The organism is Falsibacillus albus, assembly GCF_003668575.1.
Lineage (GTDB): Bacteria > Bacillota > Bacilli > Bacillales > DSM-25281 > Falsibacillus > Falsibacillus albus.
Map to the genome: position 1 here is coordinate 1 of NZ_RCVZ01000017.1, position 57,671 is coordinate 57,671.

Consider the following 57,671-nt stretch of genomic DNA (forward strand, 5'->3'; position numbering starts at 1 on the left):
TGAGTATGATGCCCGAAAGCGGAGGAAAAAGGCGAGAGTGGTCATCAAAGGGGAAGTATGATGCCCGAAAGCGGGGGGAATTGGCGTGAATGGTCATCAAAGTGCCGATTCTGCGAATAAAGAGTATCGCAGACAATTTGAAAAAGCCCCCATGACCCCTGCACAATGAAGGGATCATGGGGGCTAAGCGATGAATTAGTCCCGCGTCGCTTTAGTCCACGAAAAATACGAACTGTCGGGTTCCGACTATTTTGTTACTTCGCCAAGAACACCAGCTGATATAAGAAGAGGACTGCGAAAATGTAAACAAACGGGTGAACTTCTTTTCCTTTGCGCTTAGCAAGTTTCATGATCGGATAGGAGATGAAACCCAATGCAATTCCGTTTGCAATGCTGGATGTAAGCGGCATGCTGACAATGACGAGGAATGCCGGGAAGGCTTCGTCAAAGTCCTGCCAATTGATTTCGGAAATGTTCTTGATCATGAAGCTGCCGACGATGATCAAGCTTGGGGCAGTAATGGCGGTTACTTCCGACACCGAACTGACAAGCGGGCTGAAAAATGCTGTGATCAAAAACAATGCAGCGACGAAGACTCCGGTCAAGCCGGTTTTTCCACCTGCACCGACGCCAGCTGAAGATTCGACGGTAGCGGCCGTCGGGCTTGTCCCGAACATGGCGCCGACTGCGGTTCCGATTGAATCGGCAAAGAATGCACTGCCGCCGCGTTCGAGCTTCCCATTTTTCAATAATCCTGCCTGCTTCACGATCCCCAGCAGCGCGCCGGTCGTATCGAACAGCATGACAAGAAGGATGGAAAATATGACGCTGTATAGTCCATAGTGAATCACGTCGCCAATCGAATCAATCGGGTTATAGACAAGGACGCCTTCAGGCAAATGTGGGACAGATGTGATTCCTTTATCAAAGTGAAGCTGTCCCGTGAAGTACGCAATGACCCCGGTCAAAATCATCCCGATGAACAAGGCTCCTTGTATATTCAGGGACATCAATGTGATTGTGATCACGATCCCAATCAGTGTCAACGCCACTTTCGGTGAAGAAAAGTCGCCGAGTGTGACGAGATTGGTCGGGTGATCGGCCACGATTCCGGACAAGCGCAAGCCGATGAAGGAAATGAACAACCCGATCCCCGCCGCGATGGCATGCTTTAAATTATCGGGGATGGCTTCGATCAATTTCGTCCGCAGTGATGTGAGAGATAAAATTAAAAAGATGATGCCCGTAATGAACACTGCAGAAAATCCTACTGCATAGGAGATATTCCCATTTCCGATGACGGAATAAGCAAAATAGGCATTCAATCCCATCGATGGTCCGATGATGATCGGGTAGTTGGCGAAAAAGGCCATGCAGAGTGTGCCGACTAAAATGGCAATGATCGTCGCGGTGAAGCCCTGCTCAAAAGGGACACCGGCATCGGATAAAATCATCGGGTTCACCACGATGATATAGGCCAGCGTTAAAAATGTTGTGACCCCTGCAAGCAATTCCGTTTTTACATTGGTGTTTCGTTCCTGCAATTTAAACAATGATGCCACTCCTTATCGATTTAGCCGTTTATCCATGGAAAAAAGCCTTCCCCGAAAATACTCCCAAGCGAAAAAACTACGAGAACCGGAGAAGGCTGAATGAGTGAAAAATCATTTTCTCGTAGTCAAACTATTCACGGTAGTTTGGTAGAAACTTTTGGACCATATCTCCAAGGATATACGAGCTATTTATAATTCATTAGAATGCTTCAAATTGTATTCCTCTGAAGAAGTGCTGTCAATCGTTCAAGGAAATGTAAAATAATTCAATCAATTTCGACCAGTCTTCACCTACTCAATTTTTTTCAACGGCTTCTTTGCTGGGCCTTCGACGACTTCACCTTCATAGGAAAAACGGGACCCATGGCATGGGCAGTCCCAGGTCCGGTCGCCCTTGTTCCACTCGCATTCGCAGCCAAGATGTGTGCAGGTGGTATCAACAAGGTGAATGACGCCATCTTGATCGCGGTATCCCCCTGTGCGCTTTCCGTTGTGGAAGACGACGCCTCCCTCATCTTTTTTCAGGTCCTCGGCTGATTGTTGCACCATTTCCAATTTGCCTTTCAATAGATGGGCAGCGACGTCGGCATTTTGCATGACAAAATGCTTGATGCTAGGGTCCGCTGAAAATCTCGATGGATTGAAGACATCGGCATATGGGTGGGGTTTCCCTGCGATGACGTCCTTGAATAAAAGAGCTGCCGCAGTGCCGTTCGTCATCCCCCATTTCCTGAACCCGGTTGCGACGAGGACATTCGATTTGTTCCCCGTAACCGGCCCGATGTATGGCACTTTATCCAATGTGATCAAGTCCTGGGCAGACCATCTGGCGGCATATTCTCGAATCCCAAATGTCCGATCTCCAAAGTCAGCCAGCGCTGCGTAATGATCAGATGTATCCCTTCCTTGTCCTGTTTTGTGGCTTTCCCCGCCGATGAGCACCCAATCTTCGCCTCTCCATGAAGCGGACCTGACGGATCGTTTTGGATCATCCACGCTTAAGTACATGCCTCCGGGAAAAGCTTTTTGGGGTTTAACGGCAATCAAGTAAGACCGTTCTGCATACATCCTTGCAAAATAAAATCCTTTTCCATCAAAGAATGGGAAGTGGGAGCAGGCAGCTACTTTATCGCAGGAAATTTTGCAGCCGTTTTGAAATATGACTTCCATCCTTTTCGATTCCTGTACATCGACGGCAACGCTTTGTTCATAGACGGTTCCGCCCATATCGATGAATGCCTGAAGGAGGGCAGCTAAATATTTCACTGGGTGGAATTTCGCTTGTTCTGGAAGGGATATGGCCGACTTGACCGGGACATCGATTGAAAGCCTTTCGACCAGATCGCCTTTGATCCCAAGTTTTTCATAGGCTTCAAGCTCTTTCTGCAGGTTTCTTAAAGATGAATCAGCTGTCGCATACAAATAAGATGTCTGCTTTTTGAAATCACAATCGATATTCAAATCATTGACGGCTTTCTCGATGAACTCCATCCCCGCTTTATTCGCTAAAAAGTACTGTTTGGCTTTTTCTTGGCCAAAGTGTTGGATGAGCTCATTGTAAATGAGATCGTGCCCGACCGTGATCTTGGCTGTCGTATGGCCTGTCGTGCCGTTAAGCACCCGATCTGCCTCAGCCAGTATCACCTTCCTGCCATCCTTGGCCAAAAGATAGGCGGTCGTCACACCTGTTATGCCTGCACCGATGACGACAACGTCTGCTTCCATGTTTTCAGAAATAGGTGGGAAAGATGCAAGTGCTGCACCTTCTCTCCAAATCGGTTCCGGTTCCTGTGGGATTTTCCAATCATTCGACATTTATGGCCCTCCTATAAACAATAGTCAGTTTTAATTTGGCCAATCCCAGAGGAATTTATTGATAAGTATTGTTCGAAGCTATCATAAGGGTCATTTGAGCGGAAGGGTGGCCGGCGGATATCAGCGAAAATGACAATATATGTGCGAAATTTTGATTTTATCTGCGAAATCGGACAATATATCAGCGAAAATGACAAAATATCGATTATTCTACACTATTCGACGAATTTCGCCACTGTTCCACTGTTCCGCCATCCCGCCGTCTTCCGCAGCATGGAATACACAAAAAAACAGGACTGTCCCAAATGAATCCGGTCAGTCCTGCATGTTGATGAAGCTTGACTAAGGTCTTCTTCGTCCAGTCACAAGGTTGAAGATGAAAACGATTAACGCGATGACTAAGAGAAGGTGAATAAGACCTCCACCGACGTGAAGAGTAAATCCAAGCAACCATAAAATTATTAGTACAATAATGATTGTCCAAAGCATGAGCGTGACCTCCTTTTAATCTGATGTGGTTTATATCCCCTGCTTCAAAGGCTTTTAAACCTTTTATATTTTTTATCTTTTCCATGCAGCCGTGTTTCATGTATAAAAAAACAAAAAATATTGATTCCAGGCTGGACAGAAAAGTTTCTGTACCGTTCTTTTACATTCCTTATTCACACAAATGCCCAGCAAATCATACATATAGGCAAGGAATAAAGTGGAAGAGGTTTGTATCAATGTCAATGAATGAATATCTAGCAGAGAATGTTAAACCATTCTTGCCCGATGGCGCATCCCTGTTTTGGAGCGATGAGGGGAAGAATGTTGAATATATCGTGCGTGGCGATTTGGATGATGACGGGGAAGAGGAAGTGGCAGCGGCTTATTTATTTCAAAATACACCGCATCTGATGATTTTGAAAAAGGTGAATGATGCCTGGACCAGACTCCAGGATATTAAAGGTGAGGGATATTCGGTCTCTTTTTTGCAAAGCGCCAAACTTACTGAGGCCGGCGGGAATCAGCTGCTTGTCGGCTGGCAGCAGGGATCGATGTGGTCGCAGCTTGCCATACTCGAATGGACTGGCCGGGCGTTTGAAGATAAAGTCAAAAATGAAATTGTCTACAGCAAGATAGAAGTAGGGGATATGCCTGGCGAAGAGGGCGGGGACGGGCAAGATGAAATGGCCCTCTGGCTACATGATACCGGTAAAGCCTACAGGATCGAGGTATATCGTTGGAGGAAAAGCAGGGTTATCCCTGCCTATGATGTATATCCATATTATTTCAAAAAAGTGGAAGCCTATTATCAAAAGCTGGTAAGGTCTGAGCCGCTATCATCATTCTATTGGTACTATCTCGCTGAAGCGCAATGGAATTCACAGCGGTATTTGGAGGCGCTGCAGTCCATTTGTGCCGCCTTGCATCTGAAAAATCCATATCCATCTGAAGGGAAATTGCTGCAGATCAAAAAAGAAATCGAACAAGCGATCCAAGTAAGGACGGACGGCCTCTATCCAGTGCCTGTCAAAAGGGTGGATGGGACAAAATGGGGCTATATTGATGAGCAAGGTATCATGATGCTTGAGCCTCGGTATGAGCGGGCATACGCGTTTCAAAAGAACGATCGAGCTCTTATAGAGATGGATGATCACTTCGGGGTGATCGACAGGGAAGGAAGCTATATTGTCGATCCCGTTTATACGGCCATTACGGAGTTTTCAGAAAATCGGGCAGCCATAGTGGATAGGGACGGTTTCCAGATGATCGATGAAAATGGGACCATTCTTACGAAACGGCATTATGAGTATATCGGAATCATGAAAAATGGGCGTGCTTTAGCAGGAGGACAGCAGGGTGGAACGACGCTTTATGGATATTTGAATCGATCAGGAAAGGAAGCGATTGCCCTGAAGTTTCTCTCAGGAACCGATTTTCATGAAGGTGTGGCCGTCGTCAAGCTGAAGGAAGATTTATTTGCGCTTATTAATGTCAATGGCGAATGGCTGAAAACCTATCCCTATCATCAAGTTTTAAGTGAACATGAGGACCGGTTAGCCTTTCAAAAAAAGGAACATGGGCTGTATGGCTTCATCGACCGAGAAAATAATGTCGTCATCATCCCCAAATTTACAGGTGCCCAGCCTTTTGAAAATGATCGTGCGATTGTAGCCGATGATGATCGATACGGCCTCATCGATCGCGAGGGGGACTATATCATTCCGCCTGCTTACTCAGATATTCAAAGTCTTGGGGAAAATCGGGCCGCCGTCGGTCATTTGAAAGATAAGCAGCATCCTTTTATCGGGTCTCACTTTGCCCTTGCCGACCATGAAGGGAATATCCTGACAACGTTCTCGTTCGAAAGTATTTTACCGTATCACAATGGATTGGCATCAGCACAGGATGAGAATCAGACTTTTTTTATCGATTTGGCCGGGAAAAAGGTTGAGTATCTGCCGGTGCTGGATGGAGCTGGGACATTGACGATTGATGGAAAGCTGATTAAAGCAGATGTCGATCAACGCATATCCTATTACGATTTCAATGGGAAAAGGGTATGGAGACAAAATACCATCATCCCGCTCAATGACCAATACCGCATCATCGAAAAAAAATTCAAACCGAATCGTAACTACCTCGTTTATTATCCGAAACTCGAAGGGATCCAGCCTTTCTCGAAGCAAAAAGAAATCAATCTTTATTTGGAAAAAGCCTCGAAAGTAAAAAAAGTACCGAAAGATAAGCAGCTCGACTATGATTATGAAGGTGACTTCTCTGTCCGCTTTATTAAAAAGGAGCTGCTTGTTCTTGAATTGAATGGGTATGAATATTATTTCGGAGCGGCACATGGAATGCCGATTAAGGACAATATCCATATAGATCTACAAACCGGCGAGAGATATGCTTTAAAGGATCTTTTTAAAATGGATGCAGATCACCTGAAGGTACTGACTGAGATCATAACGAGGCAGATCCGACACGATCCGCAATATGATTATGTGTTTCCGGAAAGCTTCAAAGGGGTCACGAACGAGCAGCCGTTCTATGTCGATGACAACAATCTTTATCTCTATTTTACTCCTTATGATATAGCCCCATATGCAGCAGGATTTCCGACCTTTAAGATTTCGTTCACTGAAATTGATGGGGTCATCGATCATGAAGGCGGTTTTTGGCGATCGTTTCATTGACTGATTCTGTGCGAGTGATTGCAAATCGCTCAATAAACTGCGTCGAGTGCAAAGGGTTCGAGCAATCCGCAAAAAATCCGAATTGCACGCAATACTTTCGAGATGAGCGCAATAAAACAACCGTACTCTTATGCAAAAATCCCAATCAGAATGCAACGATAAAATTAGAAATGGCAGCCTTTCCAACTGCCGGGTGTTCCCGGCAGTTTTTTCGTGTTCATTCAAAAGTCTTAGTTCCTCTTCCTGCTAAAATCGTATGGTTTTATCACTCCATGATTCGATTTCCCTGCTTCGATCTCTTCGTACAATAAAAGTAAGAAAAAACGAGAGATTGAAAGGAGAAGGGAATATGAAATTCACGAATAAAGTGGTTATGATCACCGGAGCATCGAAAGGACTTGGGCGTGCGCTGACGTTGGCATTTGCGGAAAGAGGAGCGCAATTGGCGATCTGTGCTAGGAATGAATCCACACTCAAAAAAATCAAGAAAGAGGCAGAGGGATTGGGAGCAACGGTATTGGCCATCCCGGCGGACGTGTCTAATCCCGAGGATGTAGAAAGATTTGTGTCCATCACTGAAGCGGAGTATGGAAGGGTGGATGTCCTGATCAACAATGCATCGGTATTCGGTCCTGGTCCGACACTACTAAATGACTATCCGAATGAGGACTTTATCAATGTAATCCAAGTAAATGTCTTCAACCCATTCATCATGACAAAACGAGTCCTTCCAGGCATGCTGGCGAGAAATGAAGGATCGATCATCAATGTCACATCAGAAGCTGGGAAGACAGGGTTTGCAGAGTGGGGAGCTTATGGCATTTCGAAATTCGCGGTGGAAGGGCTGACCCAGACTTGGGCGGATGAAACGGAAGACAGCGGAATCCGGATCAATATGGTCGATCCGGGTGAAATGGATACCGATATGCATGACCGAGCAGTCCCTGACTGTGACTATCCGCTTGCCAATCCGTCGGAAGTGGTGGATGTATTTCTATATTTGGCTTCAGATGCATCAACGGATGTCACGGGAAAAAGATTTGAAGCCCAAGCCTTTTCCTTGGAAGGAGCGGAGGAATGATGAACGCAACGCCGCAAAAAAGTTTCCAGGTGCCGGACTATTTAAACGCATCCGTCCCGGCTGAATATAGAGGATTGACAAGAGACAGCGTCAATCTTATGGTCATCGACTCTGCCAGCGGGCAATCCTATCATCGCCGTTTTGATGAAATCGGGAAATTTTTAATGCCGGGTGATCTATTGGTCTTGAACAAGAGCAGAACCATTCCTGCCGTCATCATCGGGGAACAGGATGGAAAAAAAGTCGAGGTACGGTTATCACATGCTCATTCCGGGAACCAATGGGAGGCGCTGATCGCGTCCAATGACTTCGATCAGCAAAAAGAGATTTCGTTTCCCGATGGCGTTAACGCGAAGGTGATAGGAACTGGAAGTGAAATGCCGCTCGTTATCCTGGCGTTTTCAGTCGGTGGAGCAGAGCTTTTCAATTTCTTTTATCTGCACGGAAATCCGATCAGATATGAATATATTCACACTGACTGGCCGCTCGATGCCTATCAGACTGTCTATGCATCGGCACCGGGGTCGGTGGAAATGGCATCTGCCGGAAGGGCGTTTACATGGAGGCTGCTTCAGGAGCTGAGGCAAAAGGGCGTAAAGCTTGGATTCATCCAATTGCATGCAGGGCTGAGCTACTATGGGAATGACCAATGGCCAAACCCATCCAATCACCCGGAAGCATTCGAGATCCCTGAACAGACGGCCAGCCATATTAATGAAGCAAAAAGAAATGGCCACAGGGTGATAGCTGTCGGAACAACCGTCGTCAGGACATTGGAGAGTGCGGCGACTGAAAAAGGCATGGTGAAAGCCGCGAAAGGGATCACCAATATGTATATTACGAAGGACACCGAACTTCAAATCGCCGATGGTCTTTTAACGGGCTTCCATGAACCTGAAGCAAGCCACATGGATATGCTGACGGCATTTTTACAGGAGGGCACCTTGTTGAAATCATACCAGGAAGCCATCGATCACGGCTATTTATGGCATGAATTCGGGGATATGAATTTGATCCTGCCAATGGGAGGTGTATTGGCTTGAAGTGGCACCATTGCGGAATTCAAGCAGCCGACCTGCGAAATGCCATATCCTTTTATGAACAACTTTTTGGATTTACAGTCGAAGCGCGGCTATCACTGGTGGATGAGGAAATTGCTTTTTTGAAAAGGGACGGCATAACGATTGAGCTTGTCCAAGGGGAAGTAGGTCCGGCTAAAGCGGGAAGCCTCCATATGGCATGGCAGGTGGATCATTTGGATAAATGGATGAAGAGTCTGGGACAAATGAATGTACATCCTGCAGAAGGACCGTTCCATCTTGAAAATGGATGGAAGGTCGCCTTCTTTAAAGGATCGAATGACGAAGTGATCGAACTGATGGAAATCGGCTGAAATATTACATTGTTCACATTCGGAATCCGAGCAGCCTGAAGTGGAAATCAACAAGGCAGAAAGTTTTTAGGCAAAGCAATAACAGACAAAAATTCAGAAAAGATTGACTTATCTTTTTATTCTTTGTACGCTGAAAAAGGAAATGGCAAACAAGGGATAAAGAGAGGGGAATGAAGATGTACAACAAAAAGGATTCGTCTCTTTCAGATTATGAGAAATATATAAAAACGGAAGAGTTGTTAAGCCTGCAGAAAAACGAGGAAGAGCTTTGCTGCGAGGATGAATTGACGTTTCAAACAATCCATCAGATTGCAGAGCTGCATTTTAAATTGATTATCCAATATATCCATCGGACCGATGCCCACTTGAAAAATGGAGAAGTGACCATGGCCGCCGATCAGCTTCGCCGGATCAACCTTCATGTCAAGCAGCTTCCCGATGTGTTCAACATGGTAAAGGTCATCAGTCCTCGCGACTATCATACAATCAGGCTGGCCCTTGGGAGAGGAAGCGGACAAGACTCACCTGGATTCAATCGCATTTTGGAATTGGGTCCGATTTTATGGAAGCCCTTTCAAGATATTTTGTCAAAGCGTTCGCTTTCGGTCCTTGAGCTGCATCAGCAATTTAACCAACAGCACGAACTGTTTGATTTGATGCAGGAACTCATTCAATTCGATGAAGGATTTCAATCGTTCAGGCATCACCATATTCAGATTGTCAAACGGATGATTGGCTTTGAGACGAAGAGCTTAAAAGGGATTCCTGCCAAAGCGCTGGAAAGAGGAGCGAAATTCGAGTTTTACCCAGAGCTGTGGAAGGCGATTTCCGAGTTGACGGATTTGACCGGATCCAGCTACAATCCCCAGCCGCTGCAGGATTGATTTTAAAAAATCAGAATGGGCCGCCCCCTTGAGTGCCAGGCACTCAAGGGGGCGGCCCTGATTTGTTACGATTAGAAAACTTTCGTTGTCCAGTTTTCGCAATTCCATACTTCCGTTGCCACGTCTTGATAAAATTCAGGCTCATGGCTGATGAGGAGGATGCTGCCTTTATATGCCTGCAAGGCGCGCTTCAGTTCTTCCTTTGCATCCACATCCAAGTGGTTCGTGGGCTCATCCAGGACGAGTAGGTTTGTTTCTTTGTTGATTAATTTACAAAGTCTGACCTTCGCCTTTTCTCCACCGCTCAGCACTTCCACCTTGCTTTCAATATGCTTGGTGGTCAGTCCGCATTTTGCAAGGGCTGCCCGCACTTCATATTGTGTAAAGGAAGGAAACTCGCTCCAAACCTCTTCGATGCAGGTGTTGTAATTGGAGCCTTTTACTTCCTGTTCGAAATAGCCTGTAAAAAGATTATCCCCAAGTTCAACGGAACCGCTCATTGGTTTGATTTCACCAAGGATGCTCTTTAATAGCGTGGTCTTCCCGATTCCGTTGGCACCGACAAGCGCAAGCTTCTGGCCCCGCTCCATCCGAAGGTTCAACGGCTTCGATAATGGTTCATTATAGCCGATCACCAAATCCTTCGTTTCGAAGATAAGCTTGGATGACGTGCGTGCGTGCTTGAAGCGGAATTCCGGCTTCGGCTTCTCGGCAGCCAGCTCGATCATATCCATCTTATCAAGCTTCTTCTGGCGTGACATTGCCATATTCCTGGTGGACACACGTGCTTTGTTGCGTGCGACGAAATCCTTCAGGTCGGCAATTTCCTGCTGCTGCTTTTTATAGGCCGATTCAAGCTGCTGCTTTTTGATTTCATAAACCTTCATGAAATCATCATAATCTCCGACATAGCGGTTCAATTCTTGATTTTCCATATGGTAGATCAAGTTGATGACACTATTCAAGAATGGGATATCATGCGAAATCAAGATGAAGGCATTCTCGTATTCCTGCAGATAGCGCTTCAGCCATTCGATATGCTGTTCGTCCAAGTAGTTTGTCGGTTCATCCAGCAGGAGGATTTCGGGCTTCTCCAAAAGGAGCTTTGCCAGCAATACTTTTGTCCGCTGACCGCCGCTCAAGTCTTGGACGTCACGATCGAGGCCGATTTCATCCAATCCAAGCCCGCGCGCGATTTCTTCAACTTTTGCATCGATGATATAAAAGTCATTATTGGTTAAAATATCCTGAAGCGTGCCGGACTCTTCCATGAGTGCTTCCAATTCCTCCGGGGAAGCATCCCCCATCTTGCCAAAAATATCGTTCATTTCCTGCTCAAGGTCGAACAAATATTGAAATGCCCCTTTCAGCACATCGCGAATCGACAATCCCCTTTCAAGGACAGTGTGCTGATCCAAATATCCGACCCGGACTTTTTTTGACCATTCCACTTTCCCTTCATCCGGTTCAAGCTGGCCTGTGATAATGTTCATGAACGTCGATTTTCCTTCACCATTGGCTCCGATCAGGCCAATATGCTCCCCTTTTAATAGACGAAAGGAGACGTCATTAAAAATGGCACGGTCGCCAAAACCGTGGCTTAAATTTTTCACTGTTAAAATACTCATTGCTTTGCACCTTTTTCTATGATTTTTGGCATGAAGCCAATAGGATTTTTGGTTGATGAAGCCATGCTTGGCTCCGCTTTTCTATCCTGATTATATCTGACTTCTTGTTGTGTGGAAAGGTGATTGTAGGGTTATTTTTCAATGAGTACGGCCCTGACAGGACAGCCATCGCCTTCGACCAACGACAGCGGCAGGGCGATCAATTGATAGGTTCCAATATTTACATGATCAAGGACGATGCCCTCAAGGATCTGGATGTTGTGATACTGCAGTGCATGGTGTGCAGGCAATTCTTTGCTGTCCAACGGATCGACGGAAGGAACCTCTACGCCGATCAAGTCGATCCCGCTTGAAACAAGATATGGTGCGATGTCTTCCCGCAGATGGGGAATTTCAGGAGGGAATGCACGGCGATCGGTCCAGGCACCTGTTTTGAGAAGAAGCTTAGTGGCACCTGATAAATCCAGATGTTCCAGGTCGGAGCGGCCAATGCTGCCCAATCCTGATACATCCACTACGAGCGCAGTCCCGATGAAACGCTCAAGCGGCAGGTCTGCAACCCGTTTTCCGTCCTCTTCAAAGTGGAAGGGGGCATCGATGTGCGTTCCGGTATGTGTGCTCATCCGGACCTGTCCCACATTCACAGACCCCGAATCTTCCATTTTCCAGCCCAATTGAAACTGAAAAGGGGTGTCGCCTGGCCAAACGGGTATCTCATTATGAAGCTTTTGGGATATATCAATGATTTTCATCTTATTCTTCCTTCCATTGTGTCATTAGGCAACGACATCTCGTTTGTTTTCATATTTTAAATACACTTCCTGCTCCATGATTTCTTTCAGGATTTGAACCGTTCTCCATATATCCTGATAAGAAGAATAAAAGGCGATCGGAGCAAGGCGGATCATATTAGGCGCCCGGAAGTCGGGTATCACGTGACGGTCTTTCAGCGCTTTGCAAATTCTTGCGGCTTCCTTGTGTTGAAGGCAGATGTGGCCGCCCCTTTTGGAATCGTTTGAAGGATTGACCATCTCAAAGTCATGTCCATTCAGTTCGTATTTAATCAATTCCATCATAAATCTTGTCTGTTTCAATGATTTTTGGCGTAGATTCTCGATGCCCGCTTCTTCGAATAATTCAAGCGAACCAAGCAGCGGGGCACAGCTTAATACATGAGGAGTGCCGATTTGAAAGGCCCCTGCATCATGGGAATGGTCAAGTGTATGCTCCATGTCGAATTGCTTGTCCTTTTTCGAGCTGAACCACCCTGCAAGACCGGGAGCTTTTCCTAGGTGTGACTCATGGACATAGAGCCCGCCGACTCCGCCAGGGCCGCTGTTCAAATATTTATAATTGCACCAAACGGCGAAGTCGACGTTCCATTCGTGGAGGGAGTGCGGAATCGCCCCGATGGAGTGGGCAAGGTCGAATCCGATGAAGATCCCCCGTTTATGAGCTTCTTTTGTCAGAAGCTTCATATCAAGCAGCTGTCCGCTTCGATACATAACAGAAGGAAGGAGAATCAAGGAAATATCGTCTGTCATGGCGCCGATGATGTCCTGTTCATCAATTGTCAATCCATCCCTGCTTTGCACCTGGATGAGATGCTCTTCAGGTGAAAGCCCTTTTAGAGTCAGCTGGCTTTTCAAGGCGTATATATCAGAAGGGAATGTCAATTCATCGGCCAAAATTTTGTTTCTTGATTTCGAAGGCTTAAAAAAGGTGGATACCATCTGGTGAATGTTCGTTGTGATGGAACCGGTTACAATCACTTCCTCTTTTTTTGCTCCGATGAGCGGTGCTGACTTTTCCCCGAGGGATTCGGATAAATAAAACCACGGATGTTCTCCTTGGGTCCAGCCGTCAATCCCATAATCGCGCCAAGTATCCATGGCCTTCATCAAGGAAGTCTCTGCCCTCTTGGAGAGCAGGCCGAGCGAATTTCCATCCATATAATATTGGCCGCTTTTTACATAAAACTCTTGTTTGAATTTTTTTAAAGGATCAGAGGAATCGAGTTCTTTCGCATACTCCTCGGATAAACGATAATTTTCACTTTTCATCTTTCAATCTCCTTTGAAAATAGTTGCTTAATTACAACAATAAACTATATTATTTGAATAGTAAAACTATTGCGAAGCAGGTGTGATGAATGGAGAAAAATTCAAAAATCAGAGCGGGAATGATCGGGTTGGGTGCGATTGGCGTAAGGATGCTGGAAAAGTTCAGCAGCCATGAGAATATCGAGCTCACCGCAGTTTGTGAACCGAATCAAGAAAAGGTCGATGCATGTCGGAACAAATTGCCGAACGCTTCTTTTTATACAGATTACAGGGACATGCTGAAAGATGAACTCGACTTGGTTTATATCGGCGCGCCGCCGAAATTCCATCATGATATGGCGGTGGAGGCACTGAAGCGGGGCATGCATGTGATTTGCGAGAAGCCGTTGGCCAATTCATTAATGGAAGCGGAAGGCATGGCTTTAGCCTCTGATGGGGCAGGGGTGACTGCAGCGATGAACTTTCCACTCATGTACAACAAGGCTGTCAGCGTTTTGGAGGAAAAGCTGGCGAAGAATGAAATCGGTGCTGTCAAAAGAGCGGAGGTCAAGATCCATCATGCTGTATGGCCGCGCCCGTGGCAGCAAAATGCCTGGATCGGTGGAAGGGAGCAGGGAGGATTCATCCGTGAAATCACTCCGCATTATATCCAGCTCATCCACCATTTATTTGGCTCAATAAAGGATGTCCAATCTTTTGTTGAGTACCCGGAAGATGAATCACTTTGTGAAACAGGCATCATTGCCCAAATGAAGCTCGAAGACGGAACTTCCATCCTGGTCGATGGCCTGAGTGGAATCGGGGAGGATGATCATGTCCGATTCAAATTATATGGAGAGCACGGAACGCTTTCGCTAGTCAATTGGAGCAGGCTTGAACAGGGAACCATCAACCAGGAGACGGAAGAAGTGCTGCTTGATGATTCTTCGATTCCAACTAGAGAGCTGCTCTCAGAGGTGGCAGCAGCCATTCAGGGCAAGAAAAGCCGCATCGTGGATTTCAAAGCGGGCCTTGAAGTCCAAACCATCCTCGAACAGCTGCTTCAGCCCGCCGCACAGGTGCCAGGCACCAAGGTGCAGAGCTGAGAGTTGAAGGAGGTGCAGAGGGATGAAGACGAATGCTGTAAGGATTTTGGACGCTAAAAAAGTAGATTATGAATTGATCACTTATGAGATCGGCGACGGCAAAATCGATGGAATATCCGTTGCTGAGAAGATCGGCCGGTCACCGGAATCGGTGTACAAAACACTCGTCACGGCAGGGGCAAGCAGACAGAACTATGTTTTTCTCGTCCCGGTGCATGAGGAGCTGGATCCGAAAAAAGCCGCCAAAGCGGTCGGAGAAAAAAAGGTCGAGTTGATCCCTGTAAAAGAGATCCAGAAGTTGACGGGGTATGTAAAAGGCGGATGCTCCCCAGTCGGGATGAAAAAGGCCTTTCCTACGTTTTTAGATTCTGGTGTAAAAGGGTTGCAAAAGGTGGTCGTCAGCGCCGGGAAAATCGGACTGCAAATGGAGCTGAACCCGGAAGATTTAATGGAGGCAATCGGAGCAAAGGTTGAGGATTTAAAAAAGTAGATTGAAATTTTTGGCGGGAGATATTCATGAAGTCATTATATTACGCAAACATTGTGGAGGAAGCATGTGCTCGATTTCACGCTTCTTTTTCTTCTTACAAAAAATTATCGAGTGGATATCAGAATGAAGTGTTTGAATATGAAGCAGAAGGGAGTCAGTTCATTTTACGTTTTTCCGCCCCACAAAGACGCAAGATGGAAATGCTGGAATCAGAATTGAGGTTTATTCGGTTTTTAAAAGAAAACGGCGTCGGTGTGTCGGTGCCCATACGATCGAAAGACGATGCCTTCATTGAAAAGATAAATGTCGATGGAATCGATCGGTATGCTTCCGTATTTCAGAAAGCCCCTGGGTATCCCATCGAAGTCAATGACCCGAAAGAATGGAATGATGTGTTTTTTGAAAAATGGGGTGCCTTGTTGGGGAAAATGCATAAATTGTCGAAAACATATAATATAGAAGAAACTCGACAAAAGTGGAGAAGCCAACAAGGGGATATCCTGAATATCGGCCAGTATCTCCCGGCAGATCTCCAAGATAAATACAAAAATATCATGGCAGCCATTCAACAACTTCCTATCAATGAAAATTTGTATGGGCTAATTCATAATGACTTTCACCAAGGGAATATGTTTGTCGATAAGGGTCGAATAACATTATTCGACTTTGACGACTGTGCCTACAATTGGTTTGCCAATGATATGGCTGTGGCGTTTTACCACGCCTATTGGCAATCCACTTCCTTTCACCCGGAACACACGGATTTTAAAAGGAAGTTCTTCGTATCGTTTTTGAAAGGGTATGAGCGTTTCGAAAAAGTGGACATTGAACTGCTGAATCAAGTCCCGGTTTTTCTAAAATTGAGGGAAGTCTTCCTTTATGCGCTGTTTTCCAAGCATTGGAACTGCAAAGAACTTCAAGGATGGCAAAAAGAAACGATGATTCAATTACGGCATTCGATTAAGAACGACATTCCGTATGCTGGTATAACAAATTTTTTGGAATTACGCTAAAAATGCCTGAAATTAACGAAATTAAATAGGTCTTTATTTCGGAAAATTATGACAAATGTAGCATATTTGTTCAAAATCCCCTTTGATATATTGAAATTGAATGATATATCTGAGGGGGAGATGCGTGTTGAAATCGGTCAAAAAATGGTTGATGATGATGGCAGCCATGATTCTGCTCATGTCGACAGCCTTACCGCTGACGGCTAATGCGGAAGAAGGGGTAACGTACAAAAAAAGGGAACTCCGGGCGGTGTGGATTGCCACGGTTGCCAATATCGATTGGCCATCCAAAAAAGGGCTGACTGCCGAGGAACAGAAACAAGAGTTCATTAAACTGCTGGATGATGTGAAAAGCATGGGGATGAATGCAGTAGTCGTCCAGGTCAAGCCGACGGCGGATGCCTTTTATCCGTCAGAATATGGACCATGGTCCGAATACTTGACCGGAACACAGGGGAAAGATCCAGGGTATGATCCGCTTGCCTTCATGGTGGAAGAAGCGCACAAACGCAATCTGGAGTTCCATGCATGGTTCAACCCGTACCGGATTACAATGAACAGTACAGATATCAATACGCTGTCTGCAGATCATCCGGCCAGGAAGCATCCGGATTGGGTCGTACCGTATGGCAAACAATTGTATTATAATCCTGGAATTCCTGAAGCAAGAAAATTCATTGAAGACGGGATATTGGAGGTCGTCAGAAAATACGATATCGACGCCGTCCACATGGATGACTATTTTTATCCGTACAAAATCGCCGGACAGGAATTCCCCGATCAACCGACTTATGAGAAGTACGGAAAAGATCTGTTCGACAGCATCGATGATTGGCGCAGGGACAACGTCAACACGCTTGTACGGGAAATCAATCAATCGATTAAAGCGGTGAAGCCATACGTGAAGTTCGGTATCAGTCCATTCGGGGTATGGAGGAATATCGCTGATGATCCAACAGGCTCAAATACGACGGCGGGCCAAACGAATTATGATGATCTTTATGCGGATACAAGGACTTGGATCCAAAACGGATACGTCGACTACATCACTCCGCAAATTTATTGGAATATCGGATTCGAACCAGCTGCGTATGATGTCCTGCTGGATTGGTGGGTCAAGGAAACCATCGGCCACCCGGTCCATTTATATATTGGACAAGCTGCCTATAAAATTGACAATAATTTCGTGCCAGCATGGAGCGATCCTGAAGAATATGTCAGACAGATCAACCTTAACCATCAATACGACACCGTCAAGGGAAGCATACACTTCAGCCTCAAGGATTTGAACAGGAACCCTTTGGGGATCAAAGACCGTCTGACAAATGATGTTTACAAACATCCTGCATTGATACCGACGATGCCGTGGCTCGATCATACACCGCCGAAAAAGCCGAAATTAAGAAAAGTAGTGAAGAAGGAAAATGGCAATGAGCTTTCGATCGAAGACCATCAGTTAAACTCGGATACCGCGTATTATGCTGTTTACCGTTTTGATGGGAAGCATCGCGGCGACATCGGTAACGCGGAAAACCTACTTGATACAGTGAGGAAAACGGGTGGTTCACAGAAATATGTTGACGAATCGGCTGAAAAAGGCAAAACATATACGTATGTCATCACTGCATTGGACCGCCTTCATAATGAGAGCGGTTTCACAAGAAGTGTGACAATTAATTAAAAAAAATTCACAAAAAAAATGGCCAGCGCGGCCATTTTTTTTTGTGCGTAAAAAGCCCTGAATGATGGGGGTTAGCATACCCATATGGGAATTTTTAACTAATGTATTTTAACGATTTTTAAAAAAAATGGTTAAATTTACAGTTGAATGTTTTTCAAATAGTATTATTATAGTCTATATGATTTATGATTTACCTAAACAACATTTAAAATTTACAGAGGTTTAACATTGTTGGAAGTGGGTAGATTATAGGTGCAGCATCGTAAAGAGGTAATTCTTTGCGATGAAAGAGGAAAAGTAGTATAATTAAGTTTCGATTGTTTTTAGGTCCGAAAAAAATCACACCATGTTTGAACCAGATTTTACTATTTTTGTCATAAATTTTTGAAAAAATGTAACATGTACTCAACGAATTTTTTATACAATATTTACGTGTGATTTACATTTGAATATCTTTTTAATTTTTAAAGAGGTGAAACCAAATAATGAATACTCTAAAAGACAGAACAAGAGAGCTAATGAAACATAGACTCTCATTTTTCATTTTAGCTGTAGTAATGTTCTGGATAAAAACGTACACAGCATATCGAATCGAATTTCATTTAGGCATTGATAATAGTATTCAAAAATTTCTATTGTTCTTTAACCCGGCAAGTTCAGCAATCTTTTTCCTCGGATTTGCGCTCTTCTTTAAGGGCCGCCTGCAAAACATTGCATTAATCGTGATAAACTTCATTTTATCGTTTGTCCTATATGCAAACATTGCGTACTACCGCTTTTTCAATGACTTCATTACAATCCCGGTCCTTGAACAGGCAAAGAGCAACTCCGGAATGGGAGACAGTGCAATGGCGCTTATGTCACCATGGGATGTCTTCTATTTTGCGGATACGATCATCCTGATTTTGATGGTTGTGTTCAAAGCTGTTAAGCCAAAAGAAAAGCTTCAAGCACGTACTAAGATCTTAGTATTTGCAACAGCACTATTGGTTTTCTCCGTAAACCTTGGTTTGGCCGAGGCGGACCGCCCGCAGCTGTTGTCAAGAACATTTGACCGCAACTACTTGGTGAAATATTTAGGTGCATACAACTTTACGATTTATGATGCGGTTCAAAATGCACGTTCAACTGCTCAACGCGCACTTGCAGACAGTAATGATGTGGTAGAGGCTGAAAACTATATCAAAGCCAATCACACATCCCCGAATCCGAAGTATTTCGGAAAAGCTAAAGGAATGAACGTCATTTATGTTTCAATGGAATCATTGCAAAACTTCATGATTGACTACAAAGTGGATGGTAAAGAAGTCACGCCGTTCCTTAACTCTTTAGCACATGATAACCAAACGTTCTATTTCGATAATTTCTTCCATCAAACTGGCCAAGGTAAAACATCCGATGCCGAGTTCATGATGGAAAACTCATTGTTCCCGCTGCCGCAAGGGTCCGTATTTACAAACAAAGCACAAAATACGTACCAAGCAGCACCAGCGATCTTAAAATCTAAAGGCTATACATCAGCAGCGTTCCACGGCAACTACAAAACGTTCTGGAACCGCGACGAAATGTATAAATCTCTAGGATTTGACAAATTCTTTGACGCAACTTATTACGATATGAACGAACAAGATACATTGAACTATGGCTTGAAGGATAAACCATTCTTTAAGGAATCCATGCCATTGCTGAAAAGCTTGAAACAGCCGTTCTATACGAAGTTCATCAGCTTGTCGAACCACTTCCCATTCCCGATGGATGACGGTGATACCGACTTCCCTGCAGGGGACTATGGCGACAGTGTTGTAAACCACTACTTCCAAACGGCACATTACATGGATGAAGCATTGAAGCAGTTCTTTGATGACTTGAAGACTTCAGGCTTGTATGATAATACAGTCATTGTCCTTTACGGTGACCACTATGGTATTTCTGAAAACCATAATGCGGCAATGTCCAAAGTAATGGGTAAAGACATCACTCCTTATGAAAATGCTCAGCTGCAGCGTGTACCATTGTTCATTCACGTTCCTGGCGTGAAGGGCGGACAGATTCACAAGTATGGCGGAGAAGTCGATGTACGTCCGACACTTATGCATTTATTGGGAGTAGATACAAAAGATTATATGTCCCTTGGTTCAGATTTACTTTCTGACCAGCATCGCGACCTTGTACCGTTCCGTAACGGTGACTTTGCATCATCCAAATATACGCAAGTAAATGGTGCTTGCTATAGCAACCCTGATGGGGAAAAGGTCGATTCGAAAGAATGTAAGCCGCTTGACGACCAGGCGAAGAAAGAGCTTGAGACTTCCGATAGCATCGTATACGGAGACTTATTGCGCTTCTATACCCCGCCGAATTTCAAGCCGGTTAAACGAAGTGATTATGACTACACCAATCATAATCCAAAAAATAAACAATAATAATGAATCAACAAAAGCCGGAGTCATCTGACTCCGGCTTTTTTCTGCTTTTATTGAAATGGTCTGTACAGCATTATTTATTGAGGCGTTTGGTCTTGTGAAATAACGTTGGATCTTCAATAAATGTTGATTTCCGCGGAAGGATGCTCGCTTTCCGAGGGGCCTCACACGATGTGAGGTCATTCGATGTTGGCACACGAGGTGCCGATCTTAATCGAACATCCGCCCTATATCTCCTCGCTTCGCTGCGTGGTCTCACCTGTCTAGCTCCAGGGCTTAGGGGCTCGAGGTGTCGCCCCTGGGCAAAGCCCTGCAGCTTTTCCAACTTGCCCGCTGATCCCTCCGGAGTCTCGCACCTTCCGCTCCAATCAACTTAATAGAGAAAGATTGATAACTATCCATTTGTCCATTCAACTCTTTTTTCTAGTTATCCCTATATTTATTTCTCCAGGAAAAAGTCGGCAATCATGCTGCGCAGTTCGTCCAATTCACCATATGGATGAAAGTTGGCAAGCATCCCCTTGATGACCGGGATCCTAGGTTCATCCCGATTGATTTCATCCTCGAGAACGTCCATCGTCACCAGGATATTCTCTTTATCAGGATGATCGGCAACCCTCTCTTTATTTTCATTGATGGAGATCAATAAATCTCTCTTACTGACTTTGGATGGCTGAAACTTTTCTTTGATCAAGCTTTCCATCACATCGACAGATAAAATCGGCTCCTCCGTTTTTGAAACTAGCCCGCTCACAAGATCATCCAAGCGATGAAGAATATACTTGGATAGGTATTTTAAATCGAGTTCTGTCACCTCGAAAATGATCAGCTCCAAATAAGAGTGGAAGATGCCTTGGATCATGATGGTCAAGTCCCAAACATGAGGGGTGATTTGCTCGCCGTATATTTCAGCCAGCATTTTCTTATAATATCGATTGGATGTAAGCCGCATGTTTTTAATGAAATCCTCAATCGCCTCATTGAACGGGATTGCATGCTCGCGGACTTGCATGATGATGAATTCTTTATGCTGTCTGATTTCATCAAAATGGCAATAAATCTGCTTCATGAATTTTTCCCGGGGCTCCAAATCTTCATGGTCGATTTCATTCACCCGTTCTTGGATCCGAGTATAGTAGTATTCAAAGATTGCCAGCAGCAATGATTCTTTTGATTTGAAATACAAATAGAACGCGCCTTTTGAAATTCCGCATTCCGTGGCGATTTCTTGAATGGAAGTGGCCGTAAAACCTTTACTGGCGAATAATTTGATTCCTGTTTCGATAATCAGTCTTTCTTTTTCTTTTATCATAGGACCTCTCCTGTACAAGGATTCTTATTTTCTATTATGACCGATTGGTCACAAAAATCAAAGCGAAAATTGAACTTTTGTTAAATTTACATAGGAAAGTATTGACTAATAACCGACTGGTCAGTTATATTATGGGATGTTATGACTAGTCGGTCAAAGAGGATAAACATAGAAAAATACATAAAGGCAAAGGAGAGGTGAAATGAATAAAATCATCAATTTTTCATTGAAAAATAAATTTGCGGTTTGGCTGTTGACGATCATCGTCACAGTGGCAGGGCTCTATTCCGGGCTCAACATGAAGCTGGAGACAATCCCGAATATCACCACACCGATCATCACTGTACAAACCGTTTATCCAGGAGCGACACCGGCTGAGGTCGCAGATAAAGTATCCAAGCCGATTGAACAGCGATTGAAGGGGCTGAACGGTGTCAAGGTCGTCAGTTCGACTTCGTACCAGAATGTTTCGGCCATCCAGATTGAATACAGCTATGAAAAGAATATGGATGACGCAGAAAATGAAGCGAAGGAAGCCTTGACTTCAGTGGAATTCCCTGACGCTGTGCAGGATCCTAAAGTGTCCCGCCTAAGCTTCAATGCCTTCCCGATCATGGCGCTCAGCCTGTCCAACGACAAGGAGTCCCTTTCCAAGCTAACGAAAGAAGCAAAAGAGGACATTGTCCCTGCTTTCGAAGGGATCGACGGTGTATCATCCGTTCAAATTTCCGGACAGCAGGTGGAGGAAGCCCAGCTTGTGTTTAAAATGGACAAGCTCAAGCAGTTGGGGATGGACGAAGAAACAGTCAAGAACTTCATTAAAGGTTCCAACGTTTCTTATCCATTAGGGCTATTCACATTCAAGGATACGGAAAAATCCGTTGTGGTGGATGGGAAAGTCACTACGCTGGACGAATTAAAATCGATTGAAATCCCGGTTATTCCTTCATCATCAGCCGGAGGGATGGGGCAAGGTGCGAGCGGCATGCAGCAACCCGGCCAAACTGGAAGCATGCAGCAGCCGAAAGCAGGTGCCGGTTCTCAGCAAATGCCTTCCTCCACCAAAGGACAATCTTCAGCAGCAGCCGGAAACATGAAGATCCCTACCGTCAAACTGAAGGATATTGCAGATATTAAATTTGTTGGAAAAGCTGAATCCATTTCAAGAACAAATGGAAAAGAATCCATCGGAGTCCAGATCGTCAAGTCTTCCGATGCCAACACGGTGGACGTAGTAAATAAAGTAAAAGACCAAATCAAAGAATTGAAAAAGTCCCACGAAGGACTGGAAATCATCTCGACATTCGACCAAGGCAAGCCGATCGAAAAATCGGTCACCACGATGTTGAATAAAGCGATTTTCGGTGCGATATTTGCAGTCATCATCATTTTGTTGTTCCTGCGTGATATCAAAACGACGATCATTTCAATCATTTCGATTCCGCTTTCCCTGCTAATCGCAGTGTTATTGTTAAAGCAGATGGATATTACCCTGAATATCATGACATTAGGCGCGATGACTGTGGCGATCGGAAGGGTCATCGATGACTCGATCGTCGTCATCGAGAATATATACAGAAGGATGTCCCTAAAGGGAGAAACTTTAAAAGGTGGGACATTGATCCGAGAAGCGACGAAGGAAATGTTCAAACCGATCATGTCTTCGACGATTGTCACGATTGCCGTGTTCCTGCCGTTGGGACTTGTAAAAGGAATGATCGGGGAGCTATTCCTGCCATTTGCCCTGACGATTGTCTTCTCCTTATTGGCATCACTCCTCGTAGCGATTACGATCGTTCCGATGCTCGCCCACACGCTGTTTAAAAAGGGCGTGAAGAAAAAGCCGCATCGCGAGGATAAGCCGAGCAGACTGGCAAGAGGCTATAAGCGCATTCTTACATGGGCGTTGAACCATAAGATCATTACGTCTGTATTGGCTGTTCTGCTATTAGCGGGAAGTTTGGCTTTGGTGCCGGTAATCGGCGTCAGCTTCCTGTCTTCCGAGGAAGATAAAATGCTTGTTGCAACGTACAAGCCTGCACCTGGACAAACGTTGGATGATGTAGAAAAAATCGCTGAAAAAGCCCAGGAATATTTCGACGGCAGAAAGAATGTAAAAACGATCCAATATTCCGTCGGCGGCGAAAATCCAATGGATCCAAGCAGCTCCAATGGCGGGGAATTCTATGTGTCCTATAACGACGACACTCCGAATTTTGAAAAAGAAAAGGAACAGGTCATCAAAGACTTACAAGGGATGACGGCGAAAGGTGAATGGGCGCAGCAAAACTTCTCTTCAAGCGGAAGCAGCAACGAAATGAAGCTTTACGTCTACGGCGACAGCTTGAAGGAAATCGAACCGATCGTCAATAAAATCCAGAAAGTGATGAAAGACCAGAAAGACTTTAAAAATATTGATTCATCGATGTCTCAGTCCTACGATGAATATACATTGGTGGCTGATCAACAAAAATTGAGCAAGCTCGGCCTGACGCCTGCACAAGTGGGAATGGCGTTAAGTCCGCAGCGCAGCCGTCCGGTCATCACCACCATCCAAAAAGATGGGGAGGACGTCAATGTATACTTGAGTGTGGATAAAGAGCAATACAACAATGTCGATGATTTAAGGAACAAAAAGATCCAAACCCCGTTCGGAACGGAAGTCGCTGTGAAGGATGTCACGAAGCTTAAAGAAGGCAAGACAGCCAATACTGTGACCAGACGGGACGGGCGCGTATATGTTGAAGTGAGTGCGGAGCCAAAAGGCAAGGACGTATCAAAGGCATCTGCCAAGCTTCAAAAAGAAATCGATAAAATTGACCTCCCATCCAACATGGAAATTTCCATGGGCGGCGTGACAGAGGATATTAAAGAGTCCTTTACCCAGCTTGGATTGGCCATGCTGGCTGCCATCGCCATCGTGTACTTGATCCTTGTCATTACGTTCGGCGGCGGACTGGCGCCATTTGCCATCCTGTTCTCATTGCCGTTCAGCATCATCGGCGGCTTGGTCGGACTATTGATTTCCGGTGAAACATTGAGCATTTCCGCGATGATCGGGGCGCTGATGCTCATCGGTATCGTTGTCACGAATGCGATCGTGCTGATCGATCGGGTCATCCATAAGGAAAACGAAGGGCTTTCCACAAGGGAAGCGATTCTGGAGGCGGGATCCACAAGGCTTCGTCCGATCCTCATGACCGCTCTTGCCACGATAGGAGCACTTCTGCCATTGGCGCTTGGCCTTGAGGGCAGCGGCTTCATCTCCAAAGGCTTGGGCGTAACCGTCATCGGCGGCTTGGCAAGCTCGACCTTATTGACTCTGCTGATCGTACCGATCGTCTATGAGCTTGTCAGCAAGATGAAAAGAAAGAAGAAAACACCGATCGAAGAATAAATGAAACAGCCCCCCCTATTTGGTGACAGGCACCATAATAGGGGAGGCTATTTTTTATTCGCTGCGGTTGCGGTTGATGCTCTGTGCTTCGTGTCCTCGCACCGTTTGGGCAAGAAGGTTTTTCACTTGATTATAAGTCATGCCGGAATGGGCATTTTTTTCTTTCACTTCTTCAATATCGGTCCCTGCAACTGTATATCTTGAGTTTGGATTTTTACTCACTTGGTCCACCTCCTTATAGGTAGGTTTGTCGCAACCTATAAGGAATATGCAGTGGTTCAGTCGAGAAGCTCCTTCACCATTTCGACGTATGGAGTTTTGTCATACCCATTGTAAAGGGACATGGCCAGTTTCACCGGATCGCCGAAAAAGAAACGCTCATATAAGGTTTGCCGGGAGCCGAACGAACTCATGGTCAAATCCCAGGCCAACCGAAAGATCTTTACACGCTCAAGTGAATCGGAACCAGCCCCTTGCAAGTATTGATCAATATAGGGACGCGTATTGTCCGAAAGAAAATCTTTCTCTGTCGGTAGGGTGATCAAACCACTGGCGCCTAGCAAATGAATCACTTCTACGAGCCTTGGATAGAGCTTTGGATAATAAATGATCGCGGCATTCAGCGCGTTTTTTTCCGGGGTCATCATCCCGAATGTGTTATGTTGGCATTGGTTCTCAGAAGTAAGAAGAAGGGATTTCATGATTTCAAGACCGACAATGATTTCACTTGCCTTATCCTTTACATGCTGGAATTCGCTGATATTGATCGCATCGATGATCAGCTGGGTCAAACCGAGGATGAATTCTGTTTTGACGACCTGCCTCGTGACCGATTGGAAGGAAAGAAGAGTGAACATATCGACTTCCTGTGTCATTTCAAAAGCGATATTCAAGTCCTTATAAAGAAAGACGCGCTCCCAAGGGACCAGCACATCATCAAACACAACGACTGAATCGATTTCTTCATACTTTGTGGAAAAAGGATAGTCAAATTCGGAATCCCCCGACACAAAAGACTCCCGGCACATGAACTTTAAACCGGGTGTATTGGAAGGGATGATGAAACCATATATATAAGATTCATCGATAAAATTCCCGCCCGCCGGCAGCACGAGCAATTCGTCCGTCAACCCGCCCTGCGTGGCCAGCAGCCGAGCACCTTTAACTACGATGCCATCACTGTTTTCATCAACAACTTTTGCCGCTATGATCATGTCATCCGATTCAAAAAATGATATAGAACGATTGGTCTGAGGATTGATGAAGGTATGGGTAAATGTCAAGTCCTCTGCGGCAGCCCGTTCATAGATCTGTCTAATGTTTTTACCAAATTTTTTATTGTTTTTCCCGAGGAGAGGAGCAGCGGCAGCGAGGGACATGATGGCAGAATTGATATAGTCGGGGGAACGGCCCAACAACCCCGCATTTGTTTTAGCCCATAGCTGGGTGGCCAGCCGGCGATCCGTTAAATCTGCTTTTGTCGCAGGCTGTTTAAAAGAAAAGTTCGCCTTTTCTGATGTGCCGGGAAGTGCGAAGGTGAGGAGGGGTTGATGCCTGGGGTCAGTCTGCATGTCAAATAGCTTGGCCTTGCTGTGGAGCATGCCCTTAAAGGCAGTGTGATTGGAAATTTTTCCATCGACCTTCTTTCCATGGATCCATACCTCATTATGTAAATCATCAATCCGATTGATAAATTGTTTTCCTGAAATGATACCCAAATTGAGCCCTCCTAAAATGCTGATACCTTAAATCTATGCGTGGGCCAAGTTTCCTTTTCCTATTGTTTTTTGGAGTTGAGGCAGCAGGTATAAAAAAACAGCGCACTCCATATTAGAACACGCTCTCTGGCAAACTCAATCTTGTTTTTTCCTCAGCAGAAAAATGCCGATGAAAATGACGAACGCGAGCCCGTATGCCGTATACGCCACCATAGGTTCCTTCTCCATAGTGCGCACGCCTATGCCGATGAAGGCCCAAACGAAGACGAGGGGATAGACCCAATCATTTTCCTTGCTCCGGAAGAATAAGGACAGCCACGCTGCCACAAGGAGCATGATGATCGTCCATGTGACGGCAGAAAGCCCGAATCCGTCCCATCCATAGTAAACGAGTGCATAGCTGATGTTAGCAATGGTCGCGACGCTGACCCAGCCTAAATAGATGGAGAAAGGGAGTTGATCCCAAAAGGATGGCCGGGCTGCTTTCACTTTGCCATATAGACGAATAAGCGTAAGCAGGAGCAGGACCATGACCACTACTGTCCAGATTATATATTCATAATGCCAAAGGAAGATCCACAAGCTGTTTAATAAGGAGCTTAAGACAAATAAACCGCTCGTCGTGGTATAAAGGGCAGCATTCCTTCGATGCTTAGGCAGCCCCCTCAATACCCAAATGCCAAGCAGAAAATATATCAATCCCCAGATGGAAAATACGTACCCTGCAGGTGTAAAGAGTACATCGAGCTTATTTGATACTTCACCTGTCGTCTGTCCATTCAGCGGCAAGATGTTTGCCAAAGCATTGATGGCGATCATAAGGATTAAGGCGATTAAATTGAAAATGAATCGAAGCAAACTGCTCCCTCCCCAAATTGGTATATCTGTATTTTATGCCTGACCAAGAGTTTTCATTTCTTCTTTGATATTTATCCATAAATGGAGGATGAAAACGTGAGTAAGCACATTCCCTAAAAAGGTGGATGGTGAGGCAATGCGGAATTCAACTTTCATAAAATCGCCTAATATATTTTCAGGACTTGTCTCATATTCTTATGATATGAACTTGTACATAAGGGGAGACAGAATGAATACATTTTTGAAGGGATCCATTCTATTGATTACGGTTGCGTTTTTGGGGGAATGTCTTGAATTTTTGATTAATATGGTGCTGGCGAAGGAAATCGGGGCAAAAGGGATGGGGATGTATATGTCGATCCTGCCGTTCGTTTTCCTGGTCGTGGTGATTGCCAGCCTCGAGCTCCCCATATCCCTATCCAAGCTGGTGGCGGAAAAAGAGGAAAGGTATCACCGGAGCCTGTTGCACCATGCATTTAAAATGGCGGTCTATTCTACTGTTGTCTTCTTGGTCGTGGCCACTTTTGTCTTTCCGTCCATTCCGATCTTTCAGCATTATCCTCCCATTTTGCGGGGGCTGATGATTGCCTTGATCCCGGTGATTTCAATTTCATCGATTGCCCGCGGATATTTTATGGGCGTGCAGCAAATGGGGAAGATCGCCATGTCCAACTTCCTCCGAAAAGTCCTCCAGCTGTTATTTTTAGTGATGTTATATCAGCTGTTTGATTTTCAGCCGCAGATAGCCCTACTGGTCGCAATCTGTACGTTGATTGGATGCGAGATTGTCGTACTGATTTATTTGATCCTCGCGTATGTCTTCCAATTCCGTGAGCTCAAGCATAAATCTCATGATCAAATCAGGGGGAAGGTTGTCAGGAAGAGCTTGCTGGCCGTATCGGTACCGACAACGGGGTTAAGGATCTTCCATGCCATCACGGCGGCCATTCAGCCATTTTTGATCAAGACGGCTTTAATGCATTCCGGTCTGAGTGAATCGATGTCGACTGAACAGTTCGGGATACTGGCGGGTGTTGCTTTCACGATCGGCTTTTTCCCGGCGTTCATTTCCCATTCGTTATTGATCATTCTGATACCGACCGTTTCAGAGCACTTTGCCAATCATAATCATAAAGACCTTCAAAATTTGCTGCAGAAGGTCATGGTTTTCACGTTTGTTTACGGGGTGCCCGCCGTCTGTCTTTTCTATTTTGGCGGGGAGAAGCTCACCACCCTTTTCTTTCACTCCACGGATGCCGTCTATTATTTGCAGCTGCTCTGGCCGTTTTTCCTCTTGCATTATTTCATCATTCCCATGCAGGCTTTCCTGATCGGATTGGGGCTGGTGAAGGACGCCTTCCTCCATTCGATCCTATCCACGGCAGTCGCCTTTTTAGGCATCTATATCCTCGGAGGGATGATGGGGCACGGAATGGTCGGCATCATTCTAGGGATGAACACTGGGGCGATGCTATTGACCCTTCTTCACTACCTGACCATTTGCAAAAGAATCAACATCTCCATATTCATGAAGCCGCAGCCACGGATTTTCTATAAAAGGTGACAAAAGGTGACAGGCACCATCCAATATCTGGATGGTGCCTGTCGCCTTTTTTTTTGATGGGATGTATCGGCGGATACGGCTCAAGACCTAGTTGAAAATAAAGCGGAGGCTCGTTATGAAAGCGAAGAAATCAAGGTAGGATAGAATCATAGAAAGGAGGAAGGAAACATGAGAAAAGTTGGTTTAGCGATAATCGGAGGGATAGCGGCAATCGTACTATTGACGCACGTGGGGCCACTCATCGGGTTGTTGATCAGTTTGGTGCTTCTGTACTTCTCATTTAAAAAATTCATGGCAGCGGATTCTACCTTCAAGAAAATCGTGTGGGCGATCATCGGGGTGATCGCATTAACCGCTTCGGCATCCAACGTACCGGCAATCCTGGCAATCGCAGCTGCGGTGATCTTGTACATGGTCTATAAAAAGTGGAATGAACAAAAGAGCGAAAAGCAAGACACATCCGATCCATTTCAAAACTTTGAAAAAGAATGGGGAAAACTTCAAAAGTAATGACTTCATTCATTTAATCGGAAGTGTTTGCTAGACTCAGGAAGGTCAACGCGGCCCCTTGAAAAGCGAACATCCTCAAGTAGAAAATACATCCAAAATAAAAAGGAGAGAGTGGAATGGGAAATTTATTTAGCAGGATTAAACGAACAATCGAAGCGGATTTGCATGATATGCTTGATCAAAAGGAACAAAAGAATCCAATCGCCGTATTGAATCAATATTTGCGCCAATGTGAGGCGGAAACCGAGAAAGTAAGAAAGCTGGTCGAGCGTCAATACCTTCTGAAAGAAGAATTTACAAAGGAATACCACCATGCCAAAGAGCTTTCCGCCAAACGTAAATACCAAGCGGAAGTGGCACTTAAAGCAAGCGAACAAGACCTTCATGAATTCGCTTTGCAGGAACAGCTTCAATATGAAGAAAGATCGCGCTCCCTTCAAGCATCACTAGTAAATGCCACTGAACAGCTTGAGCAGCTTGAGCGAAAGTACAATGAAATGAAGCACAAATTAAAAGATATGAATTTGAAGCGCCTTGAGTTGATGGGAAGGGAGAACATGGCAAGAGCCCATCACCGAATGAATAAAGTGCTGGACAATAACGCTTATTCCTCTGGCTCCACTAATCATTTCGATGAAATGGAATCGTATTTGGAGAGCCTGGAGCATCAGGTCACTTCGACATACTACCGCAATACAATCGATGCAAAGATCGCCAAGCTTGAAAGAGAAAATAAATTCGAAAACGAGATTAAGCCGGAAAAAGAAAATAAATTGGAAGAAACACATTCTATTTAATAACTGAAACATGGTATTCTAAAAAGGCGTAGATCATCTGCGTCTTTTCATAGTGTAAGCCAGCGTTGGAAAGTCAGAATCATGCAGCGGAAATCAACCTTTAATGAATAGCAACAAACTGTCCGAATAGAGCTAAATAAATTATTTGATAGAAAAGGAGGCGTTCCCTGATGATGGATAAACTGAAAGGCGATGGATTAAGCTGGATCATCCTCATTGGCATACTGCTCCTGGTCTTCGAACTATCATTCCATAACGGGGACGCTATTTTTTCCTTGCTCGTTGCAGGCGGCCTGATCTACCTTGGCAAGAAAAAAAAGGACAATGGAAATAAGAGAAACCTATTTTTTTGGATAGGGATCATCATCTTGATCGTCACCATCTTTAATTTGGTCACGTTCCGCTTATTGATCATTGCCATTATCGGCTACGCGGTCATCCAGTTTGCGAAATCAAAGCAGGAGCCGAAGGTCATCAAACCGAAAATCAACTTAGAAAAGAAGCCAAGGTCAAATGAGGCCATTTATATAAAAACACCGTATTTTAAAAATCAATGGTTCGGCAGCCAGGCAACGGTCGACCATCCATTTGAATGGGAAGATATCAACATTCAAGCGGGCGTGGGTGATACGATCATTGATTTGAGCAACACCGTTCTTCCTAATGGAGAAGCGGTTATTTTCATCAAAAACTTAATAGGGAATATAAAGATACTTGTCCCGTATGAAACGGAAATCAGCATCCGCCATAGTGTAGTAGCGGGGGCTTCAACGATTTTTCAGCACCAGGAACACTCTTCTTTTAACCATACGGTCCACTTCCAAACAGAGGGCTATGAGCAAGCGGAACAAAAGGTAAAGGTCATTACCTCCTTGCTCGTCGGAAACATAGAGGTGAAACGGGTATGAGTATAATCAAGCGCCAGATGATCGTGTCCTGTTTCATGGCCATTGTTTCGGTTCTTGTCTTTTCCACGCTTTATTTTTATGCTTTTCCGCTAAGCGATTGGTCTACTTTATGGGAGCGGCAGATTCTTGATTTTCCCTTTATCCTGGTTGTTCCATTGGCCGGTTTACTGATTGGGATTGTGTCGGGACTCGCATCCGGCATTGCGTGGAAAAAGCAGCTTTCGCAAATAAAGGGTGAAATCTCCTTATTGGTCGGCGGACAGGTTCCAAAAAGAACGGAAGCCTCAAAGATTACAGAAATTGCTTCGATTGAACAGCAGATCGATAAGTTGAAAGTCCAAATCAGTGAGCAGACAAAGCTATCCCAGAAGCTCGCAACAGAAAAAGCCGAGGTTCAGGAGAAAAGAATCCAAGAGCTCGTTTCGCAGGAAAGGAACAGGCTAGCCCGAGAGCTTCATGATTCGGTCAGCCAGCAGCTGTTTGCGGCATCGATGCTTATGTCCGCCATCAATGAAACAAATCCTTCTCCGAGCAGCGCCGAATCAAAGCAATTGAAGATGGTGGAGCAAATGATCCACCAATCTCAGCTGGAAATGCGTGCCCTCTTATTGCATCTTCGTCCGGTGGCATTGAAAGGAAAGTCATTGGAAGAAGGAATTCAGGAGCTATTAATCGAATTATCCCAAAAGGTCCCAATGGAATTACATTGGAAAATAGAGCCGCTTGCTTTGGATAAAGGGGTTGAAGACCATTTATTCCGAATCCTTCAGGAATCCGTTTCCAACACACTGCGGCACGCAAAAGCCTCCAGCCTGAATGTCCTCCTCATTGAGCGGGACAGCTTGATCATCCTGCGCATTTCAGATGATGGGGTTGGATTTGATGTAGAGAAGGAGAAGGAGAAGGCAGGTTCCTACGGTCTTCAAAACATGAGGGAGCGGGCACTCGAAATCGGCGGAACGATGAAAATCGTCAGCCTGCCGAACAAAGGAACCCGCCTGGAAGTACGCGTACCAAAGATTTCGTTGGAAGGAGAAATAAATGATTAGAGTATTATTTGTCGATGACCATGAAATGGTGAGAATAGGGGTATCGGCCTTCCTTTCTTCCCAGCCTGACATTGATGTCGTCGGGGAAGCGGATAACGGCGAGAAGGCAATCGAACTGGCGATGGAGTTGAAGCCCGATATTATATTGATGGATTTGGTCATGCCGGAGATGGACGGAATCGAGGCGACAAGAACGATTGTCTCCAAGTGGCCGGAAGCGAAAATCATCATCGTGACAAGCTTCCTGGATGATGAAAAAGTGTACCCAGCCTTAGAGGCAGGGGCAACGAGCTATATGCTGAAAACCTCGAAAGCCAGTGAAATTGCCGATGCCGTCCGTGCAACCTATAAAGGACAATCCATTTTGGAGCCGGAGGTCACAGGGAAGATGATGGCAAAAATGAGGCAAAGGGATGCCAGGGAACTGCATGAAGATCTGACCAACAGGGAATTGGAAATCCTGCTTTTAATGGCAGAGGGCAAGACGAACCAAGAAATTGCCGATGAATTATTCATTGCCTTGAAAACGGCGAAGACGCATGTCAGCAATATTTTAAGCAAGCTGAACGTACAGGACCGGACCCAGGCAGTCATCTATGCCTTCAAGCATTCGCTCGTCAAATGACTGAAAGACCTACATAAGGGGAAAAAGAGGCGATCCCATGGAAGCTGCGGGAAGGCCTCTTGTTTGTTTTGCTTGCGCTAAAACAAGCCCGGAGAATATTTAATGAAGTAATACAAAACATATAACCAGCTGAAGATACCGTGGATGATGGCCCAGCCTATCGATTTATAGGCGGTGTAGGAAATGACCATGGCCAGACAGCTTCCAAAACTTATCCCGTTCTTCACGACCGTAGAAGTGCGCTTGTACCTCTTTACTTTAATATCTTTTTCAAAATCCAAGCAAAGGCCCCCCTCATTCAGTTAATGACCAGTCCAATAATATTGATATGAAGCAGCAGGAGTGAACATGTGTCGGTTCTGTGTTTATCATAACAAAAATCAAGGTATTTTTTTCCTTTTATTATGGAATATACTAAAAAATAATTGTTCATGGAAGCTCAATACAGAGGAGGGAATAAGCCGAAATGCCGAATATTTGGGATGCTGAAATCGTTGTTTCAGAAGCATTGGCAAAAGAGTTGATCGGAGAGCAGTTCCCTCGGATTGCACCTGTCGCGGCCCGGAAAATGGGGGAAGGCTTCGATAATACCATCTATGAAATAAATGAATCGTTAATATTCAGGTTTCCAAGGAGGGAAATCGCTGTTGAGCTCCTGTGCATAGAGGGCAAGCTTCTACCTGCCATTGGAGATTCGCTTAGCCTTCCGATTCCAATTCCTATGTTTTATGGGAAGCCATCCATGAAATATCCGTGGCCATTCATCGGCTATGCGAAAGTGGAGGGGGATGTCCCGAGAAATTTGAAAAGAGAAGACCATGCAAAGTCAGGTTCTTTATTGGGGGGATTTTTGAAAGAGCTACACGCGTTTCCCATCGAGAAAGCTATAGAATTAGACACACCTTATGATCAATTGGATCGGGTAAATATCAGAAAAAGAAAAGAAAGGCTAATGGATCATTACAAACGAATCGTTGATAAAGGATTATGGGAGGAGCATGAAGTTCTTCTTCAGTATTTGAATGAGCTTCAACCTGTAGGGCCGGGAGGAAAGCAGGTGCTTTGCCACGGGGATCTGCATATCAATAACATCTTAGTCGGAAATGACAGAAGGGTATCAGGGATCATCGATTGGGGCGATGTTCATATCGGGCATCCTGCCGTCGATCTATCCATTGCCTATTCCTATTTGCCCAAGGAGTCAAGGGAAGCGTTTTTTGAAGAATATGGGTCCGTGGAAAAAGAAGACAAGCTCCTTGCTCGATTCAAGGCTGTCTATACTTCTGCCGTCCTGCTGATCTATGGGGAAGACGTAAAGGATCAAGGGCTCATGGAAGCGGCGAAAAAATCGCTCGCCTATTCGCTGGAATGAAGTTCGATCCAGGTAAACACTGGATTTCTCTTTCCTATTTTTATGTAGTATAATTAATATATCCATTTTTATGGTAGTTTGCTCTCAAACGCTAAATAAGGTATGATAGTAATTGTTTTTATTGCAGATACAATAGTAGATTAATTACTAATTTAATAGAGGTGGAGTAGTAGAATGGATGGAAATTTTGTTTTAGGAATGGCTTTTTCCGGAGCGGCCATTTTAGTATTGTTGAAAATCATCGCCCTGGATATCATCCTATCTGGCGACAATGCAGTAGTAATCGCAATGGCAACGCGCACGCTCCCGAAAGAACAGCAGAACAAAGCGATCTTTTGGGGAACAGGTGGCGCAGTCATTTTAAGGATAATTTTTGCGGCAGTCATCGTATTCCTTTTGAAATTGCCGTTTGTCAATATCATAGGCGGCCTGCTTCTTTTATGGATTGCTTATAAAGTGTTGGTAGAAGAAGAAGGAGATGCGGATATTAAAGCACATAGCGGACTAATGAAAGCGATCGGGACCATCATTGTGGCGGATGCCATCATGAGCCTTGATAACGTAATGGCTGTTGCAGGTGCAGCAGACGGACACATCGTCATGATTGCCATCGGTGTATTTATCAGCATCCCAATCATGATCTTTGCTTCCAAGCTGATCGTAAGCCTTATGGAGCGTTTTAAATGGATTGCCTATGCAGGTGCTGGAATCTTGGCCTGGACAGCAGGCGAAATGATTCTCAAGGATGATCATGTGAATGACTTCCTCAGCTTGACGCACGGATTGAAATACATCATTGTCGGCTGCATCACAGTCATCACATTGGTTCTAGGTTACTCCAAAAACAAGAAAACAGAAGAAGAGAAAGAAAAAGAGCAAACAGCCTAATGAAACGGAACGGGGATGTCCAAATAACTTTTGGACATCCCCTTTTTTGCGTGGGCCCAGGCACTGGTTACGTTTCAGTATCCTCCTGCTGGGCGTCTTCCGGGTTGGGATCGATGCGTTCAGCATCGGCAGGGTTCAACGTCCTCCTCAAAAAATGAATGAAAAAGCCACCGATACATCCCAATAAAATGGCAAGCATGATCGTCGTGATCCACCAATTTACCAAGCTCCATTCCCCCTTTATTTACATATATGCCGAGCCGTATGTTTTCTTTCTTATTATTGGATGGTCGCAGGAAAATTTGAGTGGTGCGGTGCTTATTTTGATAGAGGAAGAAATGAGGGGAACGCGGGGGACACCGTGTTGGAAGGGGATTGGGAGGAAAAGAGAAGGAATCGCGCAGTTTGAGGTGAGTCGAGGGAGAAACGGGATTTAATCTTCAGTTGATAGGCTTGTTTTGATGCGTTCAAATCGGTCTCCCAAATTTTTTTGCAATATATGTAACTCTTTTCCATCTTATACGTCAATATAAGTACAAGGGGAAGGAGTTTGCACATGTTGAAGCCAATCCTGATTTTCAAAGAGAATTTCTTTGCTGCCGGTATATCTGAAATTTTTAATATTCAAGGCGAGAAAGTGGGGAGCTTGGACCTGAAGAGCGCTTTTTCATCGGGTGTTGATATCGTGGATGAAAATGAGGCTTTATTGGTTGGGGGGAGAATCAAGTTCTTCTCTAATAAATGGGGGATCGTAAACGATGGCGGCGACGAGATTGGCTGCTTGAGCGAGGTCTTTTCATTTTTTTCGAAAAGGTATGAGTATGAAGCATTTAACCGAGGGAAATTTTCCATTGAGTCCGATGCTTTTTTGAAGGAATATCGCATGATCGATGAGTATGGTCAGAAGATGGCTCATTTTGAAAGGACGAATGGTTTCTTTGAATCGGCCGCGTTTCGCCTCACGAACCAATCTGATGTGATTTCCAGCATGGAGATGGTGCTGGTTGTGCTTGGGGTGCACTGGCTTAAGCGAAGGAAAGACGGCGGTGCTGCGTCTGCGAGTATATAAAAAAGGTCCAATCCCAATCTGTATGGGACGGACCTTTTTTCATTCTTATTTTGAATAGCCGTCGACTAAAAGATCGAGTTTTCCGCTTTCAGGATTGATGATTAGACCGTGTACAGGGATTTTTGGATCCATCAAAGGATGGTTCCTGATCATGTTGACGCTGTTCAATACGTTATCTTCCGGGCTGTCGAAGCCTTTGAGAAATTCCTTAGGGTCGATGCCTGAGTAGGTCAGCGTATCGATCGTTTCTTGTGGAATGCCGCGGTCCAGCATTTTTTGAAGTGTTGCATCGCTTTTGATTGCGGCCATTCCGCAGTCATAGTGTCCGACTACGAAAACTTCATCTGCCTGCAGTTCGTATACCGCTACTAATATGCTGCGCATGATTGAGCCAAAAGGGTGGCTGACAGTGGCCCCTGCGTTTTTGACGATTTTTACATCACCGTTTTTGAGGTTCATGGATTTTGGCATAAGCTCGACCAATCTTGTGTCCATGCATCCGAAGATAACCATTTTTTTATCGGGAAACTTCGTTGTGGTGAATGCTTCATACTTTTTGTCAGCTACGAATTGTTCATTATAGTCTAGAATTTCGCTTAGTAATGTCATTTTAAATCTCCCTTTTTTTATTTTATTATATTATATAAAATAAATGGAATCTAATCATCTGCCACTATTCGCATAAAAATTGTCATAATAAGTTGATTACATTATCATGTAAGAAAGAACGTTATCGGGGGTATCAACCATGAAGAAAATCTATATCATCCATGAAAACAGCGATTGGACGGTGCATTTGACAGATCGATTGGACGAGCTTGGCCTTCCTTATGAAGAGTGGTTTTTGGACAAAGGAATTGTAGAGTTGGATGGAACGCCGCCGGAAGGTGTGTTTTATAATCGGATCAGTGCATCTTCACATACAAGAAATCATCGGTACGCACCTGAATTGACGGAATCGGTGCTTGGCTGGCTTGAGTACCATGACAGGATTGTCCTCAATGGAAGCAGGGCTATCCGGCTCGAGGTCAGCAAGGTGCACCAATATATGAAATTGAAGCAATTCGGAATCCAGACTCCTAAGACGATCGCGGCGGTCGGGAAAGAAGAAATCATCGACGCGGCAAGAAAGCTTGGCAAAACGCCTTTCATCACCAAGCATAATCGTGCAGGCAAAGGGCTTGGGGTTCAGCTGTTTCACTCAATGGAAGCATTGGAGGAATACGTTCACAGTGGTCAATTTGAAGAGTCAATCGATGGAATCACGTTGATTCAAGAATACATACAATCTCCGGATCAATCGATCACACGCTGTGAATTTATCGGAGGAAAGTTCATCTATGCCGTGAAGGTCGATACATCGGAAGGATTTGAACTCTGCCCTGCCGATGCATGTAAGATAGAGGATGCATACTGTCCTGTGGGAGAAAACGATGCTGAAAAACCTAAGTTTGAAATCATCGAGGACTTTGAGCATCCGATTATTCAGCGGTATGAGGCATTTCTGAAAGAAAGCGGAATTGATATCGCAGGCATCGAAATGATCGAAAATGCCGATGGAGACATCTTCACCTATGATGTCAATACAAACACGAACTATAATTCCGATGCTGAGAAAATAGCGGGGAAATACGGCATGCTAGAGCTTGCAAAGTTCCTGGGCGCTAAGCTGAATCAAATTTAACCTTGGAAAAACATAATGGAAACGTTTACACATAATGCCAATTATCAAAATTTACATTAAACCGTACTGTAATTTGTTAATATATAGAATAAGAGAATAATAGGGGGGGTAAAATGACTTCTAGATCGAATGGTAAACCCACCATTATAGGCATAGGAGCATCAGCAGGGGGATTGGAGGCAATCGAAGCCTTTTTTCAATCTGTTCCGTCAGGGCATTTATTTTCTTTTATAGTCGTACAGCATCTTTCGCCAAACTATAAAAGTTATATGCCCGAACTTTTAAAGAAATCAACGGATATGAATATTGTCATTGCGGAAGACGGCATGAGGATAAATGAAAAGACGATTTATTTATGCCCGCCAAGCTGCTATATCACGATAATTGACGAAAATAAAATAAAGTTGGATCCTTATCCTGAATCAAGGAGTCCGCATTTTCCAATAGATGAACTTTTAACATCGATGGCAAGTGAGCTGAGAGATCAGGCAGTCGGAATCGTTCTGTCAGGAAATGGAACCGATGGGACGCAAGGAATGAAGGCAATCCGGGAAAGCGGAGGTATGTGCATCGTGCAGGATGAGACTGCCAAATATCCTGATATGCCGATAAATGCCCGAAAAGAAGGAGTGGTGGATTTCGTCCTGCCGCCGGATGAAATACCGCAGCAGCTGCTGAAGAATTTTGATTATAAAAGGTTTGATTTCTCGGATGAGTTGTTGAACGATATTTTTCAATTGATTCACAAGCGGACAAATGTGGATTTTGCTCAATATAAGAGGAATAGCGTCATCCGCCGAATTGAACGCCGGATGAATTTAAGCGAACGCAAATTTTATAGCGTGGAGGATTATAAGTTATATTTAATCGAAAATCCTAGCGAAGCGAAGGCGCTGAAAGAGGATCTATTGATTGGCGTCACACATTTTTTCCGTGATAAAGAAGCGTTCAATTATTTGGAAAGGGAAGTGTTCCCGAAGCTGATCGAGCAAAAGAAAAAAAGCGGAAGCAATACCATCAGGGTTTGGGTTGCAGGCTGCTCAACCGGACAGGAAGCGTACTCAATAGCGATCCTGCTAAATGAAGAAATCAAGAAGCAGTCGCTTGACATCAAAGTGCAGATTTTTGCCACGGATGTAGATAAAGATGCGATCAAGACCGCAAGCCTTGGCAGGTTCTCGGAACAGGTCATCGCCACGATACCGCAAGCCTATTTGAATAAATATTTTGAGCGTGAAGATGACGAATATGCCGTGAAGAAGGAAATCCGCAAAATGATTGTGTTTGCACCGCATAACATTGCGAAGGATTCTCCATTTGTCGACCTTGATATGGTCAGCTGCCGAAATGTTTTGATCTACTTCCAGGCTGAATTGCAGCAGCGTGTGCTGTCGCTATTCCATTTTGCACTGAGGGAGGATGGATATTTATTCCTGGGGCCGAGTGAAACGTTGGGGAGGCTCTCCAATCTGTTTGGAACCATTAATAGCAAGTGGAATATCTTTCATAATTCCGCTCCGAGGAAAGTCAGTGTTTCTGATGGCATCGTCCAGAAAAAGGATGTCTTGCAGAATAAGGATGTGAAATCAAATCCTTTTGAAGATGGCAAAAGCTATAAATCCTATAGCCAGCTGGATGACTTCAATGCTGTGCTCTTGGATCAGTTCATGGAAGCCTGTGTCGTGATTGACGAAGACAGTGAAGTGGTATTTTCTTCGAACAGTGCGCAGCGGTTTTTGGCATTTCCAAAGAACAAATCCAACTTTAACATTCATAATATTGTCCCGACAAGCTTGTCTGTGGTCATTGGCGCAGCAGCCAAAAAGGTCAAAGAAACACAGGAAGAAGTTACGTTTGAAGACATCAACGTCCGCTACCGTGATTATCGGGAATATTGCTTGAATGTCAAAGCAGCACCAGTCCTGCTGCCGCATAAAGGACTTCATTATACGGCACTCTTCTTTGAGGAGAAGAAGGTTGAATTCACGAAAAGGGAAAGAGCCCTTCTACCATATGATCCCGAATTTCTTATTCAGCAAAGGATCCATGACATGGAGCAGGAGCTTTTCCTCACGAAGCAGCATCTGCAAAACACGATTGAAGAGCTTGAGACGTCCAATGAAGAACTACAGTCGACCAATGAAGAATTGATTGCTGCGAATGAAGAACTACAATCAACGAATGAAGAGCTTCAATCCGTCAACGAGGAGCTCATCACCGTAAACAATGACTATGAGAAAAAAATCGAGGAATTGATCCAGCTGAACAATGATATTGATAATCTACTAATCAATACGAATATTGCCACGATCTTCCTGGATAAAGAATTCAATATCAAATTGTTTACACCTGAAGCATCCAATGTGTTCAATCTGATTGAAAGGGACGTCGGCAGGCCGATTCACCACATTTCCCATACGCTGGAGTATCATGAGCTGAATCAAGATATTCAAGAAGTCTTGTATACGACGCATGCGATTGAAAAAGAATTGAAGTCCGATTCAGACGAATGGTTCAGCATGCGGATCATGCCATACCGCACGAGCGATAATATTATTGAAGGAATCGTCATTACCCTCGTTAATATTACCGAGCTGAAAGGGATGAACCAGGACCTGCAAATGAGCAAGCAGGCACTCGAGCATACCGGTTCGACCATCCTTGTCACGGATGGAGATGGGAATATTGTCTATACGAATCAGCATTTCCTTAACTCGATCAGTCAGGAGTACTCAGCAGTCATCGGACACCCGATATCAGATATCTATGATGCCCATTTTAGAGAAAGCGACTTCCTTATGCATTGGAATGAAGCTTACAACGGCGCGAAATGGACAGGCGAGCTCTCCTATAAGGATAGGGAAGGACATAATCGCTGGGAATATACAACACTGGTGCCAGTATTGAAACCTAACGGAAAAATCGCTCAAGTGATAAGGGTCAGTGAAGATATTACGCAACGAAAGAAAGATCAGGAGAATACTTTTAAATCCGAAGTGGTATCGGTCATCAGCCAGGTGGCCATCGCAGACCATCATGGCATCCGCATTCCGATGGATTCTCTAAGGTCGTTCAGGACCGGGAAAAAATCGAAAGACAGGCTGCTCATCGATTCTCAGCAGTTAAAGGACACCGATTCCAACCGTCTGAAAGGTGTATTGAGCGAACTGCTCTTCTCCAGAGGGGAAGAAATGACGGAATAATCGCAGCAGAAAATCAACCTTGCACAACCTAAAAAAGAGGCTTTCCTGATATCAGGAAAGCCTCTTTTTCTTTAATCATTTATTCTACTTTACGCCCGAAGGATGATTTTGAAATGGGGATCAAAGTCGCATAAAAATCAAGGGTGGCTTTTAAGTCAGCCAGTTCTTCTTCGATGTAGATCAAGTTTTCGATTTTACCGGATTCGATGATGTCTGGTTTGAGGACACCGAATAAGTCCTGGATACGCCCGATTTTTTCAATCGCTTCATTCAGACTTTTATGATCGGTGAGCATATTGGCAATCTGCATGTCCGACAGCACCGGCTGGAAGAACTGGATCCAATCTTTCCGTTTGTATTGATCAAACTTTTCCGAATCGCTCTGCATCAGCTGCTCCCGGATTATGTTCATTTGATGACGGATGAATTTTGTATCTTCGATTTTTTGTATGCAAGTGACATAATACATGGATTTGCTTGATAGGAAAGTGAAGCTGATTTCATAAAGAACAGGGACAGGAGAGTCCTTATGAATTAAATTCACTTCGAATCTTCCGCTCGCGTGCTCTTTTTTTGAAAGCATTTTACTGACCTTCGCCTGGCTTTCTTTGTCGACTAAATCCATGAAGGAATTATCAAATGAAAGTACCAATGATGCGTCGGAATAGTCGAGTATTTGATAATTGAAATCTAGGATAAAGAAAGGGACGGGGATGTATTCAATTACGAACAAAAGTATCCCACCTTTTTATACTTCCATATATTCCTTTCCTTTTGAGTAGCTTTTAATCCAATCCTCCAACTCGAAAAGGTCAGAAACCAATATGGTATCATGATTTACGTGCTCCTCTAAATTATAAAATGAAACGAGCCTGCCCCCGATCAAGGTCAATGGCTGGTGAGGCAGCTTCATTAATTTTTCTTCACACTTCAATAGATTAGGAAGGAGAGTCGAAATCGAAATCGAAATCCCGATGACTTCCGGCTTCCACTTCCGGGCAAAATAGACTGCATGGTCAATGGGAAGATTCGAACCGAGCATCTTAACATCCCATCCGGCAGCTTTGAAAATCGTTGACGTCATTTTCAATCCTAGGTAATGCTCTTCCCCCTCCAAGCAAAAAAGCATCGCCAATGGTTTTTTGGCAGAGGCGGCTGGAGAACCTTGAAGACGAGTCAAAATATAATCAGCCGTGATCGTAGCTAAATGTTCATCTGCCACCGAAATCTGGTTTTTCTCCCATAGTACTCCCACCTTGTACATGGCGGGCCTGATGATCTCCTCTTGGATGTGAAGCGGGGAGAGCCCTTTTTGTCGGACACCATCCAGCCACTTTTCAGCTTCGAACCAATTTCCCGATAATAAAGTTTTGGATAAATCATCAATGAGAGCTTGCATGAAAAACACTCCAGAGTGGTAGATTTTATTCAATGATAGCACTATCTCGTATAAGTAGATAGACTAGAGACTTGAAATAACTAAAATATCCATAAACTTCTAGTTTTTCGACAATTATTTCGCGGGAAATGGAGCGATATTGACAAATTCCGCAGCATCCCATATGATAACGAGGAAAATAAATTAGGCAAGTGTGAGAGGTTCATAGCCAAACCCTCTATAAAAAACTATGGATAAGGGCAACGATGATGCGAACCGTATCCATTAAGAGGTATGGTTTTTTTAATACCGAAATAGAACCTTTCCTCTTTGTTCCATTCAATCCAAGGAGGAATTTTTTTATGACAGGCAGAAAAGATGAAGAACTGCAAGATATATCCCTGTTGGGAAACCAAGGAACGAACTATCTATTTGAGTATTCCCCTGATATTCTCGAAGCGTTTGACAATAAACACCCAAATCGCGATTATTTCGTCAAATTCAATTGTCCTGAGTTTACCTCACTATGTCCGAAAACGGGACAGCCGGATTTCGCGACGATCTATATCAGCTACATCCCCGATCAAAAAATGGTTGAAAGCAAATCACTGAAATTATATTTGTTCAGCTTCCGCAACCATGGTGATTTCCACGAAGACTGCATGAACATCATCATGAACGACCTGATCGAGTTGATGGACCCAAGATATATCGAAGTGTGGGGCAAATTCACGCCAAGAGGCGGAATCTCCATCGATCCATATACAAACTACGGCCGTCCAGGGACGAAATATGAAGAGATGGCACAATACCGCATGATGAACCACGACCTATACCCGGAAACAATCGATAACCGATGATGGAAGGCGAAAGAAGCTTGAGGAAAGGCAGAAATGCTAAATCCTCGAGCTTTTTTTGTTGGAGTAATTCAAAACTGAAGCTGTTGAAAAGCCGGGAATCTGTTCGCTTGTCGAGGACATCTAAGTATTCAGGTTGTGGATCATCGCATCGCTCAAAAGTTTTTTACATAAAATTAATGGGGATTTTTTGCAAATATTGTTATTTTTATTTTCTTTCTAAAAGGCTGTAAAAGCTTAGGGTTGATATTAACCCGTTTCCAGCTGTTGATTGGAGTGGAAATCGTAGACTCCAGTGGGATCAGCGGAGCCAGACCGTTCGCGATATGATAAGCAAAAAAATGTTTGAATTGAACTATTTAAAGAAATAGGAAGAGGGAATTGGTGAGACTCCAGCGGAAAAACGGGCTGGCAAGACCTCGCAGCGTAGCGAGGAGGCTTGCCGGTTCGTCCGCGGAAAGCGATCCGATTCCCTCTCCCTTTTAAAGTACACGATTATCTGAATGCAACAAACATTCAAACGATTGGAAACGGTTCATAAATCTTAATAATTCTTTTCATACAAAGGTGTTTACAAATAACCGTAAGCTTACTATAATCGCGTCTGTGCCAGCAATTAAATTGACAGTAATGAAAAGGAAATAGAAGGAGGGTATGAGTGATGAAAAAGAAACTATTAACGTTCTTCAACATGAACCTAGGCGTATTTTTAGTTGCCATCAATGTTCACTTCTTTTTATCGCCAAACAATTTAGCTACTGGAGGAGTCAGTGGATTGTCGATTGTCCTCAATCACCTCATGCCATCCTTATCGATCGGAACATTCATGGTGATTACAAACGTAGCCTTATTTATTGTAGGGATCATTTTCCTCGGATTCAGCTTCGGGGCTAAAACGGTGTACTCAAGCTTCGCCTTATCCTTCATGGTTTGGCTGCTTGAAAAAGTTGCACCATTGTCGCATCCATTAAGCGACGATATCCTGATCCAATTGATCATCGGCCAATGCATCGCAGCTTCCGGGATGGCGATTGTGTTCAACCAAAAAGCCTCCACGGGCGGCACGGACATCACGGCGATGATTTTAAATAAATATTTTTCAATAGAAATCGGGAAAGCCGTACTATTCTCAGACTTGCTGATCGCCCTGTCCTCAACATTTATTTTCGGGCCAAAAGTCGGTATGTACGCATTCTTCGGCGTCATCTTGAATGGACTGGTCATTGACTACATGCTTCAAAAGTTCAATACCAATAAAGAAGTGGTCATCATCAGCAAATACAGTGATGAAATCCGTTCTTTCATTGTCCAGGAGCTTGGCAAGGGAGCGACGATCCATACGGCAAAAGGCGGCTATAACTTCGAGCAAAAAGAAGTGATCACAACCATCTTGGGAAGAAAAGAATTCTCAAGGCTGAAGCACTTCATCATCAGCGTGGACAAAAAAGCATTCATCACCGTCCACAATATGAATGAAATTTTAGGACAGAATTTCAAACGACTTGCATAGATAATGGTATGGACAGGTGCCCAAGCGCCTGTCCATTTTTGGCTTTTTAGTGAAGCGAGCGTTTATGCGCGGAAAAAAAGATTTATGCGCCGAACTTTCATTTTATGCGCGCTTTTCCAGAAATATGCGCGGAAATCCACATTTATGCGTGCTTTTCGGATTTTATGCGAAAAACAAGGGGCGCGCTCCCCGGATAATCTGATCGCCTTGGAATTTCGCACCTGCCCCCTTGCAAGCTGCGGCAGGTTTGTTATATAATATTCGTATATTTCAGACATTTAAGGAGGTGTTAAGAGATGGAACGTTCTGTTGGATTGCATGGTCAATTTTTAGAATTTATCTACATTTGCCGTGCGATTTTTCATGTGGAATTTGCTAAAGGGACAAGTATGCCCTTTTTTAAGCAATTTCATATGGACGATAGAACGGTGAAAATCTCTTAACCCAACAACAATCCTGTAATGTGGACGGATGAAGAGGGCGCCTTGCTCTCTTTTTTTGTTGCACAATTTTACAGAAAAACATGTTAACCAGAGGACCATGGGTGAGGTGCATCTTCCCCATGGTCTTTTTTTATATTGGCTGTTGATGTTGGTTGGAGTGGAAGGTGCGAGACTCCAGAGCAAACAGCGGGCTAGGTGAGAACCACAGGCTTTGCATAGAATTAAATGAATTTTAATATATCGGATGGCTTCAGATCTTTTAGAACGTTTTTTTGTATTTGTCTAACCGTCATTAGGCAATCGGAGAGTAGGATTGTAGCGGAAGACCCTTGACTCCTCAGAAATGCATTCGCATTCCCTTCATGCGGTGTTAATTCGAATTCGAAGAATTCTTTTCAAAGTCCTGCGGGAAATAGAGGAAAGGTCGAGACCCCACAGGCGAAGCAGGAGGCTCGACTTCCTCCCCTCGGAAAGTGAGCATCCTGCAGCGGAAATCAACCTTACAAAACTTTTGATGAATAGCAACAAACTTTACGAAAAGAGCGTTTATATTAAAGGAGCGAATGAACATGATCGTATGCAGTGTGAACGAAATCAGTAAAATGTACGGTGGGAATAAAGTATTTGAAAACCTTTCTCTTGAAATTCATGAAGGGGATCGAATCGGCTTGGTCGGTCCGAATGGAACGGGGAAGACGACCATCTTCAAGCTGATGGCCCAGTATGAACCTGTCGATGAAGGACAGATTCATGTGAAAAAAGATCTGAAGGTGGGATACTTGCCGCAGATCCCACAATTCGATGAAGGATTGACGGCATTGGAAGTGCTGGAGAAAGCATTTGATGAAGTGAAGGCGATCGAACGGGAACTTCGCGGAATGGAAGATGTCATGAAACAGGAGCTTGATGAAGGCAAGATGCAGACCTTGCTTGAGAAATATGGGGTGCTGCAGGAAAGATTTTCGTTCCTCGGTGGGTATGAAATCGAAGCAAATATTTCAAAGGTGGCAAACGGACTTCAAATTGAACAGCTCCTTCCGCAGGAGTTTGAAAAGCTCAGCGGCGGTGAGAAAACGAAGGTGTGCTTAGCGTATTTGCTGCTGCAGAGTCCGGATCTACTGCTTTTGGATGAGCCGACGAATCATCTGGATATTTCTGCGGTAGAGTGGCTTGAACAGTTCTTGAGGGAGCATGATGGAACCGTGGTAATCATTTCCCATGACCGCTATTTCCTCGATCAAGTCGTCAATAAAGTGATGGACCTTGAGGATGGGGAGATCCAGATATACCATCAAAATTACTCTGGCTTCATCCAGGAAAAAGAAGAAAAGCTGCTGCGTGAATTCCAGGCTTATCAGGAGCAGCAGAAAAAAATCAAGAAAATGAAAGAAACGATCAAGCGATTGAAAGAGTGGGCAAACAGGGCAAATCCGCCGAATGAAGGCTTGCACAAAAGGGCACGGAACATGGAGCGCGCGCTGGAACGAATGGATAAATTGAAAAAGCCGATTCTGGAGCGGAAGAAAATGAACCTCCAGCTGGATGCAGCAGATCGATCGGGCAAGGAAGTATTAATGATAAAAGATGGCACAAAGGCTTTTAGAGGCAAGCTTCTCTTCGAAGATATTCAGTTTCAACTGTTCTACCAGGATCGGACGGCCATCATTGGCGACAATGGAACGGGCAAATCGACCATTTTGAAAATGCTCATGGGAGAAATGGCGATCGATGAAGGGGAAGTGAAGCAAGGAAGCAATCTAAAGCTTGGGTATTTGTCCCAGCATCATACGTACCATGATCCCGCCATGCGAGTCATCGATGTATTCCGGGATGAAGTGGCCGTGACGGAAGGGGATGGGAGGCATATATTAGCGAAATTCTTATTCTACGGCCATTCGGTGTTCCGAAAAGTGGGGCAGCTGAGCGGCGGCGAAAGAATGCGGCTCCGTTTGGCTCAGCTCATGTATCAGGACATCAATGTACTGATCCTGGATGAGCCGACGAACCATTTGGACATCGACTCGAGGGATGTGCTGGAGGATGCCCTTGAGGATTTCACCGGGACCATCCTGGCTGTTTCGCATGACCGCTATTTCTTGAACAAGCTTTTCCATAAAACATATTGCATCCACAATAAAAACCTCCACTTTTTCGATGGCGGGTATGAATGGGCGCGAAAGAAAATGATGGAAAAGATGGAGATTCAAGCAGAGATCGTTGAAGAAAAACAAGCATCAGAAGCGACGGTCAAGCATCGCACAGAACCAAAGCAAAAAAAGGTAGACCTTGATGCCCTTGAATCAAGGATGGAGCAATTGGAGCAGGACATCGCTTCGATTCAAACGAATATGCTCCAGGAACAAGATCTCGAAGAGCTTCAATTGCTATACGGGAGACAGCAAACTTTAGAAGTGGAAAAACAGAAGCTTTATCAGGAATGGGAAGAAGCGCTTGGATAATACGAAAAAGACGGCAGAGGTTGCCGTCTTTTTTTGCTCTTTTCTCAAAGGTTGTTGTTTGAAAAGTTTTTCTTTCAAATAACTCCCATATGATGTTGATTGGAGCGGAAGGTGCGAGGCTCCACAGTGAAGCTAGGAGAAATAAGGCGAATGTTCGATTAAGTTCTGCAGGTCGGTGTGCCAACATCGAACGACCTCACATCCTGCGAGGCCATCGGAATGCGATCATCCTGCAACGGAATTCAACCACCCCGGTTATTTTTTGTCCCTCTAATGAATATTTTTCCTAATATTGAAACTTTTTGTAAAGTTATCCGTACATATTGTTAACAAGACAAATCAAGGAGGCGAAGAAGATGTTCGAGTTATTTAAACGCGTGAAGACAATCGTCCAGGCGGAATTCCATGACCTGCTGGATAAAGCGGAGAATCCAATCCATTTGATGGATCAATATTTAAGGGAAATGAAGCTGGAAATTGAAGACGCGGAAAGAGCTACGGCGAAAATGATGGCGGAAGAGAAATTGCTCGCACGAAAAAACACTGAACTTGCTGCTTTGCTTGAAACAAGGCAAAACCAGGCAATGGACGCCCTTCAAGCAGGCAAAGAAGAGCTCGCAAAAAAAGTGATTGAAGATAAGATGAATATCCAAAAAGAGCAGGTCCAATTGGAAGAGCTCCACACGATGACGATGCAGCACGTCGTTGATCTGAAGGATAAGCTTCGCGTGATGAAAAATGAATATCGCGAAATGGAGATGAAGCGGAATACCCTCGCTGCAAGGGCACAGGCAGCTAAAGCAAAAGCCGTGATGAATCAAGCGGTTTCTGCTTCTTCTTCCTCCAATGCGAAAAGCGGATTTCAACGAATGGAGGAAAAGGTAATCAGGCAGGAAGCCGAAGTTCAGGCACATGAAGATTTGCAGCAGGTGAATCAATCGTTGGATGATGAGCTTAAAGAGATTTCTCGGAATAAAGAGGTGGAAGCAGAGCTTGGCCGCCTGAAAGAAATTCTGGCACAAAAAAAACAGTCCGGTTAAGGAATGTAGATCATGACCATTTTTGGAACGCCAATTGAAACGGTTTATTTAATCATCCTCATCATCTCAGGGAGTCTGACCATCCTCTATATCCTTTTTGGCGACTTCCTGGATGGGGTGCTGGACACAGGCGGTTTTATCAATCCAACGATTATCTTGGCCTTTTTTACCTTTATGTCCGCAATCGGATATGTCCTTGAGTACGCATCGCCATTGTCGAACATCGTGGTCCTCATCATTTCCATCATTTGTGCCGCGGTCCTGGTGACATTGCTGAATGTTTTTGTCCTTATTCCATTATCGAATGCAGAGGAGTCACTGGGATATACGGAGGAATCGCTGAAAGGAAGGATCGGAAGGGTGATCCTTTCGATACCGGCCGACGGGTACGGCGAAGTGTTCATCGAGAGCAAAAGCGGGATGATCTCAAAGTCGGCAAGGAGCTTTGATGATGAATCGATTGCTGAAGGAACGAAAGTGTTGATCATTGAGGTGAAGCAGGGTGTCGTCTTTGTGACGCCCCATGAAGAAATAGAAGAACTGTATAGATAGGGGGAGCTCGCATGGGAGCAATGTGGATCATAATTGGAATTGCAGCATTTTTAATTTTGGCGCTGATCGGTGTCTTTGTGTCCAAATACAGAACGGCAGGACCCGATGAAGCACTGATTGTAACGGGAAGCTATTTAGGGGGAAAGAACGTCCACGTCGATGAGTCGGGAAATAAGATCAAAATCATCCGCGGCGGAGGTACATTCGTATTTCCCGTCTTTCAACAAGCTGAGCCTTTGAGCCTGTTATCGAGCAAGCTGGAGGTGACGACTCCGGAAGTTTATACCGAGCAAGGTGTGCCGGTCATGGCAGATGGTACGGCGATCATCAAGATCGGCGGGTCGATCGGGGAAATTGCGACAGCAGCTGAACAATTCCTCGGAAAAACGAAAGGAGACCGAGAAAACGAAGCGAAAGAGGTGCTCGAAGGACATCTGCGCTCGATTCTCGGGTCGATGACAGTGGAAGAAATTTATAAAAACCGCGATAAATTTTCGCAGGAGGTGCAGCGTGTCGCCTCTCAGGACTTGGCCAAAATGGGTCTGATCATCGTTTCCTTCACGATCAAGGATGTCCGTGACAAAAACGGATACCTAGATTCCCTTGGAAAACCGAGGATCGCGCAAGTCAGAAGGGACGCAGACATCGCCACTGCCGAAGCTGAAAAGGAAACGCGCATCAAAAAGGCAGAGGCCGCAAAGGATGCGAAACGAGCTGAGCTGGAAAGGGCGACGGAGATCGCCGAGGCGGAGAAAGAAAATCAAATGAAAATCGCGGACTACCGCCGCGAGCAGGACATCGCCAAGGCGCGCGCCGACCAAGCATATGATCTGGAAACGGCCCGTTCGAAGCAGGAAGTAACCGAACAGGAAATGCAGATCAAAATCATCGAAAGGCAGAAACAAATCGAGCTGGAGGAAAAAGAGATCCTCCGCCGTGAACGTCAATATGATTCAGAAGTGAAGAAGAAAGCGGATGCCGATCGCTATGCGGTCGAGCAGGCAGCCGTAGCGGAGAAAGTGAAGCAGATGGCAGAAGCCGATGCGAACCAATACCGCGTCGAGTCATTGGCAAGGGCAGAAGCAGAAAGGGTCCGGATCGACGGGATTGCGAAAGCGGACGCCCAGCGTGCACAAGGGGAATCCGAGGCAGAAATCATCCGCCTGAAAGGTCTTGCCGAAGCGGAAGCCAAACGGAAAATCGCCGAAGCATTCGAGCAGTTCGGTCAAGCGGCCATCCTCGATATGGTTCTCAAAATGCTTCCTGAATACGCGAAGAACATTGCCAGCCCATTGAGCAACATCGATAAGATCACCGTCGTCGATACAGGCGGAGGCGGGAAAAACAGCGGCGCCAATAAAGTGACCGGCTATGCAACGGACTTGATGTCCACCCTTCAGGAGTCACTGAAAGCATCATCCGGGATTGATGTCCGCGGCCTGCTCGAGAACCTGTCCGGGAAAGGGAACGTTCGCCAGAGCCTCGATGAGATGACACATGAAATGAAGAAATCGAATAACGAAATGGCAGCAGGGAAATCGGCGAATGCGGTTGATGGGGATGCGAGTGAGGAGAAATAACATTAAAACGGTCGTCAGCGATCGATAAGCAAATGGGAGTATGAATCCGCAATGGATTTATACTCCTTTTTTTAAGGAAGGGGTAGAGTGAAAGATAAAAAGTTAAGGATGGTTTGGGTAATTCCAAATCACTTTTACCAAGCATTGAAAATTGTTGTCCTTACGAATTTATAATAAAATAAAAGCAACTATGACTTAAGGATGATACTGTGAAAACCAACAATGACTTATGGGAACAAGCAAAGACGTTTATCGAAACCTGCTACGCGGAGCTTGGCATCGGACGGGAACGGTTGGAAAGCCGTCTGACAGAAGTCCAGCAGCAAATCGGGCGCACCGGGTTTTATGATCATACATTTGAGGAACTCGAGCATGGCGCTAAGATGGCGTGGCGGAACAGCAACCGCTGCATCGGGAGGCTATTTTGGAATACACTCCATGTGTTCGATGCGAGGGAATCGGAAACGGAAGAGCATGTTCGCCGTGATTTGGAAAACCATATAAAATACGCGTCAAATGGAGGGAAGATCCTCCCCACGATTACGATTTTCAAGGCTTCCCACAAGGAAAATAAAGTGCGGATCTGGAACCATCAGCTTATCCGCTATGCCGGCTACGAGCATGAGCATGGCATTGTCGGCGACCCCGATTCCATTCTTTTTACGAAAAAGTGCCTTGAGCTGGGTTGGAAGGGAAAAGGGACGAATTTCGATATCCTTCCGCTCGTCTTTCAGATAGGGGAAAAGGATCCAGCCTATTTTGAAATACCTGAAGAGCTTATTCTCGAGGTGCCGATCACGCATCCTGAATTTGAATGGTTCGAAGACCTGCAGTTGAAATGGTATGCCGTCCCGATGATATCCGACATGAAGCTGGAGATTGGCGGCATTGAATATGAAGCGGCGCCGTTCAATGGCTGGTACATGGGGACAGAAATCGGCGCCAGGAATCTTGCCGACGAATTTAGGTACAACATGCTTCCTAAAGTGGCGTCGTGCATGGGGTTGGACATTAGCCGCCCATCCACCCTATGGAAGGATAAAGCACTTGTGGAGCTGAATATCGCGGTCCATGATTCTTTTAAAAATGATGGAGTGAGCATCGTTGACCACCACACGGCTGCCTCCCAGTTCAAGCTGTTCGAGCAGCAGGAAGAACAGACCGGACGCAAAGTCACCGGCGACTGGACATGGCTGATTCCGCCTGTCTCGCCGGCCACCACGCACATTTTCCATCAACAGTACGACAACAAATGGAACACACCGAATTATTTTTATCAAGAGAAGCCTTATTAAGCTTGGAGTTTTGACTCTAAGCTTTTTTGTTTTAATTATTCCATATTAAATAATGATCCCTTTCCACTTTACAGATTCTAAGTGGGGAGTTCTTGTGCCATACAGTTTTGCCACTGGCCTGTGCAGTCTGATGTGCTGAGTGGTCCTTCCATTTATGGATTGCCTCCAAAGAATCCTCCCCGAATCCTGAATCACGGGCCACGTCAAGAAATCCCTCTAGCTGTGCTGCCAACCCTTCCATTTTATTGGCTGTTTTATCACCATTTGTCCTCTGTGAGAAAAAAATGACGGGATAATAAGGTGGTTCAGGGTATTCACAATTCCACTCATCGATAGTCACTCCAAATTTAATCATTCTTATCCTTTTTCTTCGAAAATAACAAACTTAAAAACTCTAGTTGGATATTCCTTTATTTTGAAATAAATAAGGTAAATAAGACTAGAAAACATAGAGCCTTTACTGATAATTTACACAAAACGCATAGATATACCTGGAATCGTTTACACAATCATAAAAAAGGACGAAACTTTCTACCTATTCATCTACAAAATTCGACATGTTTAAATAGATATTGGAGAGTTTTCCTAAATCAAACAAAAGAGGTGGAAAGAGTGAAAGCAGTATTTTCGGCAATTATGTCATTAGCAATCATTACTGGTACTTTTTTAACACCGGGCATGGCCCAAAAAACATCCGCTGCAACCATTCATGATGTTGTCATCAATGAAGTGGCGTGGATGGGAACGACGACATCTTACAATGATGAGTGGATGGAGCTTTACAATCCGACTTCATCGGATATCGACCTGAGCGGCTGGACACTGAAGACTCCAGACGGTTCGGTATCGGTCAATCTAACAGGGACGATCAAAGCCAATGGATATTTCCTATTAGAACGCACGGATGATAGCACGATCCCGTATACTGCGGCAGATATGATTTACAGCGGTGCACTCGCAAATTCCAATGAGTCATTGGAATTATACGACTCCTCAAGCAACCTCATCGATTCCGTCGGCAGCTGGTACGCAGGCGATAACACAACGAAAGCGACAATGGAAAGAGTGGATGCCACAGCGGACGGAAATTCAGCCAGCAACTGGAAGAGCTCGACGGCTTCTTACAACGGCGGATATGGCACACCGAAAGCAGCCAACACCGCTTCCGCAAAAACGACGGAGCACCTGAATCATGTAAGTGAAGCTTTGAATGCCATCAACGTTTACTTTAACAAAAGCGCTCTGACACAATATGCTTCTGCAGGAAACGAAGCGAACTATAATGTAAACCTCGAAAATCGTTTAATCAAACGTTTGAATAGTGCAACATCAACGATCGATATGGCTACATATGAAATCAATTTGCCTCATGTCATCGATACACTTATGCAAAAAGCAGCGGAAGGCGTCCAAGTCCGGATCCTGGCTGATGCGAAAGATGCGACAGACCCTTATTACACTGAGCGCTACCAAACGATGCGCCTTTATTTAGAAAAAATGGAACGTGGGGAAGACGGTACGCTTGGAACCAGCGATGACGTTCACATCTTCTCAGACTCACCGATGTTTGCCGTGGAGGATGCGGCGAAACGAAGCGAATATGGACTTCCGGCAGACCTTTCCGACATCCCGACGAAAACCGTTGATGTAGGAAGTTCTTCCATGACAGGCCACCTGTTCGTGGATGGTGAAGAAAAAGCAGCGAATGCCTACTATTCACCTGATCATCAAATGCACAATAAATTCGTGCTTGTCGACAATCAATGGGTCTTCACCGGCAGCTGGAATTTCACCGTAACAGGGCTTTACGGTGATGATACGAACATGCAGCAAGGAATTCTTGATGGAAATCAGCAGCATTCCGTGGAAATCAACTCACCTGAGCTAGCTTCCATTTATAAAACGGAATTCGAAGAAATGTGGGGAAGCGGTACGGCGCAGCCAGATCCAGCCGTTTCAAACTTCAACACCCGCAAAATAGACAACACGCCGCACGTATTGGACATCGGCGGCAAAAAAGTCGAAATCTATTTCTCCGGCGGCGATGATGCATTGGGCCACCTTGCCAATCTTGTGAAAAATGAAGCGGACTACAGCGCCTACTTCACGATATTTGCATGGAGCGACCAGACGCTTGTCAACGAACTCAAGAACAAATGGGAAGGCTCCTACGCTGACCAAACAGGTACACTGACAGGATTCGACGTCAAAGGTGTATACGATGCAAGCTACTGGAACCAGTGGTGGTCTGCAAGTGTGGAAATGCGCGGAGTAACAGCGTCCCAGTCCAGCACGAACAACCCGAATATCCGCTGGAACAACCCGGCGCCGGTTTATAAGGACGCCGAAACAAGAAAGATGCATGCGAAGACGATGATCATCGATGCAGATACAAACAGCGATCCAACCGTTGTCGTCGGTTCCACCAACTGGAGCACAAACGGCAATAGCAACAACGATGAAAACATGCTGTTTATCCATGACGCAGCCGTAGCCAACCAATTCGTCCAAGAATTCGACGCACGCTACACAAGCGCAGGCGGAACAGTGAATTAAATAGCGATCCATAAAAAATGGAGCATAAAACCTGTTTGGTTTTATGCTCCATTTATCTTTGACCAAGGCCTTTGATAAATGGATGGTGGTCCTGTCAGGCCTGTTTGAGAATTAATGCATCTGCCTCATATCAAATGTGAGGAGTCCCACATATGGTATAAAAAGCAAAGTACATTCATCCCGATTAATGGACGATATCAGCTGCTTTAATGGTGTGCAAATTTATTTTCAATTTCCAAATGGTTGAGGAGGATTTTTAAGCATATCATCTTAAAGGGAGACGTATATTCTAAGGAAAAGGAGGGATATGGATGGCTAAAGAGGTTAAAAAAGCAAAGATTGTAATCGATTATGATGGTGGATTGACATTAGATGAAAATGCTGCCTTTGAAGACGCTTTGCGTGCGGTCCTGAACTCATTACCAGATTCCGATGAAGTCAAGGTTAAAGTAGAATTTGATGATGAAACAGAGGCTGAATTCAAATTGGATGCTGAAGAAGATGACGATGACGAAGACGATGAAGATGAGGATGAGGATGAAGATGAAGTTGAGGAAGCAGAAGAGTTAAAGAAAGATGATGACGACGATTATTGGTAAACAATAGTTTAACAATTTAAATCTTCATTAGCCCTTTTTGTGCGTTGCTGTTCAAAAAGGGTTTTCAATACATGAAAAAGAGGACGAGTTTAAAAAAGGAGTATTGTCATCACCATGACAATACTCCTTTCTATTAGCATGCTATTTATGAATTGGCAGTCTCATCAAACATGTCCAGCAGCTCAGATGCAACTCTTTTCCATTCATAGTGTGTGAGAGCGAGCTTTCTCCCCGTTTCCCCCATTTCTCTCATCAATGAAGGATCGGATAGTATTTTTGAGATGCTCAAGGCAAACTCATTAGGATCCTCTGGGTTTTCCACTACGTAGCCATTCTTTCCAGGAATGATTACTTCAGCATTCCCTCCTCGTGCTGTCGTAACAAGAGGCAGGCCCGCTGCCATTGCTTCATAATGGACACGTGCCAAGGGCTCCTGCCATTGGGACGTACAGACAAATAAATCTGAAGCTGCAAACCATTTTTGGATCTCTGAAGGAGAGACGAAGCCTGTGCTAACGACTGGGATGGATAATTTATTTGCCAATGCTTTTATATAGGCGATGTAATCCGTCAACTCATTCTGGCTGAACCATTTGCTGCCTACAATGACTAATGCTAAGTCGGGGAACTTTGTGGAAAGCTGGGGTAGTGCCCTGATCAGTTTATCGACCCCTTTATTTTTAGAAAGCCGTCCTGCAAATAAAATGACGGTTTTGTTCTCCAGCCCATTCTCTTTGCGCAGTCTATTTCTCACATCATTCATCCAGGGATGTTCTCCAGGGAGAAAACGATTTGTATCAACACCGGAATAAATCGTTCTTATCTTCGATGAAGCTTCCGGATATAGGGTCCGTATTACATTGCCGACATAATTGCTGACTGTGGAGATGTTAGAGACCTCTTTGAGTGCTTTTTTGGCTTCAAACGGGTGGATTTTGTCTTTATTGAACATATCGTTATGCATGCTTAAAGTTATTTTTGCTAGAGGAGCAGCATTTCTTACTGGTAAAACAAGTCTGGGCCGGTTAAAAATATGAATCAAATCAAAGTTGTTGGAAAATAAATATTTCACAATCCCATTTTGGTAAATTTCAAATATTTTACCAGGTATGCGAACATACTTGATTCCATTTATTGTTTCCTCATTCGGAAGTGAAGGATCGCTAATTCCCAGCACTGTGATATCATGGGATTTCCCTAATATCGGGAGGACGCCTTCGATATAGGTTTGAATCGCGCCGCCAAGCACAGGCGGAACTGGGAGCTTTTCTGTGCAGATCATAAGGATTTTCATCATTTGATTAATTCGCTCCAATCCTTTTTGATTTCTTCAAGTACAGCCCATTTTGACTGTTCCAAATCATCAATAGTATGAATGAGGGCTGATGTCTCAGCATTGAGAAACATTTCAGGCTCATAGACTATTTCTTTAATATTTTTATAGAATTCATTAGGTAAAGATAAGTCGATTATTAATATGTCAAAAAGCTCTGGTGTGATAGGATTTTCATTGTGGTAAGCAAGTATCATTTCCTTGACCCATTCAGGATCCCATGTAAATAAATCCGCCATTGTTCCGGTTATCAGCTTTCGAAGATCACGAATCGGTAAGTCAAAGGAAACTCCATCCAAATCGATGATCCACATTCCGTGGGCTCCCTTTTGTCCATTGGACCAGCCATAATCTTGATGGACCAATCCAAAATGCTGATTCCCTTTTGTGACTAAATTTACATATTCGGAATGCAATAGAGCGTCTAGGCTCTCCTTTGCCTGTTTCTCAAATTTGTCCACAACGGACAATAATGTTTTGCTCGCAGGCATTTCATCATAGGCAAGGGCAATATTTCTGAACCAATCCATTTTATAGATCATCTTTTCGTAAAATTTCGGCCATTTGTGAAGTCTGGAGACTCTTTCAGCACCTGCTGGGGGAACATAGCCTTTGCTAAGCCGATGAAATTCACCGAGTGCTGCACATAACTGTTTAGCCCCCTCGAGGTCTTTTGAGACAGGAGATAATGGTTCGATCCATTCAGCGACAAACCATAATTTCCTTCCGGCACATACACTCATATTTCCATTTCTTGTTCTGATGATGGGCGGTACATTCGCTTTTTTTTCCATCACTAAATATTCCTGTGCTCCCAAACTGAA

Annotated in this window: 49 protein-coding genes, 1 pseudogene and 2 riboswitches (1 of these 52 running past the window's edge); of the genes and pseudogenes, 32 read left to right on the forward strand and 18 right to left on the reverse strand. The window is 44.6% G+C overall.

What is annotated here, in order from left to right; genetic code table 11:
• Nucleotides 1–254: 254 nt before the first annotated feature.
• The 3 genes from D9X91_RS18670 to D9X91_RS18680 all read right to left on the reverse strand — a co-directional run bounded on the left by D9X91_RS18670 (nt 255) and on the right by D9X91_RS18680 (nt 3,857).
• Complete coding sequence (locus D9X91_RS18670) at nt 255–1,553, reverse strand: NCS2 family permease (RefSeq protein WP_121682168.1); 1,299 nt, start codon at nt 1,551–1,553, stop codon at nt 255–257.
• A 102-nt stretch (nt 1,554–1,655) separates the two neighbouring features.
• Nucleotides 1,656–1,757: riboswitch (purine riboswitch) on the reverse strand.
• 87 nt (nt 1,758–1,844) lie between these two features.
• Nucleotides 1,845–3,368 carry an FAD-dependent oxidoreductase gene (locus D9X91_RS18675; RefSeq protein ID WP_121682169.1) on the reverse strand — a complete coding sequence of 508 codons (1,524 nt, stop codon included), beginning with the start codon at nt 3,366–3,368 and terminating at the stop codon, nt 1,845–1,847.
• Between the two features lie 342 nt (nt 3,369–3,710).
• On the reverse strand, nt 3,711–3,857 hold the full coding sequence (locus D9X91_RS18680; RefSeq protein ID WP_121682170.1) for a lmo0937 family membrane protein: 147 nt from the start codon (nt 3,855–3,857) through the stop codon (nt 3,711–3,713).
• Between the two features lie 236 nt (nt 3,858–4,093).
• Here D9X91_RS18680 and D9X91_RS18685 point away from each other — a divergent pair, with 236 nt between their 5' ends.
• The 5 genes from D9X91_RS18685 to D9X91_RS18705 all read left to right on the forward strand — a co-directional run bounded on the left by D9X91_RS18685 (nt 4,094) and on the right by D9X91_RS18705 (nt 9,908).
• Nucleotides 4,094–6,550 (forward strand): WG repeat-containing protein, encoded by a 2,457-nt coding sequence (locus D9X91_RS18685; RefSeq protein ID WP_158598371.1) that lies wholly within the window; start codon nt 4,094–4,096, stop codon nt 6,548–6,550.
• A gap of 349 nt (nt 6,551–6,899) precedes the next feature.
• On the forward strand, nt 6,900–7,631 hold the full coding sequence (locus tag D9X91_RS18690) for an SDR family NAD(P)-dependent oxidoreductase (protein WP_121682172.1): 732 nt from the start codon (nt 6,900–6,902) through the stop codon (nt 7,629–7,631).
• Nucleotides 7,628–8,674, forward strand: coding sequence for an S-adenosylmethionine:tRNA ribosyltransferase-isomerase (locus tag D9X91_RS18695; RefSeq protein ID WP_233569851.1), 1,047 nt, complete (start codon nt 7,628–7,630; stop codon nt 8,672–8,674). The genes D9X91_RS18690 and D9X91_RS18695 overlap by 4 nt, the downstream gene beginning before the upstream one ends.
• Nucleotides 8,671–9,024 (forward strand): VOC family protein, encoded by a 354-nt coding sequence (locus D9X91_RS18700; RefSeq protein WP_158598372.1) that lies wholly within the window; start codon nt 8,671–8,673, stop codon nt 9,022–9,024. The genes D9X91_RS18695 and D9X91_RS18700 overlap by 4 nt, the downstream gene beginning before the upstream one ends.
• A gap of 176 nt (nt 9,025–9,200) precedes the next feature.
• Nucleotides 9,201–9,908: a tryptophan 2,3-dioxygenase family protein gene (locus D9X91_RS18705; RefSeq protein ID WP_121682174.1), complete on the forward strand. Its 708-nt coding sequence runs from the start codon at nt 9,201–9,203 to the stop codon at nt 9,906–9,908.
• A gap of 71 nt (nt 9,909–9,979) precedes the next feature.
• Here D9X91_RS18705 and D9X91_RS18710 read toward each other — a convergent pair whose 3' ends face one another.
• The 3 genes from D9X91_RS18710 to kynU form a co-directional block, all read right to left on the reverse strand.
• Entirely contained in the window at nt 9,980–11,536 is a 1,557-nt protein-coding gene (locus D9X91_RS18710; protein ID WP_121682175.1) for an ABC-F family ATP-binding cassette domain-containing protein, read from the reverse strand.
• Nucleotides 11,537–11,667: 131 nt separating this feature from the next.
• The gene (gene kynB / locus D9X91_RS18715; RefSeq protein ID WP_121682176.1) at nt 11,668–12,288 is read right to left on the reverse strand and encodes an arylformamidase; all 621 of its coding nucleotides are present in this window, start codon (nt 12,286–12,288) and stop codon (nt 11,668–11,670) included.
• A 24-nt stretch (nt 12,289–12,312) separates the two neighbouring features.
• Nucleotides 12,313–13,599, reverse strand: a complete 1,287-nt coding sequence (kynU, locus tag D9X91_RS18720; protein WP_121682177.1) for a kynureninase — start codon at nt 13,597–13,599, stop codon at nt 12,313–12,315.
• Between the two features lie 89 nt (nt 13,600–13,688).
• Here kynU and D9X91_RS18725 point away from each other — a divergent pair, with 89 nt between their 5' ends.
• The 5 genes from D9X91_RS18725 to D9X91_RS18745 all read left to right on the forward strand — a co-directional run bounded on the left by D9X91_RS18725 (nt 13,689) and on the right by D9X91_RS18745 (nt 20,291).
• Complete coding sequence (locus tag D9X91_RS18725; RefSeq protein ID WP_121682178.1) at nt 13,689–14,684, forward strand: Gfo/Idh/MocA family protein; 996 nt, start codon at nt 13,689–13,691, stop codon at nt 14,682–14,684.
• 22 nt (nt 14,685–14,706) lie between these two features.
• A complete protein-coding gene (ybaK, locus tag D9X91_RS18730) occupies nt 14,707–15,174 on the forward strand; it encodes a Cys-tRNA(Pro) deacylase (RefSeq protein WP_121682179.1) in 468 nt (155 codons plus the stop codon).
• Between the two features lie 26 nt (nt 15,175–15,200).
• Nucleotides 15,201–16,187, forward strand: a complete 987-nt coding sequence (locus D9X91_RS18735) for a phosphotransferase enzyme family protein (protein ID WP_121682180.1) — start codon at nt 15,201–15,203, stop codon at nt 16,185–16,187.
• Nucleotides 16,188–16,338: 151 nt separating this feature from the next.
• Entirely contained in the window at nt 16,339–17,868 is a 1,530-nt protein-coding gene (locus D9X91_RS18740; protein WP_407644210.1) for a glycoside hydrolase family 10 protein, read from the forward strand.
• Between the two features lie 485 nt (nt 17,869–18,353).
• Entirely contained in the window at nt 18,354–20,291 is a 1,938-nt protein-coding gene (locus D9X91_RS18745) for an LTA synthase family protein (protein WP_121682182.1), read from the forward strand.
• A 439-nt stretch (nt 20,292–20,730) separates the two neighbouring features.
• Here D9X91_RS18745 and D9X91_RS18750 read toward each other — a convergent pair whose 3' ends face one another.
• The gene (locus tag D9X91_RS18750) at nt 20,731–21,600 is read right to left on the reverse strand and encodes a TetR/AcrR family transcriptional regulator (protein WP_121682236.1); all 870 of its coding nucleotides are present in this window, start codon (nt 21,598–21,600) and stop codon (nt 20,731–20,733) included.
• 205 nt (nt 21,601–21,805) lie between these two features.
• Here D9X91_RS18750 and D9X91_RS18755 point away from each other — a divergent pair, with 205 nt between their 5' ends.
• Nucleotides 21,806–25,000 (forward strand): efflux RND transporter permease subunit, encoded by a 3,195-nt coding sequence (locus D9X91_RS18755; RefSeq protein ID WP_121682183.1) that lies wholly within the window; start codon nt 21,806–21,808, stop codon nt 24,998–25,000.
• 54 nt (nt 25,001–25,054) lie between these two features.
• On the opposite strand, the gene D9X91_RS22780 is transcribed toward D9X91_RS18755, so the two are convergent.
• From D9X91_RS22780 to D9X91_RS18765, 3 genes are all read right to left on the reverse strand, one after another.
• Nucleotides 25,055–25,222 (reverse strand): hypothetical protein, encoded by a 168-nt coding sequence (locus D9X91_RS22780; protein ID WP_199738139.1) that lies wholly within the window; start codon nt 25,220–25,222, stop codon nt 25,055–25,057.
• A gap of 56 nt (nt 25,223–25,278) precedes the next feature.
• Nucleotides 25,279–26,718 carry a 4-hydroxyphenylacetate 3-monooxygenase, oxygenase component gene (gene hpaB / locus D9X91_RS18760; protein ID WP_121682184.1) on the reverse strand — a complete coding sequence of 480 codons (1,440 nt, stop codon included), beginning with the start codon at nt 26,716–26,718 and terminating at the stop codon, nt 25,279–25,281.
• Nucleotides 26,719–26,853: 135 nt separating this feature from the next.
• A complete protein-coding gene (locus D9X91_RS18765; RefSeq protein ID WP_121682185.1) occupies nt 26,854–27,576 on the reverse strand; it encodes a tryptophan-rich sensory protein in 723 nt (240 codons plus the stop codon).
• Between the two features lie 229 nt (nt 27,577–27,805).
• Between D9X91_RS18765 and D9X91_RS18770 the strand changes: the two genes are divergently transcribed.
• The 6 genes from D9X91_RS18770 to D9X91_RS18795 all read left to right on the forward strand — a co-directional run bounded on the left by D9X91_RS18770 (nt 27,806) and on the right by D9X91_RS18795 (nt 33,029).
• Nucleotides 27,806–29,140, forward strand: a complete 1,335-nt coding sequence (locus D9X91_RS18770) for an oligosaccharide flippase family protein (RefSeq protein WP_121682186.1) — start codon at nt 27,806–27,808, stop codon at nt 29,138–29,140.
• A gap of 168 nt (nt 29,141–29,308) precedes the next feature.
• Nucleotides 29,309–29,650: a lmo0954 family membrane protein gene (locus D9X91_RS18775; RefSeq protein ID WP_121682187.1), complete on the forward strand. Its 342-nt coding sequence runs from the start codon at nt 29,309–29,311 to the stop codon at nt 29,648–29,650.
• A 116-nt stretch (nt 29,651–29,766) separates the two neighbouring features.
• The gene (locus D9X91_RS18780) at nt 29,767–30,447 is read left to right on the forward strand and encodes a PspA/IM30 family protein (protein WP_121682188.1); all 681 of its coding nucleotides are present in this window, start codon (nt 29,767–29,769) and stop codon (nt 30,445–30,447) included.
• Nucleotides 30,448–30,617: 170 nt separating this feature from the next.
• Nucleotides 30,618–31,355 (forward strand): cell wall-active antibiotics response protein LiaF, encoded by a 738-nt coding sequence (gene liaF, locus D9X91_RS18785; RefSeq protein ID WP_121682189.1) that lies wholly within the window; start codon nt 30,618–30,620, stop codon nt 31,353–31,355.
• Nucleotides 31,352–32,404, forward strand: a complete 1,053-nt coding sequence (locus tag D9X91_RS18790) for a sensor histidine kinase (protein WP_121682190.1) — start codon at nt 31,352–31,354, stop codon at nt 32,402–32,404. The genes liaF and D9X91_RS18790 overlap by 4 nt, the downstream gene beginning before the upstream one ends.
• Nucleotides 32,397–33,029 (forward strand): response regulator transcription factor, encoded by a 633-nt coding sequence (locus tag D9X91_RS18795; RefSeq protein WP_121682191.1) that lies wholly within the window; start codon nt 32,397–32,399, stop codon nt 33,027–33,029. The genes D9X91_RS18790 and D9X91_RS18795 overlap by 8 nt, the downstream gene beginning before the upstream one ends.
• A gap of 77 nt (nt 33,030–33,106) precedes the next feature.
• Here the strand turns inward: D9X91_RS18795 and D9X91_RS18800 are convergent, their stop codons facing one another.
• Nucleotides 33,107–33,310, reverse strand: coding sequence for a hypothetical protein (locus D9X91_RS18800; protein ID WP_199738140.1), 204 nt, complete (start codon nt 33,308–33,310; stop codon nt 33,107–33,109).
• 185 nt (nt 33,311–33,495) lie between these two features.
• Here D9X91_RS18800 and D9X91_RS18805 point away from each other — a divergent pair, with 185 nt between their 5' ends.
• Together D9X91_RS18805 and D9X91_RS18810 are read left to right on the forward strand one after the other, a co-directional pair.
• Entirely contained in the window at nt 33,496–34,401 is a 906-nt protein-coding gene (locus D9X91_RS18805; RefSeq protein WP_121682192.1) for a phosphotransferase, read from the forward strand.
• 174 nt (nt 34,402–34,575) lie between these two features.
• A complete protein-coding gene (locus D9X91_RS18810) occupies nt 34,576–35,289 on the forward strand; it encodes a TerC family protein (protein ID WP_121682193.1) in 714 nt (237 codons plus the stop codon).
• 67 nt (nt 35,290–35,356) lie between these two features.
• Here D9X91_RS18810 and D9X91_RS22620 read toward each other — a convergent pair whose 3' ends face one another.
• Nucleotides 35,357–35,515, reverse strand: a complete 159-nt coding sequence (locus tag D9X91_RS22620) for a hypothetical protein (RefSeq protein ID WP_158598373.1) — start codon at nt 35,513–35,515, stop codon at nt 35,357–35,359.
• Between the two features lie 330 nt (nt 35,516–35,845).
• Between D9X91_RS22620 and D9X91_RS18815 the strand changes: the two genes are divergently transcribed.
• Nucleotides 35,846–36,358, forward strand: a complete 513-nt coding sequence (locus tag D9X91_RS18815) for a hypothetical protein (RefSeq protein ID WP_121682194.1) — start codon at nt 35,846–35,848, stop codon at nt 36,356–36,358.
• Between the two features lie 45 nt (nt 36,359–36,403).
• On the opposite strand, the gene D9X91_RS18820 is transcribed toward D9X91_RS18815, so the two are convergent.
• Nucleotides 36,404–36,967: a beta-class carbonic anhydrase gene (locus tag D9X91_RS18820; protein ID WP_121682195.1), complete on the reverse strand. Its 564-nt coding sequence runs from the start codon at nt 36,965–36,967 to the stop codon at nt 36,404–36,406.
• Between the two features lie 139 nt (nt 36,968–37,106).
• Between D9X91_RS18820 and D9X91_RS18825 the strand changes: the two genes are divergently transcribed.
• Both D9X91_RS18825 and D9X91_RS18830 read left to right on the forward strand, forming a co-directional pair.
• Nucleotides 37,107–38,042, forward strand: a complete 936-nt coding sequence (locus D9X91_RS18825; protein ID WP_121682196.1) for an ATP-grasp domain-containing protein — start codon at nt 37,107–37,109, stop codon at nt 38,040–38,042.
• Nucleotides 38,043–38,155: 113 nt separating this feature from the next.
• Nucleotides 38,156–41,245 (forward strand): CheR family methyltransferase, encoded by a 3,090-nt coding sequence (locus D9X91_RS18830; protein WP_121682197.1) that lies wholly within the window; start codon nt 38,156–38,158, stop codon nt 41,243–41,245.
• A 79-nt stretch (nt 41,246–41,324) separates the two neighbouring features.
• Here D9X91_RS18830 and D9X91_RS18835 read toward each other — a convergent pair whose 3' ends face one another.
• Nucleotides 41,325–41,978, reverse strand: a complete 654-nt coding sequence (locus tag D9X91_RS18835; protein WP_121682198.1) for a hypothetical protein — start codon at nt 41,976–41,978, stop codon at nt 41,325–41,327.
• Between the two features lie 15 nt (nt 41,979–41,993).
• Nucleotides 41,994–42,644: a cobalamin B12-binding domain-containing protein gene (locus D9X91_RS18840; protein WP_121682199.1), complete on the reverse strand. Its 651-nt coding sequence runs from the start codon at nt 42,642–42,644 to the stop codon at nt 41,994–41,996.
• Nucleotides 42,645–42,835: 191 nt separating this feature from the next.
• Nucleotides 42,836–42,881, forward strand: a riboswitch (PreQ1 riboswitch).
• A 104-nt stretch (nt 42,882–42,985) separates the two neighbouring features.
• Between D9X91_RS18840 and queF the strand changes: the two genes are divergently transcribed.
• The 8 genes from queF to D9X91_RS18875 all read left to right on the forward strand — a co-directional run bounded on the left by queF (nt 42,986) and on the right by D9X91_RS18875 (nt 52,359).
• Nucleotides 42,986–43,483: a preQ(1) synthase gene (queF, locus tag D9X91_RS18845; RefSeq protein ID WP_121682200.1), complete on the forward strand. Its 498-nt coding sequence runs from the start codon at nt 42,986–42,988 to the stop codon at nt 43,481–43,483.
• Between the two features lie 658 nt (nt 43,484–44,141).
• Nucleotides 44,142–44,990 (forward strand): YitT family protein, encoded by an 849-nt coding sequence (locus D9X91_RS18850; protein ID WP_121682201.1) that lies wholly within the window; start codon nt 44,142–44,144, stop codon nt 44,988–44,990.
• 296 nt (nt 44,991–45,286) lie between these two features.
• Entirely contained in the window at nt 45,287–45,433 is a 147-nt protein-coding gene (locus D9X91_RS22785) for an RAxF-45 family protein (RefSeq protein ID WP_199738143.1), read from the forward strand.
• 569 nt (nt 45,434–46,002) lie between these two features.
• The gene (abc-f, locus tag D9X91_RS18855; protein WP_121682202.1) at nt 46,003–47,892 is read left to right on the forward strand and encodes a ribosomal protection-like ABC-F family protein; all 1,890 of its coding nucleotides are present in this window, start codon (nt 46,003–46,005) and stop codon (nt 47,890–47,892) included.
• Nucleotides 47,893–48,248: 356 nt separating this feature from the next.
• Nucleotides 48,249–48,932, forward strand: a complete 684-nt coding sequence (locus D9X91_RS18860; RefSeq protein ID WP_121682203.1) for a PspA/IM30 family protein — start codon at nt 48,249–48,251, stop codon at nt 48,930–48,932.
• A 12-nt stretch (nt 48,933–48,944) separates the two neighbouring features.
• Nucleotides 48,945–49,484 (forward strand): NfeD family protein, encoded by a 540-nt coding sequence (locus tag D9X91_RS18865; RefSeq protein ID WP_121682204.1) that lies wholly within the window; start codon nt 48,945–48,947, stop codon nt 49,482–49,484.
• An 11-nt stretch (nt 49,485–49,495) separates the two neighbouring features.
• Nucleotides 49,496–51,064 carry a flotillin family protein gene (locus D9X91_RS18870; protein ID WP_121682205.1) on the forward strand — a complete coding sequence of 523 codons (1,569 nt, stop codon included), beginning with the start codon at nt 49,496–49,498 and terminating at the stop codon, nt 51,062–51,064.
• A 209-nt stretch (nt 51,065–51,273) separates the two neighbouring features.
• Nucleotides 51,274–52,359: a nitric oxide synthase oxygenase gene (locus D9X91_RS18875; protein WP_121682206.1), complete on the forward strand. Its 1,086-nt coding sequence runs from the start codon at nt 51,274–51,276 to the stop codon at nt 52,357–52,359.
• 31 nt (nt 52,360–52,390) lie between these two features.
• Here D9X91_RS18875 and D9X91_RS18880 read toward each other — a convergent pair whose 3' ends face one another.
• Nucleotides 52,391–52,714 carry an antibiotic biosynthesis monooxygenase family protein gene (locus D9X91_RS18880; RefSeq protein ID WP_121682207.1) on the reverse strand — a complete coding sequence of 108 codons (324 nt, stop codon included), beginning with the start codon at nt 52,712–52,714 and terminating at the stop codon, nt 52,391–52,393.
• Nucleotides 52,715–52,971: 257 nt separating this feature from the next.
• On the opposite strand from D9X91_RS18880, the gene D9X91_RS18885 reads away from it, so the two are divergent.
• Both D9X91_RS18885 and D9X91_RS18890 read left to right on the forward strand, forming a co-directional pair.
• On the forward strand, nt 52,972–54,915 hold the full coding sequence (locus tag D9X91_RS18885) for a phospholipase D-like domain-containing protein (protein WP_233569853.1): 1,944 nt from the start codon (nt 52,972–52,974) through the stop codon (nt 54,913–54,915).
• A gap of 311 nt (nt 54,916–55,226) precedes the next feature.
• Nucleotides 55,227–55,514, forward strand: a complete 288-nt coding sequence (locus D9X91_RS18890) for a hypothetical protein (protein WP_121682208.1) — start codon at nt 55,227–55,229, stop codon at nt 55,512–55,514.
• 160 nt (nt 55,515–55,674) lie between these two features.
• Here D9X91_RS18890 and D9X91_RS18895 read toward each other — a convergent pair.
• Nucleotides 55,675–56,808: pseudogene (locus D9X91_RS18895) on the reverse strand (glycosyltransferase family 4 protein); the annotation flags it as partial.
• A protein-coding gene (locus D9X91_RS18900; protein WP_121682209.1) for a CotS family spore coat protein crosses the window boundary here: on the reverse strand, nt 56,808–57,671 show its 3' portion. It continues 231 nt past the right edge of the window; 864 of the gene's 1,095 nt are visible here — the last part of the coding sequence; its start codon lies off the right edge, out of view; it ends in the stop codon at nt 56,808–56,810. The gene D9X91_RS18900 and the pseudogene D9X91_RS18895, both read right to left, overlap by 1 nt.

Bases quoted from the DNA above. Each gene is read 5' to 3' on its own strand.
- D9X91_RS18675 (WP_121682169.1), bottom strand. From the start codon at position 3,368: ATGTCGAATGATTGGAAAATCCCACAGGAACCGGAACCGATTTGGAGA.
- D9X91_RS18680 (WP_121682170.1), bottom strand. From the start codon at position 3,857: ATGCTTTGGACAATCATTATTGTACTAATAATTTTATGGTTGCTTGGA.
- D9X91_RS18685 (WP_158598371.1), top strand. From the start codon at position 4,094: ATGTCAATGAATGAATATCTAGCAGAGAATGTTAAACCATTCTTGCCC.
- D9X91_RS18690 (WP_121682172.1), top strand. From the start codon at position 6,900: ATGAAATTCACGAATAAAGTGGTTATGATCACCGGAGCATCGAAAGGA.
- D9X91_RS18695 (WP_233569851.1), top strand. From the start codon at position 7,628: ATGATGAACGCAACGCCGCAAAAAAGTTTCCAGGTGCCGGACTATTTA.
- D9X91_RS18705 (WP_121682174.1), top strand. From the start codon at position 9,201: ATGTACAACAAAAAGGATTCGTCTCTTTCAGATTATGAGAAATATATA.
- D9X91_RS18710 (WP_121682175.1), bottom strand. From the start codon at position 11,536: ATGAGTATTTTAACAGTGAAAAATTTAAGCCACGGTTTTGGCGACCGT.
- kynB (WP_121682176.1), bottom strand. From the start codon at position 12,288: ATGAAAATCATTGATATATCCCAAAAGCTTCATAATGAGATACCCGTT.
- kynU (WP_121682177.1), bottom strand. From the start codon at position 13,599: ATGAAAAGTGAAAATTATCGTTTATCCGAGGAGTATGCGAAAGAACTC.
- D9X91_RS18725 (WP_121682178.1), top strand. From the start codon at position 13,689: ATGGAGAAAAATTCAAAAATCAGAGCGGGAATGATCGGGTTGGGTGCG.
- ybaK (WP_121682179.1), top strand. From the start codon at position 14,707: ATGAAGACGAATGCTGTAAGGATTTTGGACGCTAAAAAAGTAGATTAT.
- D9X91_RS18735 (WP_121682180.1), top strand. From the start codon at position 15,201: ATGAAGTCATTATATTACGCAAACATTGTGGAGGAAGCATGTGCTCGA.
- D9X91_RS18740 (WP_407644210.1), top strand. From the start codon at position 16,339: ATGATGATGGCAGCCATGATTCTGCTCATGTCGACAGCCTTACCGCTG.
- D9X91_RS18745 (WP_121682182.1), top strand. From the start codon at position 18,354: ATGAATACTCTAAAAGACAGAACAAGAGAGCTAATGAAACATAGACTC.
- D9X91_RS18755 (WP_121682183.1), top strand. From the start codon at position 21,806: ATGAATAAAATCATCAATTTTTCATTGAAAAATAAATTTGCGGTTTGG.
- D9X91_RS18770 (WP_121682186.1), top strand. From the start codon at position 27,806: ATGAATACATTTTTGAAGGGATCCATTCTATTGATTACGGTTGCGTTT.
- D9X91_RS18775 (WP_121682187.1), top strand. From the start codon at position 29,309: ATGAGAAAAGTTGGTTTAGCGATAATCGGAGGGATAGCGGCAATCGTA.
- D9X91_RS18780 (WP_121682188.1), top strand. From the start codon at position 29,767: ATGGGAAATTTATTTAGCAGGATTAAACGAACAATCGAAGCGGATTTG.
- liaF (WP_121682189.1), top strand. From the start codon at position 30,618: ATGATGGATAAACTGAAAGGCGATGGATTAAGCTGGATCATCCTCATT.
- D9X91_RS18790 (WP_121682190.1), top strand. From the start codon at position 31,352: ATGAGTATAATCAAGCGCCAGATGATCGTGTCCTGTTTCATGGCCATT.
- D9X91_RS18795 (WP_121682191.1), top strand. From the start codon at position 32,397: ATGATTAGAGTATTATTTGTCGATGACCATGAAATGGTGAGAATAGGG.
- D9X91_RS18805 (WP_121682192.1), top strand. From the start codon at position 33,496: ATGCCGAATATTTGGGATGCTGAAATCGTTGTTTCAGAAGCATTGGCA.
- D9X91_RS18810 (WP_121682193.1), top strand. From the start codon at position 34,576: ATGGATGGAAATTTTGTTTTAGGAATGGCTTTTTCCGGAGCGGCCATT.
- D9X91_RS18815 (WP_121682194.1), top strand. From the start codon at position 35,846: ATGTTGAAGCCAATCCTGATTTTCAAAGAGAATTTCTTTGCTGCCGGT.
- D9X91_RS18820 (WP_121682195.1), bottom strand. From the start codon at position 36,967: ATGACATTACTAAGCGAAATTCTAGACTATAATGAACAATTCGTAGCT.
- D9X91_RS18825 (WP_121682196.1), top strand. From the start codon at position 37,107: ATGAAGAAAATCTATATCATCCATGAAAACAGCGATTGGACGGTGCAT.
- D9X91_RS18830 (WP_121682197.1), top strand. From the start codon at position 38,156: ATGACTTCTAGATCGAATGGTAAACCCACCATTATAGGCATAGGAGCA.
- D9X91_RS18840 (WP_121682199.1), bottom strand. From the start codon at position 42,644: ATGCAAGCTCTCATTGATGATTTATCCAAAACTTTATTATCGGGAAAT.
- queF (WP_121682200.1), top strand. From the start codon at position 42,986: ATGACAGGCAGAAAAGATGAAGAACTGCAAGATATATCCCTGTTGGGA.
- D9X91_RS18850 (WP_121682201.1), top strand. From the start codon at position 44,142: ATGAAAAAGAAACTATTAACGTTCTTCAACATGAACCTAGGCGTATTT.
- D9X91_RS22785 (WP_199738143.1), top strand. From the start codon at position 45,287: ATGGAACGTTCTGTTGGATTGCATGGTCAATTTTTAGAATTTATCTAC.
- abc-f (WP_121682202.1), top strand. From the start codon at position 46,003: ATGATCGTATGCAGTGTGAACGAAATCAGTAAAATGTACGGTGGGAAT.
- D9X91_RS18860 (WP_121682203.1), top strand. From the start codon at position 48,249: ATGTTCGAGTTATTTAAACGCGTGAAGACAATCGTCCAGGCGGAATTC.
- D9X91_RS18865 (WP_121682204.1), top strand. From the start codon at position 48,945: ATGACCATTTTTGGAACGCCAATTGAAACGGTTTATTTAATCATCCTC.
- D9X91_RS18870 (WP_121682205.1), top strand. From the start codon at position 49,496: ATGGGAGCAATGTGGATCATAATTGGAATTGCAGCATTTTTAATTTTG.
- D9X91_RS18880 (WP_121682207.1), bottom strand. From the start codon at position 52,714: ATGATTAAATTTGGAGTGACTATCGATGAGTGGAATTGTGAATACCCT.
- D9X91_RS18890 (WP_121682208.1), top strand. From the start codon at position 55,227: ATGGCTAAAGAGGTTAAAAAAGCAAAGATTGTAATCGATTATGATGGT.